General features: G+C 38.6%; 39 protein-coding genes and 2 pseudogenes. 27 read left to right on the forward strand and 14 right to left on the reverse strand.

Translation table 11 applies throughout. From position 1 onward, the window contains the following. From A2003_RS09760 to A2003_RS09785, 6 genes and pseudogenes are all read right to left on the reverse strand, one after another. Window positions 1-213 (reverse strand): annotated as a pseudogene (locus A2003_RS09760) (MacA family efflux pump subunit); the annotation flags it as partial. Window positions 214-322: 109 nt separating this feature from the next. Continuing rightward, window positions 323-1,153: an SIR2 family NAD-dependent protein deacylase gene (locus A2003_RS09765; RefSeq protein ID WP_286687266.1), complete on the reverse strand. Its 831-nt coding sequence runs from the start codon at window positions 1,151-1,153 to the stop codon at window positions 323-325. A gap of 24 nt (window positions 1,154-1,177) precedes the next feature. Then, entirely contained in the window at window positions 1,178-2,173 is a 996-nt protein-coding gene (holA, locus tag A2003_RS09770; RefSeq protein WP_039047718.1) for a DNA polymerase III subunit delta, read from the reverse strand. 9 nt (window positions 2,174-2,182) lie between these two features. Beyond that, window positions 2,183-2,692, reverse strand: coding sequence for an LPS-assembly lipoprotein LptE (locus A2003_RS09775; RefSeq protein WP_125297494.1), 510 nt, complete (start codon window positions 2,690-2,692; stop codon window positions 2,183-2,185). Window positions 2,693-2,850: 158 nt separating this feature from the next. Further along, window positions 2,851-5,475: a leucine--tRNA ligase gene (gene leuS / locus A2003_RS09780; protein ID WP_125318563.1), complete on the reverse strand. Its 2,625-nt coding sequence runs from the start codon at window positions 5,473-5,475 to the stop codon at window positions 2,851-2,853. 325 nt (window positions 5,476-5,800) lie between these two features. Beyond that, window positions 5,801-6,175, reverse strand: a complete 375-nt coding sequence (locus tag A2003_RS09785; protein ID WP_286687267.1) for a DUF4124 domain-containing protein — start codon at window positions 6,173-6,175, stop codon at window positions 5,801-5,803. Window positions 6,176-6,681: 506 nt separating this feature from the next. Here A2003_RS09785 and A2003_RS09790 point away from each other — a divergent pair. The 4 genes from A2003_RS09790 (at window position 6,682) to A2003_RS09805 (ending at window position 12,758) form a co-directional block, all read left to right on the forward strand. Beyond that, the gene (locus tag A2003_RS09790) at window positions 6,682-8,409 is read left to right on the forward strand and encodes an acetolactate synthase 3 large subunit (protein WP_286687268.1); all 1,728 of its coding nucleotides are present in this window, start codon (window positions 6,682-6,684) and stop codon (window positions 8,407-8,409) included. Then, complete coding sequence (gene ilvN, locus A2003_RS09795; protein ID WP_004760770.1) at window positions 8,406-8,897, forward strand: acetolactate synthase small subunit; 492 nt, start codon at window positions 8,406-8,408, stop codon at window positions 8,895-8,897. Before A2003_RS09790 ends, ilvN begins: the two co-directional genes overlap by 4 nt. 103 nt (window positions 8,898-9,000) lie before the next feature. Continuing rightward, window positions 9,001-10,017 (forward strand): ketol-acid reductoisomerase, encoded by a 1,017-nt coding sequence (gene ilvC / locus A2003_RS09800; RefSeq protein ID WP_004906565.1) that lies wholly within the window; start codon window positions 9,001-9,003, stop codon window positions 10,015-10,017. A 677-nt stretch (window positions 10,018-10,694) separates the two neighbouring features. Then, a complete protein-coding gene (locus A2003_RS09805; RefSeq protein WP_286687269.1) occupies window positions 10,695-12,758 on the forward strand; it encodes a putative bifunctional diguanylate cyclase/phosphodiesterase in 2,064 nt (687 codons plus the stop codon). A 74-nt stretch (window positions 12,759-12,832) separates the two neighbouring features. Here the strand turns inward: A2003_RS09805 and A2003_RS09810 are convergent, their stop codons facing one another. Then, on the reverse strand, window positions 12,833-13,981 hold the full coding sequence (locus tag A2003_RS09810) for an alpha/beta fold hydrolase (protein WP_125299451.1): 1,149 nt from the start codon (window positions 13,979-13,981) through the stop codon (window positions 12,833-12,835). Window positions 13,982-14,242: 261 nt separating this feature from the next. Here A2003_RS09810 and arsC point away from each other — a divergent pair, with 261 nt between their 5' ends. The 5 genes from arsC to arsH are packed head-to-tail and all read left to right on the forward strand — an operon-like array spanning window position 14,243 to window position 17,264. Beyond that, window positions 14,243-14,677: an arsenate reductase (glutaredoxin) gene (gene arsC / locus A2003_RS09815; protein ID WP_168154685.1), complete on the forward strand. Its 435-nt coding sequence runs from the start codon at window positions 14,243-14,245 to the stop codon at window positions 14,675-14,677. Between the two features lie 27 nt (window positions 14,678-14,704). Continuing rightward, complete coding sequence (locus A2003_RS09820) at window positions 14,705-15,025, forward strand: metalloregulator ArsR/SmtB family transcription factor (RefSeq protein ID WP_004906573.1); 321 nt, start codon at window positions 14,705-14,707, stop codon at window positions 15,023-15,025. A 7-nt stretch (window positions 15,026-15,032) separates the two neighbouring features. Continuing rightward, the gene (locus A2003_RS09825) at window positions 15,033-15,506 is read left to right on the forward strand and encodes an arsenate reductase ArsC (protein WP_004955597.1); all 474 of its coding nucleotides are present in this window, start codon (window positions 15,033-15,035) and stop codon (window positions 15,504-15,506) included. 7 nt (window positions 15,507-15,513) lie between these two features. Further along, complete coding sequence (gene arsB / locus A2003_RS09830) at window positions 15,514-16,554, forward strand: ACR3 family arsenite efflux transporter (protein WP_004960899.1); 1,041 nt, start codon at window positions 15,514-15,516, stop codon at window positions 16,552-16,554. 5 nt (window positions 16,555-16,559) lie between these two features. Beyond that, entirely contained in the window at window positions 16,560-17,264 is a 705-nt protein-coding gene (gene arsH / locus A2003_RS09835) for an arsenical resistance protein ArsH (protein ID WP_087540575.1), read from the forward strand. Window positions 17,265-17,368: 104 nt separating this feature from the next. On the opposite strand, the gene A2003_RS09840 is transcribed toward arsH, so the two are convergent. Together A2003_RS09840 and A2003_RS09845 are read right to left on the reverse strand one after the other, a co-directional pair. Then, window positions 17,369-18,898 carry a hypothetical protein gene (locus tag A2003_RS09840; protein WP_502685953.1) on the reverse strand — a complete coding sequence of 510 codons (1,530 nt, stop codon included), beginning with the start codon at window positions 18,896-18,898 and terminating at the stop codon, window positions 17,369-17,371. A 191-nt stretch (window positions 18,899-19,089) separates the two neighbouring features. Then, window positions 19,090-19,476 (reverse strand): carboxymuconolactone decarboxylase family protein, encoded by a 387-nt coding sequence (locus A2003_RS09845; RefSeq protein WP_004960891.1) that lies wholly within the window; start codon window positions 19,474-19,476, stop codon window positions 19,090-19,092. A 346-nt stretch (window positions 19,477-19,822) separates the two neighbouring features. Here A2003_RS09845 and A2003_RS09850 point away from each other — a divergent pair, with 346 nt between their 5' ends. From A2003_RS09850 to A2003_RS09880, 7 genes are all read left to right on the forward strand, one after another. Continuing rightward, a complete protein-coding gene (locus A2003_RS09850; protein WP_004906585.1) occupies window positions 19,823-21,415 on the forward strand; it encodes a peptide chain release factor 3 in 1,593 nt (530 codons plus the stop codon). A gap of 119 nt (window positions 21,416-21,534) precedes the next feature. Beyond that, window positions 21,535-22,362, forward strand: a complete 828-nt coding sequence (locus A2003_RS09855) for a hypothetical protein (protein ID WP_286687271.1) — start codon at window positions 21,535-21,537, stop codon at window positions 22,360-22,362. 120 nt (window positions 22,363-22,482) lie between these two features. Continuing rightward, window positions 22,483-23,391, forward strand: coding sequence for an RsiV family protein (locus A2003_RS09860; protein WP_286687272.1), 909 nt, complete (start codon window positions 22,483-22,485; stop codon window positions 23,389-23,391). Beyond that, window positions 23,391-24,206, forward strand: a complete 816-nt coding sequence (locus A2003_RS09865; protein WP_286687273.1) for a TatD family hydrolase — start codon at window positions 23,391-23,393, stop codon at window positions 24,204-24,206. The genes A2003_RS09860 and A2003_RS09865 overlap by 1 nt, the downstream gene beginning before the upstream one ends. Window positions 24,207-24,330: 124 nt before the next feature. Further along, on the forward strand, window positions 24,331-27,087 hold the full coding sequence (acnA, locus tag A2003_RS09870; RefSeq protein ID WP_286687274.1) for an aconitate hydratase AcnA: 2,757 nt from the start codon (window positions 24,331-24,333) through the stop codon (window positions 27,085-27,087). Window positions 27,088-27,195: 108 nt separating this feature from the next. Next, window positions 27,196-28,383, forward strand: coding sequence for an MFS transporter (locus tag A2003_RS09875; RefSeq protein ID WP_171500855.1), 1,188 nt, complete (start codon window positions 27,196-27,198; stop codon window positions 28,381-28,383). 61 nt (window positions 28,384-28,444) lie between these two features. Then, on the forward strand, window positions 28,445-29,266 hold the full coding sequence (locus A2003_RS09880; protein WP_039047730.1) for a tRNA threonylcarbamoyladenosine dehydratase: 822 nt from the start codon (window positions 28,445-28,447) through the stop codon (window positions 29,264-29,266). Between the two features lie 14 nt (window positions 29,267-29,280). Here the strand turns inward: A2003_RS09880 and A2003_RS09885 are convergent, their stop codons facing one another. Together A2003_RS09885 and dusA are read right to left on the reverse strand one after the other, a co-directional pair. Further along, window positions 29,281-29,760 (reverse strand): CHAP domain-containing protein, encoded by a 480-nt coding sequence (locus A2003_RS09885; RefSeq protein ID WP_004960871.1) that lies wholly within the window; start codon window positions 29,758-29,760, stop codon window positions 29,281-29,283. A gap of 259 nt (window positions 29,761-30,019) precedes the next feature. Then, the gene (gene dusA / locus A2003_RS09890) at window positions 30,020-31,036 is read right to left on the reverse strand and encodes a tRNA dihydrouridine(20/20a) synthase DusA (protein ID WP_502685954.1); all 1,017 of its coding nucleotides are present in this window, start codon (window positions 31,034-31,036) and stop codon (window positions 30,020-30,022) included. A gap of 133 nt (window positions 31,037-31,169) precedes the next feature. Here dusA and A2003_RS09895 point away from each other — a divergent pair, with 133 nt between their 5' ends. Further along, entirely contained in the window at window positions 31,170-32,318 is a 1,149-nt protein-coding gene (locus A2003_RS09895; protein WP_286687275.1) for a site-specific integrase, read from the forward strand. Here the strand turns inward: A2003_RS09895 and A2003_RS09900 are convergent. Then, window positions 32,302-32,574 (reverse strand): pyocin activator PrtN family protein, encoded by a 273-nt coding sequence (locus tag A2003_RS09900; protein ID WP_004692381.1) that lies wholly within the window; start codon window positions 32,572-32,574, stop codon window positions 32,302-32,304. The genes A2003_RS09895 and A2003_RS09900 overlap by 17 nt on opposite strands. A 185-nt stretch (window positions 32,575-32,759) precedes the next feature. Between A2003_RS09900 and A2003_RS09905 the strand changes: the two genes are divergently transcribed. Then, on the forward strand, window positions 32,760-33,641 hold the full coding sequence (locus A2003_RS09905; RefSeq protein ID WP_233738805.1) for a hypothetical protein: 882 nt from the start codon (window positions 32,760-32,762) through the stop codon (window positions 33,639-33,641). Window positions 33,642-33,741: 100 nt separating this feature from the next. Here A2003_RS09905 and A2003_RS09910 read toward each other — a convergent pair whose 3' ends face one another. Beyond that, the gene (locus tag A2003_RS09910; protein ID WP_233738804.1) at window positions 33,742-34,686 is read right to left on the reverse strand and encodes a hypothetical protein; all 945 of its coding nucleotides are present in this window, start codon (window positions 34,684-34,686) and stop codon (window positions 33,742-33,744) included. A gap of 186 nt (window positions 34,687-34,872) precedes the next feature. Between A2003_RS09910 and A2003_RS09915 the strand changes: the two genes are divergently transcribed. From A2003_RS09915 to A2003_RS09925, 3 genes are all read left to right on the forward strand, one after another. Beyond that, the gene (locus A2003_RS09915) at window positions 34,873-36,678 is read left to right on the forward strand and encodes a helix-turn-helix domain-containing protein (RefSeq protein WP_253115698.1); all 1,806 of its coding nucleotides are present in this window, start codon (window positions 34,873-34,875) and stop codon (window positions 36,676-36,678) included. Window positions 36,679-37,126: 448 nt separating this feature from the next. Continuing rightward, window positions 37,127-38,128 (forward strand): YagK/YfjJ domain-containing protein, encoded by a 1,002-nt coding sequence (locus A2003_RS09920; protein WP_286687276.1) that lies wholly within the window; start codon window positions 37,127-37,129, stop codon window positions 38,126-38,128. Window positions 38,129-38,170: 42 nt separating this feature from the next. Continuing rightward, window positions 38,171-39,133, forward strand: coding sequence for a hypothetical protein (locus tag A2003_RS09925; protein ID WP_286687277.1), 963 nt, complete (start codon window positions 38,171-38,173; stop codon window positions 39,131-39,133). Between the two features lie 56 nt (window positions 39,134-39,189). Here A2003_RS09925 and A2003_RS09930 read toward each other — a convergent pair. Continuing rightward, a pseudogene (locus A2003_RS09930) lies at window positions 39,190-39,468 on the reverse strand (helix-turn-helix domain-containing protein); the annotation flags it as partial. Between the two features lie 309 nt (window positions 39,469-39,777). Between A2003_RS09930 and A2003_RS09935 the strand changes: the two are divergent. The 6 genes from A2003_RS09935 to A2003_RS09960 all read left to right on the forward strand — a co-directional run. Then, the gene (locus tag A2003_RS09935) at window positions 39,778-40,221 is read left to right on the forward strand and encodes a hypothetical protein (protein WP_286687278.1); all 444 of its coding nucleotides are present in this window, start codon (window positions 39,778-39,780) and stop codon (window positions 40,219-40,221) included. Between the two features lie 47 nt (window positions 40,222-40,268). Continuing rightward, window positions 40,269-41,468 carry a TolC family protein gene (locus A2003_RS09940; RefSeq protein WP_112987543.1) on the forward strand — a complete coding sequence of 400 codons (1,200 nt, stop codon included), beginning with the start codon at window positions 40,269-40,271 and terminating at the stop codon, window positions 41,466-41,468. Window positions 41,469-41,479: 11 nt separating this feature from the next. Beyond that, the gene (locus tag A2003_RS09945; RefSeq protein WP_286687279.1) at window positions 41,480-42,955 is read left to right on the forward strand and encodes an efflux RND transporter periplasmic adaptor subunit; all 1,476 of its coding nucleotides are present in this window, start codon (window positions 41,480-41,482) and stop codon (window positions 42,953-42,955) included. A 12-nt stretch (window positions 42,956-42,967) separates the two neighbouring features. Further along, window positions 42,968-46,096, forward strand: a complete 3,129-nt coding sequence (locus A2003_RS09950) for an efflux RND transporter permease subunit (protein ID WP_286687280.1) — start codon at window positions 42,968-42,970, stop codon at window positions 46,094-46,096. A gap of 11 nt (window positions 46,097-46,107) precedes the next feature. Continuing rightward, window positions 46,108-46,482 (forward strand): hypothetical protein, encoded by a 375-nt coding sequence (locus A2003_RS09955; protein ID WP_004761005.1) that lies wholly within the window; start codon window positions 46,108-46,110, stop codon window positions 46,480-46,482. Between the two features lie 5 nt (window positions 46,483-46,487). After that, window positions 46,488-46,901 (forward strand): HupE/UreJ family protein (locus A2003_RS09960; protein ID WP_286687281.1); only part of this gene is annotated, 414 nt, incomplete at its 3' end.

Genomic DNA, 46,901 nt, shown 5'->3' on the forward strand with positions numbered 1-46,901 from the left:
TGCACCGACACTCACCATTTTGGTGGCTTCCAATACACCTGTGGCTAAAACAGAATCTTCAATATCACCACGCGAAACTTCAGCACTAATATATTGTGGAACTTCAGCTTTAGGTTTAAAGAACATCCAACCTAGTGCTGCTATGATCAATACACCGAGAGCGATCAATATTATTTTGCGAGGTTGAATTTTTTTAGAGCTTGTTTTTGGCATGGTCACGAGGTCAAAATGAAGAAAATAAACTTAGTATAAAAGTGAAATAAGGATAAAGCGTGGATATTTTTAATTTATAATGAGAATTATTTACTATTTGGCTGTGATGCTATGTCGTGGAAATGTCATATATTATTTGAATACCATGTGCAGCACTCATGGCAAGAGCGATTCCACCTGTTTTGGGTAAAGCATAATCACGAGGATTAATACGAATCAGAGAGGGCGCAAATCGTTCACTGAAATAGCGTACTGTTGGAATAGCTGTACCTGCACCAATCTCTATAACAAGTGGTTGTTTATATTGATTTATAAAGGATTCTAAACGATTTCGTTGCTGTGCTTGTCGCTGAGCAATCCACTCGTAGTCATCAAACATTAAGATATTAGGACGTGCCAAACCGCCACAATGTTTACAGTGAGGGAGGTCATCTAACCATTGGCAATTTAGATGGTCGATTTCAGGCGAGATGTCATCTGCTGACCAAATTTCTGAAGTACAACTAGCTAAGCATTGTAAATGATGAATTGAACCATGACATTCATAAATCTGCTTTGGACTAAAGCCTGCCTTTTGAAATTGCCCGTCGACGTTAGAAGTGAATATAAAGTAAGGTAGTGCTAATTTCTCTGCCAATTGATTGAGTAATTCAAAACCTATATGGGGTTGAGTCTTACGATAGAGTACTAAACGATGTCCGTAAAAGCCCCAAGCTAAACGTGGATGGCGATGAAAAGCGGCTGGATTGGCGATTTCTGTAAAATCAATTCGTTGTTTGCCTAGTTCAGGATAGGCTTGCCACATACCGTGATTACCACGAAAATCAGGTAGCCCAGAGTCAACACCCATACCAGCACCTGAGCTGATAATAAGAGCATCAGCACGCGAAAGTATATCTTTGATTTGTTCTTTCTGGATTGTGGTTAAATCCAATGACATAAAGTCATCCTTTTTTATTTATCTTTAAGAAAAGCTTGGAAATAAAGTTGTACCACACAGTTCACTGATTGCTTGAAGCATCAGATGTTCTGAGTTTTCTTTAGACATTCCTTTAATTGCAGCATCTATTGTTAATAAAAGTTCAGGCCATTTTAAAAACTGTCGAGGGTTTAAGCGGCGTAATGCTTGCTGATAAAGCGAAACTTTAGTTTTCCAAATCCCTAGTTGCAATGCATTCTGTGGCTGCTCAAAAAGTTGCATAAGTAGACGCATTTCTTTGCTGAGTGTCCATAAGATCAAACTATCTGGTTCGCCAGCAGCAAGGAGATACTGATAGATTTTAACGGATTGAGCTAAATTTCCTGTTAATAATGCATCACTTAAATCATAGGTGGTATAGCGTGATTGATCTTGTAAACACGCATAGAGTTGTTCAATCTGGATTTGTTTGATATCGGGAAAGGTATCTGCAACACGCATCAAACTGTTTTTGGCTGCCAGTAGGTTATGTTCATGATGCTGCATCAGCCATTGCCATGCATCATTATTCAATTGGATTCCGAGCTTGTCGGCTTCAATACTTAATATTCGTTGTCGGTCTTGCGGATAGGTTGCCGTTAAGGGAACTACAACACCATTTGCTTCAACCACCTGAAAGAAAGCGGACTTTAAACTACTGCTATCTTGTTTCGGTAATACGATAAGCAATAAGTTATGTTCATTGTGCTGAATATAACTTTTGAGCTGTTTTAGCCCATTGGCATCAGGTTTGATGTTGCCATGGACTTCAATTGCGAGTTGTTGAGAAAATAATGACAGGCTATTCAATGCATTAAAGACATTTTTCCAATCATTCACACTGCTAATATCATAGCGTTGACGTTCAACTTCTTGTTGTTGCCACGCTTTACGAAATGTATCGAGTAGATTTTGTTCAAGCAAAGGCTCTTGCCCATGGATGATCCATGCACCACGGGCTTCATTTACACGTTTTAAAGCTTGAACATAATCTAGTTTCATAAATCGCGATTACGACTGTGCTTTCGGTAAACGATTTGCTGCAATTTGACGCGTAATCTGTTGAGCCACATCATCAATTACAATCTTATTTAAATAAGCTTCTTGTTGATTGTCGGTGTTGACCGTTGCGACATCATATTGATAACTACGTGATGCAGTTAATGTGCGAGGTTCAGTAATTTTATTGCCTTGACGATCTTCAATTTGGAAAGTCACAGTTAGACGAAGCAAGACTTCAGTTAATTTTCCATTCAATAATTGACGGCGAGGCGTGTAGTCTAATATGCGCAGTACATAAGCATCGTTCGCATTGCTCAGTTGTACACCTGTTGCATTCAAGTAAATGCTCAGACGATTTTCAAGCTCATCGGTATTGTCAGGTAAAACAAGATTTAATTTGTTATATACCAAAGGCGTTGCCGTTGGATTACTTCCTTTCAAATGGAAACCGCAACTGGCTAAGCCTGCACTTAGGCCTAATGTTAAAACAATCGCAGCGAAACGTTGAGCTATATGCATGCTTTGTCCTTATGATCTTCCAGCAAATATGGAAGATTTAATCTTGATAATTTGACCACATTTTAGAATCAAAGCCCGTTGAATGACAGCGGGCTTTGATGAGGTTTTGTTTCGATAAAGTTCACTCTCTCGCTAGGAGAGGGAGTTTAAACAGAAAATTAAACCACTAAATTCACAAGTTTATTTGGTACAACAATTTCTTTCTTGGTTGGTCCAGTTAAGAATTGTTGAACTTCTGGTAAAGCTTTTGCTAAAGCCAATAAATCATCTTTTGAAATATCGACAGCGACATCTAACTTACCACGGAGCTTACCATTCACTTGTACAACAATCGTTTGTGTATTACGTGTTAATGCTGATTCATCCACTTGCGGGAAGGCAGCAGCTGTTAAGTCGATACCAAACTGAGTCAATAAAGTTTGACTGAGATGTGGTGCAAATGGAGCAAGCAAGGTTAACAATGTAGTAATTGCTTCGCGTGCTACAGCAGCATCATTATCATCTTTTGCTTCAAACTTGTTAGTTGCATTCAGCAACTCCATCAATGCTGCAATCGCAGTATTGAATGCATGGCGACGCTCGATGTCATCACCCACTTTTTGGATGGTTTCATGCGTTTTGCGACGTAAATCTTGTGCATCTTTAGACAAGTTCGCAGTATCAATCGTCGTTGTTTGGTTGCCTGTTTCCAAGAAACCAGCAGCTAAACGCCATACGCGTTTTAAGAAGCGGTTCGCACCTTCGACACCTGCATCTGACCATTCTAAAGATTGATCTGGTGGTGCAGCAAACATCATGAATACACGTGCTGTATCTGCACCGTACTGATCAATAATTGCTTGTGGGTCGATCCCGTTGTTTTTCGACTTAGACATTTTCTCTTGTCCGCCGATGATAACTTCTTGACCATCACCTGAGTATTTCGCAGAAAGAATACGACCTTTCTCATCACGTTCTAATTCGATGTCAGCAGGATTAAACCAAGTCTTCTTACCATTTTCAGCTTCACGATAGAAGGTATCAGCTAACACCATGCCTTGAGTAAGCAAGTTGGTAAATGGTTCGTTACCTTGTACTACACCTTCATCACGCATTAATTTGTGGAAGAAGCGTGCATAAAGTAAATGCAGAATTGCATGCTCAACACCACCGATGTATTGGTTTACAGGGAGCCAGTTTTGAGCAGCTTCTGGTTTTACCATACCACCTGTAAAGTCAGGAGATGCATAGCGCGCATAGTACCAAGATGATTCTACGAAAGTATCCAAGGTATCTGTTTCACGGCGTGCATCGCCACCACAGCAAGGACATTTGGTTTCATAGAATTCAGGCATTTTATTTAATGGGTTACCAGAACCATCTGGAACCACATCAGTTGGTAATACCACTGGCAATTGATCTTCTGGCACTGGGACTTGACCACAAGTGTTACAGTTAATCATTGGAATTGGACAACCCCAGTAACGTTGACGAGATACCCCCCAGTCACGTAAACGGAATTGAACTTTAGCATTTGCTAAACCTTGTGGTTCTAATTTTGCAAGGAAAGCATCAAACGCGGCTTGGAAATCTAAACCGTCGAACTCGCCTGAATTTACGAGTTTACCTTCTTTAGAGCCATACCATTCTTGCCATTCAGTTGCAGAGTAGTCGGCATCATCAGCAGCTTTAGCATCGATCACTTGTTTGATTGGTAAATTAAACTTGTTGGCAAATTCAAAATCACGTTCGTCGTGTGCTGGCACAGCCATCACAGCACCCGAACCGTATGACATTAATACGTAGTTTGCGATCCAGACAGGAAGCTCATCACCAGTTACAGGATGTTTTACGAATAAACCTGTTGCCATGCCTTTCTTTTCGGCAGTCGCTAAATCAGCTTCAGCCACTGATCCCATACGACATTCTTCGATAAATACAGCCAATTCAGGATTGTTTTCCGCTGCTTTAAGCGCAAGAGGGTGTTCTGCTGCAACAGCAACATAAGTCACACCCATTAAGGTATCAGCTCGTGTTGTGTAAACAGTTAAGCCATCTGCATAAATTTCTGTATTTGCAGATGGGAAAGTAATTTCCATTCCTGTAGAGCGGCCGATCCAATTGCGTTGCATGGTCAACACTTGTTGTGGCCAACCATCTTGCAAGGTGTCTAAATCATCTAATAATTCTTGTGCATAGTCTGTGATGCGGAAGTAATACATTGGAATATCACGTTTTTCTACCAATGCACCAGAACGCCATCCACGACCATTTTCAACTTGTTCGTTTGCTAAAACAGTTTGGTCAACTGGGTCCCAGTTTACTGTTGAGAGCTTACGATAAATCAAACCCTTTTTATAAAGCTGAACAAATAACCATTGTTCCCAGTGATAGTATTCTGGTGTACAGGTTGCAAATTCACGATCCCAGTCCACAGACAAACCCAATTTTTTTAATTGGTCACGCATATATGCGATATTTTCAAATGTCCATTTTGCTGGTGCAACTTGATGAGCGATCGCTGCATTTTCAGCAGGTAAACCAAACGCATCCCAACCCATTGGTTGTAATACCGTTTCGCCTTTTAGACGGTAAAAACGGCTGATCACGTCACCAATGGTGTAGTTACGCACATGCCCCATATGCAGTTTGCCACTTGGGTAAGGGAACATCGACAGGATATAGCGATGTTTGCCCTCTACAGTGTCTGCAACTTTAAAAACTTTGCGATTGTCCCAGTCTTGTTGAACTTGAGGCTCAATGGCACTTGCTTGATATTCGGAGTCAATGTGAGAAGTCGTCATAGGGATATGCGATACAACAAAAATTAAAGTTAAGATTGCCGCACAGCATAGCGCAAAATAGGGGCGAATGTCAGTTTTTAGAGCAAGATTTTATCTTCTGGCTATTGAGTATCAGTGGTTCTATTTCAGTGCTTTTATCGATTTGCTGTTCTTAAGTTGGTTAATTTCTCCGTCTTCTTTGATCAGCTACTTCACTTTTTCGTTTGGTGCACTAAATATTACTATGACTAGATGAAAGATGTTTTTCATAGGGAAATAAGATTAGTCGTTTTATAGACGAATTAAGGTGATGTCTTATTTCATCACCTTAATCGAATTTTATTATTTAAAGTTTTGGCTGAACTTTTACACCTGAATTCGAAGATACACTTGGTGCTTCTACTGTTGGAACAGGCTTAGAATTATCGGTAGGCATATTCGTAGTTGATGAATTGTTTTGTTGATTTATATCGCTTTGTGGCGTTTGAGTAGGTTGTGTTGTTGTACTAGTTGGATTGCTGGAACTGTAGTTGTGGCTACCATAAGTTGTGACTTTATCTAAACGTTTTGCACCTTTAGGAGGTGGAGTGGCTGTGTAATGAGTGGAGCCACTAGCGTCGACCCATTTGTAATATTGCTGTGCATGGTTTTGACTAGAACTTAGAAGCATAACTGTCGCTGCTAAAGTGTATAAGCTTGTTTTTAAATGATTTGATGTCATATTTGATCTCCCCAAGAGAATTTTGTCTACATTCGATCAAAGTGCTTTTATGCGTGAATAACAATGCCTATTTTTACTGAAAAAGAAAATAGTTATTTGATAAATGGAGTGGTACTACATTCAAAAAATGCGTGAATAGTGCTTAAAAAAGCAACAGCTAAAAAATATTCTTAAAAAACCTTTTCTTTGTTATTGACTTTGTATATGAAAGCAACAAAAATGCATGCTTTAGTTTTATATGCGTTTATTTGATCACCCTTCGGATAAATGTCATGGCTTGCAATGGACATTCTTTCTAGCCGAGAGAATGATTTTTTGAAATATGTTTATCCCAACATATTTTGATTCGAGATGTAATAACAGCTTATACGGCTGATGAGTCAGAAAATTTTTCCTATTGCAGCAAAAACGAGTAGAATACGCACACTTATAAAAAGTGCATAAAGTTAATGAATGAACACAGTTTATGTCTCCCATAAATTGTGCAAACACTAGGGTGAATCACGTTGGAACTTTTATCTGGTGGTGAAATGCTCGTTCGTGCGCTTGCGGACGAAGGCGTAGAGCATGTTTTTGGTTATCCAGGCGGCGCAGTTTTACATATCTATGACGCGCTATTTCAACAAGACAAAATTAATCATTACCTTGTACGTCATGAGCAAGCTGCTGGTCATATGGCAGATGCATACTCACGCGTAACGGGTAAAACAGGTGTAGTGCTCGTCACTTCAGGACCTGGTGCAACAAACACAGTTACTCCAATTGCAACGGCATATATGGACTCAATCCCAATGGTGATTTTGTCTGGTCAAGTTGCGACTCATTTAATTGGAGAAGATGCATTCCAAGAAACAGATATGGTTGGTATTTCTCGTCCAATCGTAAAACATAGTTTCCAAGTGCGTCATGCTAGTGAAATTCCAGCAATTATCAAAAAAGCATTCTATATCGCTTCATCTGGTCGTCCAGGTCCAGTTGTGGTTGATATTCCTAAAGATGCGACTAACCCAGCAGAGAAATTTGCTTACGAATATCCAGAAAAAGTGAAAATGCGCTCTTATCAACCGCCTTCACGTGGACATTCAGGTCAGATTCGTAAAGCAATTGATGAATTAATTACTGCTAAACGCCCAGTTATTTATACTGGTGGTGGTGTTGTTCAAGGTAATGCTTCTGAATTATTAACAGAACTTGCGCATTTACTTGGCTACCCAGTAACAAATACTTTAATGGGTTTAGGTGCTTTCCCTGGCGATGATCCACAATTTGTGGGTATGTTGGGTATGCATGGAACTTATGAAGCGAATATGACGATGCACAATGCAGATGTCATTTTGGCAATTGGTGCGCGTTTTGATGACCGTGTAACCAACAACCCAGCTAAGTTCTGTCAAAATGCTAAAGTCATTCATATTGATATTGACCCAGCAACAATTTCGAAGACGATTATGGCGCATATCCCGATTGTGGGTGCTGTTGAGCCTGTCCTTCAAGAAATGTTGGCTCAGTTGAAACAAATGAATGTGTCAAAGCCAAACCCAGAAGCTATTGCTGAATGGTGGTCACAAATCAATGAGTGGCGCAAAGTCCACGGTTTGAAATATGAAACACCAACTGATGGTTCAATGAAACCACAGCAAGTGGTTAAAGCTTTGTGCAAAGTTACAAATGGTGAAGCGATTATCACGTCTGACGTGGGTCAACATCAAATGTTTGGTGCTTTGTATTATAAATATAAGCGTCCACGTCAATGGATCAACTCTGGTGGTCTAGGTACCATGGGTGTTGGTTTACCATATGCGATGGCAGCTAAACTTGCTTTCCCAGATCAGCAAGTGGTTTGTATTACTGGTGAAGCATCGATTCAGATGTGTATCCAAGAGTTATCAACATGTAAGCAGTATGGCTTAAATGTGAAAATTCTTTGCTTAAATAACCAAGCTCTAGGCATGGTTAAACAATGGCAAGATATGAACTATGAAGGACGTCATTCAAGTTCATACGTTGACTCATTACCTGACTTTGCCAAATTAATGGAAGCTTACGGTCACGTTGGTATTCAAATTGACCACGCAGATGAGCTTGAATCTAAGCTTGCAGAAGCGATGGCGATTAATGATAAATGTGTGTTCATTAATGTCATGGTTGACCGTACCGAGCATGTTTATCCAATGCTTATTGCAGGCCAGTCGATGAAAGATATGTGGTTAGGTAAAGGGGAGCGCACGGCATGAGACACATTATCTCTGTACTTGTAGAAAATGAAGCAGGTGCGCTTTCTCGTTTGGTCGGTTTATTCTCTCAACGTGGTTACAACATCGAGACTTTAAACGTTGCTCCAACTGAAGATGAAACTTTATCTCGTTTGACGCTGACAACTTATGGTGATGATCACAAAATCGAGCAGATCACAAAACAACTGAATAAATTAGTTGAAGTGGTTAAGGTGGTTGATTTGTCAGAAGGTGCACATATTGAGCGCGAGCTTATGTTGATTAAAGTGAAAGCTTTAGGTGCAGCTCGTGCGGAAATTAAGCGTACAGCTGATATTTTCCGTGCTCAAATCGTTGATGTAACACCGACGACTTATACGATTCAAATTGCTGGTACGACTGATAAGATCGATGGTTTTATTGATGCACTTGCTGAGAATACAATTTTAGAAGTTGTACGTTCTGGTGTGTCAGGCATCGCACGTGGTGAAAAAGTTTTAAGTATTTAACGCTTCCCCAGTTCTGCATATAGAAATGGAAGAATTGGGAAGTTTCAAAGGATCTATCCTTGTATAACAAGGGAAATGACAAAAATTTTAGCGGAGAAAACAGATGCAAATTTTTTACGATAAAGACTGTGACTTATCAATCATCCAAGGCAAGAAAGTTGCAATTATTGGTTATGGTTCACAAGGTCATGCTCACGCACTTAACTTGAAAGACTCTGGCGTAGACGTAACTGTTGGTTTACGTGCTGGTTCAGCATCTTGGAAAAAAGCTGAAAATTCAGGTCTTAAAGTTTCTGAAGTGCCAGCAGCTGTTGCTCAAGCTGACTTAGTTATGATCTTGACTCCAGATGAGTTCCAAGCTCAACTTTATCGTGATGTAATTGAACCAAACATCAAAGAAGGTGCAACTTTAGCATTTGCTCATGGTTTCTCTGTTCTTTATAACCAAGTTGTTCCACGTAAAGATTTAGACGTAATCATGGTTGCTCCAAAAGCACCTGGTCACACTGTACGTTCAGAATTCCAACGTGGTTCAGGTGTTCCTGATCTTATCGCGATTCACCAAGATGCTTCTGGTAATGCTCGTAATGTTGCACTTTCTTATGCTTCAGGCGTAGGTGGTGGTCGTACAGGTATCATCGAAACTTCATTCCGTGAAGAAACTGAAACTGATTTATTCGGTGAACAAGCAGTTCTTTGTGGTGGTGCTGTTGAATTGGTTAAAATGGGCTTCGAAACTTTAGTTGAAGCTGGTTATGCACCAGAAATGGCTTACTTCGAATGCTTGCATGAGCTTAAATTGATCGTTGATTTGATGTTCGAAGGCGGTATCGCTGACATGAACTATTCAGTATCTAACAATGCTGAATACGGTGAATACGTAACTGGTGTTGAAGTAATCAACGAACAGTCACGTGAAGCAATGCGTAATGCATTGAAACGTATCCAATCTGGTGAATATGCGAAAATGTTCATCCAAGAAGGTGCGTTGAACTACCCATCTATGACTGCTCGTCGTCGTCAAAATGCAGCACATGGTATTGAAGTAACGGGTGCTAAATTACGTGCGATGATGCCTTGGATTCAAGCGAACAAAATCGTTGATAAAGAGAAAAACTAATTTTTTTAGTTTAATCTTTGAAGAGCCCTTGTTTATACAAGGGCTTTTTTATTGCATCACTTAAAGTGCTGTATCTTGTGATGATAGCCTAATTTTGCAGTTTAGGTCGTTGAGTTAATTCTCGCGGCTCGTATGGAAGTAAGAATTTTTAAGATGTTACTGAGAGTATAAAAAATAAATTACCTGATAAGGAGTGTGGTCTCTTATTTGCTTTCGGTATAAAAAACTTCATATTCTTAGTCTTTTTTAATAACAGAGTTATAACAAACAGCATGATAAAAAGGCATACTATATATATGTTTAAAGCATTTATTAAAGGTGAAAGTGTCTTTTATAATTGTTGATTGTTTTTTAAATTGAATGTACGACGGTTCAGCTTTTAGTATCTCATAATCAAAAAATTAACATCAAAGTGCTTAGTTCAATTGAATCTGCAATGTGGTTTGAAAATTGCAGTAAAAAAAACAAGAATTTTCATTGGTTTGAAATGAATATATGTTTTTATTCTATTGATTTATAAAGTGAAAAAGACTTGACCTTGTGCTAGATGATGTTATTGTTAAGGAAAGTTTATGAATGCGAAATTTATATCTTTTTTGAGTGTGAAGGATCGTTCGGATTTTGAGCAATTTGCTCAGAAAATAAAAAAAAGTACTGAATAATCATGGAAGTCCTTTATGGTACACGTTGATTACGATAGCACATTGGTCATCGTTTCCATTCTGGTTGCAATAGCAACTTGCTATGCAGCAGTTTCGATGGAAGAACTTGTTTTCAAACCTGCTTATAAAAAATTTGAAAAAAGTATTTTGATTGCAAGTGGTCTAATCTTAGGATTAGCGATATGGGCAATGCATTTTGTGGGAATGCTGGCTAGCCATTTGCCAGAAGGCTATCACTTTGATCTTAGTTTGACTGCATTGTCTTATTTAGTTGGTGCAGTGGCTTCTATATTTGCTGTGTGGTTAACAACTCGACCTACATTACCTTTACCGCGATTGGTTTTAGGTGCTGTGTTTATGGGCTTAGGCATTTCAGGAATGCACTACACGGGAATGCTTGCACTCTCATTTACCGATCATCAACTACACTATGATCCACTTTTGGTCATTAGTTCGATCTTGATTGCAATTTTGGGTTCTGCATTAAGTTTTTGGTTTATTTTTAAATATAAGACAGCGACTACCCATCGTACAGTTTTGAAACTGACTATCGCTTTATTGATGGCATTTAGTATTGTGGGAATGCATTATACTGGAATGGCTGCTACCTTATTTGATGAACGGGTAGCGATGATCTTAAGTGCTGCTCAAACTGACCAAAGTGTGCTGTTATTTACGATTATTTTTATTACGAGTTTAGTCTTTGTTGCTGGTTTCGCCGTTGCAGTTTTAGAAGCGAGACTAGAGGAGCGCAACCAACAATTAACAAAAATCAATCGCGAGTTAGCCAACCAATCTTCACATGATTCCTTAACTAAACTGCCAAATCGCTTATCTTTAACAGATTATGCTGAAGTAATTTTTAGTCATCATCGTTTAAAAGAACAAAAAGCTGCATTTTTATATATTGATTTAGATCGCTTTAAGTCTGTTAATGATGCTTTTGGACACCATATTGGTGATCAGTTATTAATCCAAATGGCTAATCGATTACATCAGAAACTCGGCCAAAATCAAAAGCTGTTTAGAATTGGTGGTGATGAGTTTGTTTTAATCTCAGAGCATACTGATGCAAATGAGGCGATAGAGTTAGCAGAGAAAGTTCTACATGCCATTCAAGAAAGTTATTCAATTGCAAATAAAGAGATAAATATTTCAGCCAGTTTGGGCATTGCGATTTATCCTGAGCACGGTACGAATGTTCAAGATCTTTTGATCAATGCAGATGTCGCGATGTTGGCATCTAAAGATCAAGGACGTAATACCTTTACTATTTTCCATTCTGCGAGTGATCAAAAAGATGTTCGCAGTCAATCCAAATTAATTAATGATCTTTATAAAGCTGTTGATGAACAACAGTTTATCTTATTTTATCAACCGAAGTTTACGGTCAATTATGAAATTTGTGGAGTAGAGGCTCTGATTCGTTGGAAGCATCCAACTTTGGGATTGTTAACTCCGCAAATGTTTATAGAGGGAGCTGAGAAGACAGGTTTGATCATTCCAATGGGATATTGGGCACTTGAGCAAGCTTGCCAACAGATCCAAAAATGGGAACAGAGTAATAGTCCTTTTTATCCGATCGCAGTCAATCTTTCGGCTTTGCAATTTGAAAATAAAAAACTGTTTTGTGTATTAGAAAAGCTCTTAGATAAATATCAAATTCAACCTGAACATCTCATTTTAGAAATCACAGAATCAACTGCGATACATCATATCGAATCGAGTATTCGTACCTTAGAGCGATTGAGAAAGTTAGGGATTCGAATTGCAATTGATGATTTTGGTACAGGTTATTCGAGTTTTCTTTATTTAAAAGATTTACCAATCGATGAGCTTAAAATTGATCGCGATTTTTTAATTGATTTACAGCCTAATTCGAAAGAAGAGGCGATCTTAGAAAGTATTATTCACTTGGCTGCGAAATTAGAATTGGTTGTGACTGCGGAAGGGGTTGAAACGCAGGAGCAAGCAGATATTTTGACACATCTTGGATGCAATCAATTGCAGGGATATCTGTTAGGTCGTCCTGTGAATGTTGAGAATCTAGTATTGAACCGAACTCATAACTTTGCTTAAATGACTGCGTTAAGCAGATTTGATGAGTTGTCAAACATTGAGCATAGACTCAATATTTGACAATCTTATTTGCTTTATTCAGAGCGTGGAATGAGCCAGTTGGTAATGACAGGCCAAACATGTAGAGGTGCTTGGCTTCCTGAAACCAACCCCATATGTCCTCCTGAAACAATCTCGAATTGCTTATCTTGACTGCTGATTAAATCCATTAATGGTTTGACTGCTTCAGCTGTGACGATAATATCAGTATCACCGCCAATCGCTAAAACAGAACAATCGATATCTTTAAAATAAGCGGTTTGATCGCCAAATTGAACCACACCAGTCGAAAGTTCGTTATCGATCCAAAAGCGCAAAATGATATCGCGCATTACACCCCCAGGATAGGCGAGCATATTGTCAACAAACGAACTTGAAGTTGCGTGATTAATGACAAACTGTCGATCGTTCAAATTTTTCAGTAATTGCCAATAATTTTTAAAATTACCCACGGGATCTGTGAGCTTAAATCCGAGCGTATTTTGCCAACCGTGAATATGAAAATAGCGGCTAGGAATTTGACGGATTCGGAAATTGGTATTGGTTCGCACCCATTGCGCTGGCGTGTTTAATTTTTGATAGAGCTTACCAATATAACCTGATTGATGGGTATTAATCGGTGATGCCAAAATCATTAAATTCTTAATATTTTTATCTTTAAATAATGACGTGTAGCAAAGTGAGATCGCTCCACCTAGGCTCCAGCCATATAGTGATAGTTGCTGTTGCCCGCTATGTTCACGAATTTTGTTGATAAAGTCGGGCATAAAGATTTTGATATAGGTGCCGAAATTGTATTTGGCTTGTCTACGGCTTGGTGTGCCCCAGTCAATCATATACACATCAAAACCTTGGCTTTGAAAATAACGAATTAGACTACGATCAGGAAACAAATCGAACACTAATGTATTGGCTGCTAATGGGGGGATAATGACGAGAGGGACACGGTGTTTATTTTCACCTGTTTCTACATCTGCCTTGTAAAACCGTAAACTAATAATTTCACGTTCATAAACGACTTCAAAAGGTGTCTTTCCTGACAATGCCAGTTGATGTCCTCTCAAGAAACGATCCGCCGCATTTGAAAAAACTTGTGCAGCTTGTTTACCCGCACGCGTTTTTAAGATGGATTGGGCTGTTTTAGAGTTAACAAAGGTATCTTTAACTTTAGGCAATTGAGTCATCGTGCAAGAACTCTACGGTTGCAACTGTGTAGCGGCATATTAGAAGAAAAAAAGCATTTGCTCACTGACTCATCTGCTTAACTTATTTTTGAAAATGATCAATTTCGAATATTGCATGGTCGTAAATTGCTCAAAAATACTTATTTAGGCAGTTGGGGCGTATACGTAAGTGAGCTTATCAAGCTTAATATATGGTATTGCGTATATATGAATATTCATATATAAAGTCACTATCATTAATTCAAAATGTTTTTACTCATTATGTCTACTCAACAACAAATTACGATTTATCACAACCCTGCATGTGGGACATCTCGAAATACACTCGGATTAATTCGCAATACGGGTATTGAACCTATCGTGATTGAATATTTACTGAATCCTCCTTCAAAATCTGAACTTATTCAATTGATTAGTGATGCTGGTTTGTCTGTAAGGGCTGCGATCCGTACGAATGTTGATCCTTATCGTGAACTTGATTTGGATCGTGAGACTTGGACAGATCATGAATTAATCGAATTTATGCTTGAACATCCTATTTTAATTAATCGTCCTTTTGTTGTGACGAGTCAGGGTGCCCGTTTATGCAGACCATCGGAGTTGGTGCTGGATATTTTACCAGTTGCACAACAAGGTGCTTTTTCCAAAGAGGATGGTGAACAGGTGATTGATGAAAATGGTCAGCGTGTTAATTAAATAATAATTCAGTATTTGAGGTTGGAAATGGATCGAGTGAATTTCTTTAAGTGTTTGTCTGATGAAACACGTCTCAGTATTGTCACTTTGGTGGCGGAAAATAAAGAACTATGTGTTTGTGATTTGACTGAAAAATTAAACTTGAGCCAACCAAAAATTTCGAGACATTTAGCCTTATTAAGGTCATCTGGCTTACTACAAGATCGAAGACAAAGTCAGTGGGTGTATTACAGCATCAATCCAGAACTGCCGATATGGTGCCATGATATTTTGGCTCTTTTAGTCAACGGTTCATCCTCAACTAGTCAGGATTTATCTACTTTATCTCTAAAAAGTTATTGTGAGTAATTAGAATATGAAATTTCTATTTTTATGTACTGGAAATAGTTGCCGTAGCATTTTGTCAGAGGTGTTATTTAATCATCGTGCACCAGCAGGTTGGAAAGCATATAGTGCAGGAAGTAAGCCATCTGGCCAAGTTCATCCTTTGACGATCGAGACTTTAGAAAACTTAAATCTATCAACTGAGGGTTTGTGGAGCAAAACGATTGATGACTGTGAACAATATCAACCTGATGTGGTAATTACCGTATGTGATTCTGCAGCACAAGAAGCTTGTCCTCTTTATTTAGGTGGAGCGATCAAAGCACATTGGGGTTTAGCAGATCCTTCGCATTTAGACTTGCCGAAAGAAGAAAAATTAAAGGCCTTCCAAGTGACTGTTGATCATATCAATCGCCGTTTAGATGCTTTATTTGCAATGGATACTGAAAGTATGACTCGTCCAGAGTTAATTGCTGCGATCAATAAAATTTCTGAGATTGAATGAGAACATCATGGCTCAACAAAGGTTATCTTTTCTAGATCGTAATCTTACGCTTTGGATTTTTATTGCCATGGCACTAGGAATAGCCATCGGTGTATTTTTCCCTCAGGCTTCGGTAACGCTCGATAAAATGAGTGTCGACTCCGTCAATATTCCTATCGCGATTGGTTTGATTTTGATGATGTATCCACCTTTGGCAAAAGTGGATTATGCTGCTTTACCAGAAGTGTTCAAAGATAAAAAAACTTTAACTTTATCTTTGGTGCAAAACTGGTTGATTGCTCCAGTATTAATGTTTGTACTCGCAATTGTGTTTTTACATAATTATCCTGAATACATGACTGGACTGATTTTGATCGGTTTGGCACGTTGTATTGCAATGGTTTTAGTTTGGAATGGTTTAGCCTGTGGTGATAACCAATATGTAGCAGCACTTGTTGCATTTAATAGTATCTTCCAAATTTTATTCTTCAGTACTTATGCGTGGTTATTCCTAACTTTCTTACCACCGTATTTTGGCATTGCAGGACAAGTCATTAATGTTGACTTCTGGACCATTACGCATGCGGTATTGGTTTATCTTGGGATTCCATTTTTTCTTGGTTTTATGACACGATTGATTCTCGTCCGAGCTAAAGGCTTAGATTGGTATCAAACTGTTTTTTTACCAAAAATTAGTCCTTTGAGTCTGCTTGCTTTACTTTTCACAATTGTCGCGATGTTTAGTTTGAAAGGTAGTGATGTTGTGAGCTTACCTTTGGATGTAATCCGTATTGCAATCCCTCTGACGATTTACTTTGTGGTGATGTTCTTCATTAGCTTCTTTATGAGCAAATGGATGGGCAATGACTATCCTAAAACCACTGCAATTTCGTTTACTGCAGCAGGCAACAATTTTGAATTGGCGTTAGCTGTCGCTATTGCAACATTTGGATTAGCTTCGCCAGTGGCATTCACTACAGTGATCGGCCCTTTGGTTGAAGTTCCTGTATTGATTGCTTTAGTTAGTGTGTCCTTGTGGTTAAGAAAAAAGTATTTTAAATCGGTGTAATGGTGATGAGTCTTCCAAATGTTGATATGAGTCTGCTTGATCAGCCTACATTAGAGAAAGTACAGGCAAAAGCGTTAGATCATGCTCCAAGAATTTTATTGTTGTATGGTTCTAATCGTGAGCGCTCTTACAGTCGCTTAGCTGTGATGGAAGCAGGGAGAATCTTAGAGCAATTTGGTGCTGAGGTTAAAATTTTTCATCCTAAAGGATTGCCTCTGCCAGAAGATGCAGATACTGAACATCCGAAAGTGAAAGAGCTACATGAATTATTGGCTTGGGCTGAAGGTATGGTTTGGTGTTCACCTGAACGTCACGGTTCGATGAGTTCAATCTTTAAGTCACAAATTGATTGGATTCCTCTCGCGGGCGGTGCGATTCGTGCAACGCAAGGTAAAACACTTGCTCTGATGCAGGTCAGTGGTGGATCACAGTCATTTAACAGTGTAAATCAAATGCGCATACTTGGTCGTTGGATGCGGATGATTACCATACCGAACCAATCTTCTATTCCAAAAGCATTTTTAGAGTTTGAAGAAGATGGGCGTATGAAACCTTCTGCATATTACGATCGAATTGTTGATGTGATGGAAGAGCTTTATAAATTTACACTTCTTACACGAGGACAAAGCAAGTATTTGACAGATCGTTATTCTGAACGCAAAGAATCAGCTGAAGAATTGTCTAAACGTGTGAACCAAAGAAGTTTGTAAAATAAACTTTACTCGATGTTTGTGATGTGATGAATTTTTAAAACGAACTGCTCATTTCAATTGAGCGGTTCGTTTTTTTTAAATTTAATGCATTCGTTTATGAGTTAAAACTTTTCTCTCATCCAACCATAAGCTGCTGCAAATGGTAATGCTGTTCTAGCAAGATATGGAACGTGCCATAAACCACCGTGATTAGCATTTTCCATGATGAGATCAAGTGGATGATCCAATACTTTTTTAGGATTGGTTGCACTTTCTGGATTGTTTAAATCATGAACCCATAAGGCTGCCATAATTGCATTGGTGGTTTCAGGGCTAAAAGTCTCAACTTTAAATAAATCAGCACCAGAAAAAGCAGCTTTGAGGATAGGATTCTTTACGACAGAGTGAGTTGTAGTGGATGGAGCAATATTAATCACCGTTTTCTGACCACGAGCTCGTGTAGTAATCGCAAACCATTGCTGTAATCGTTTGGCCAAGGCATAGTTAGGTCCTTGTTCAATCACCATACAATCTGAAATACCATATTGCTGACCATTATCACATTCAATCAACTGATTGAAATTCGGCTTAAAAAAGTTAGACAACGAAATTTTGTGAATAGACTTAGTCAGAATTTTTTCGGCTACAGGACGCTGTTTTATACGAGATTGAATGGAATTCACCACTGTTTTGGGAATCGCATAAATATCGGTTGGGGTCAGCATAAACATAATACTGCTATCGGGCTTATGTTGGCTCACTTGCTCCATGATACTAATCATTGCCATAGAAACACGCACATGTTTTTCGCCATCTAAATAGGCGATCCCTGCTAAATCTAAGCTTTGTTCAAAGCTATTTAACCAATTTGCAATTTCTGGAGTTTGAGTGAGTAAATTCGCCCCGAGTTGTTGTGTTCCATTTGCGCTCGTGTGTTGTGGAGCGATAAGCGTTGCATTACCTTGTTTTATGACTTTAGTAATTTTTTCCCAAATTTTGGGTTGAGGTAAATCAATAGCAACAATATTGGCGCGCCATTTTGCTAACCAACTTAATGGTCCAGCTTCAGAGCCTGCGCCAAACAACACCATGGTGCGATTAGATAAATCAAACCATTCAGGATGTTGATTGAGTAAGCGTAGAGCTTTGGCATGCGTTGGCTCAATGACCTTTTGCTGCTCCCAAAGATCGATTTGTTGTAGTAAAGCGTCACCTTGTAATTTCTGACCTTGATAAGGGATAAACCACGGTTCTATCGTCGCATCGCCTTTACCTTTCAAGACGAACTGCTCAAAGGGTTGATCCTTAATCTTGATCATTGCATCAGACAAAGTATGACTTTGTTCTGCTCGATTGAAAGTGAATAACTCTTTGGCTTTGTTTAATCCTTTCTGAGCGATGGGAAGGGGATTGTTGACAGATTCAATACCCGTTTTAACTAATTCATGGAAATAAATTGGATAATTTTTTCTCCATTTCTTCTCATTATTTAGTTGTAAAACATAAGGGGAATTTACACTTTGTAATGCGGCTTTTAGAATTTGTTTTGCTGTGTGAGTGGTGCTCGGAGTTTTTTTTCCTGATTGAATTGGAAATTGTATACCATCATGATGGGGTTCTATTTTCTTGCTCAATGTTGTACTCCATTTCATCTAAAATATTCGGCATCATTTCGAACATGTTAATAAGTTCAGACCCTAAAGATGATGGCAAAAAGTTTATTAATGAAATTGGAGGCGTATTTGATTGATATTGGACGTAATTTAGTGGGATTTAGGATATAAGAATGCCGAATCTAGGTTATTCGGCATCCTTTTGAGAGCGAGATTAAATGATATGAATCTTAAGTGTTAGATTGATACTCATTGATCACTTCGAGCGCAGCACGAAATGCCTCTTGCGTCGCTGGAGCGCCACAGTATGGAAGGCTATGCAATAAGACTTCTTGTATCTCTTCAACACTCGCCCCATTGTTTAAAGCACCACGAATATGACCTTTTAGCTCAGTTGGGCTTTTGAGTGCAGTTAAAAATGCAATCGTGACCAATGAGCGATATTTACGTGGCAATACACCTTCACGTTGCCAAGTTGATCCCCAAGCATGTTCATTAATCCAATCTTGGAGTGGTTGAGTAAAAGGAACAGTGTTGTCTTGAGCACGTTTGACAAAGCTTTCACCCATAACTTCAGTGCGAACTTTTAGTCCATTTTCATAATCTTGTTGTGACATGTTTTGACTCGTATAGAGATAAGAAATTATTGCAGTTATCCATAAATATGCACGTATAGTAACCAGTTTTATATCAATCTTAAAATAGCCCATTTTGAATTGAGTTGTTCTCACTCAATGTTTAAGGGAATTAATATTGAACTTGATTCGTTAATGGAAATACTGTTGAGAAGTTTTTATGTCTGAAAAATAATCGAACTTGTGGATAAAACAAGACCTATCAACAATCAATAAACAAGTCTTCTAAATCTGCTACAATTGCGCCAATTTTGAATTCTCACTTTTTCAGTTAAGGTACATATTAAGCAATGTGTACATAACTGTGTACATATTGAAGATTTTTCTCATGAGTTTTAAAGATGAATTAGCGGCACAAGTTGCCCAACGACGCACATTTGCGATCATTTCCCACCCCGATGCGGGTAAGACCACCATGACTGAGAAACTGTTGTTATGGGGTAAAGCCATTCAGGTTGCGGGTATGGTCAAAAGCCGTAAGTCAGACCGTTCAGCGACATCTGACTGGATGGAAATGGAAAAAGAACGTGGAATCTCGATTACCACGTCTGTGATGCAGTTCCCTTATAAAAACCATACGATTAACTTACTGGATACACCAGGACACGAAGACTTCTCGGAAGATACATATCGTACTTTGACTGCAGTGGACTCAGCACTCATGGTGATCGATGGTGCGAAAGGTGTCGAAGAACGAACCATTAAATTGATGGAAGTGTGTCGTATGCGCGATACACCGATTATTTCATTTGTGAACAAAATGGACCGCGAAATCCGCGAGCCGTTAGAGTTACTGGATGAAATTGAAAATGTCCTCAATATTCGTTGTGTACCAATTACATGGCCTTTAGGTATGGGACGTGACTTTGCTGGAGTTTACAATTTGCTTGAAAATAAATTGTATGTCTATAAAGCTGGTTTCGGTTCAACTATTACGGACATTGAAGTACGTGATGGTTATGATCATGCAGACATTCGTGAGAAAGTTGGTGAGTTGGCATGGGCTTCTTTCGAGGAATCGCTCGAATTGGTTCAAATGGCAAATGAGCCACTGGATCGTGAATTATTCTTACAAGGTAAACAAACGCCAGTACTTTTTGGTACGGCATTAGGTAACTTTGCTGTTGATCATGTACTTGATGCATTTATCAATTGGGCGCCAGAACCTAAAGCGCATCCAACTCAAGAGCGAACTGTAGATGCCAACGAAGAAGGATTTACAGGCTTTGTATTTAAAATCCAAGCCAATATGGATCCGAAACACCGTGACCGTATTGCCTTTATGCGTATTTGTTCAGGTAAATATGAAAAAGGTTTAAAAATGAATCATGTGCGTATAGGTAAAGATGTACGTATTAGTGATGCATTAACCTTCCTTGCAGGTGAGCGTGAGCATCTTGAAGAAGCTTGGCCTGGTGATATTATCGGTTTGCATAACCACGGTACCATCCAGATCGGTGATACCTTTACCAGCGGTGAAAAACTTCATTTCACGGGTATTCCACACTTTGCACCAGAAATGTTCCGCCGTGTTCGGTTACGTGATCCTTTAAAATCTAAGCAATTGCAGAAAGGTTTGAAAGAGTTGTCTGAAGAAGGGGCGACTCAGGTGTTCATGCCACAAATCAGTAACGATCTGATTGTTGGTGCAGTTGGGGTGCTACAGTTTGATGTGGTCGCATACCGATTGAAAGAAGAATATAAAGTTGACTGTATTTATGAGCCTGTAAGTGTTCATACCGTGCGTTGGATTCATTGTGATGATGAAAAGATTCTCAATGAATTTAAGAAAAAAGCGCATGATCAATTGTCAGTTGATGGTGGTGGTCATTTAACTTATCTTGCACCAAGCCGTGTTAATTTACAGTTAATGCAAGAGCGTTGGCCTGATATCCAGTTCCGTAACACACGTGAACACTAAAAGCCTTTCTAAGTCCCTCTTTCGATAAGAGGGACTTTGTCACAAGTCTTATAGATTTGAGTTTGTGATACTTCTCTCTTTAAAAAGGGAGGAATTAAAAAAATAAAGGGATGAACGATATGAATATTTTAAAACCATTTCTTGGCGCTAGTTTGATTGTTAGTGTGATGGCTTTAACAGCATGTGATCAACCCAAAAAGAATGAAGCTGAATCAGCAGACAAGACTGAACAACAAACTACAAATTCAGAAAAAGCAGAGGTTTTACCTTATTTGAATATGAAGGAAACAAAGGCTGAGTATGCATTGCCTTTTTGTGAAAAGAAGAATTGTATTGATCTTGATATTCAAACGATTAAAACGCAAGATGATTGGCTAAATACATGGATTGCAAAGAATCAAGCCAATGTCATCCAGCAACAAATTGAACAAAATCAGAATTTGACATTGCAGCAGGCGATTAATGCCTATGTTAAAAAGTCAGATGAGTGGCAGGAAAAATATTCTAAAAATAAAGCCTATGAATTGCGCATGAATACGCGTATTGCTTCGCAACGTAATCAATATGTACTACTACAGATTGGGGTGGATACTAAACAGGAAGATATTGCGGTCAAAGATCGTTATTACTTTTTTGTCGCTGACCGTAAGTTGCAGAAGAATTTAACCGTCCTCGATGTGATTCAAAAAAATCAGCAGAATGCGATGAATGAAATCGTTCAAACTCATTATCAAAAATGGATTGAAAAGCAGTCTGATGAAGTTAAAAAACAAATCCCTAAAAAATTATACTGGGGTCAATCAGATTGGTTCTTTGATGGCGAGGGGATTGGTTTGCATTACCGAGCGAATCAAATCAGTAAAGATGCGCCACAGCTTGATATTTATTTAACGACAGAACAAAGTAAACAGATGTTACAGCCTGAAATATATCAGCAAATGTTTTAGCAGTTGTTAAATACTCAGCACTGATTTTCGTATAGAAATTGCATGTACTTATAGCGAATTTGGCATAAGTTCGATAGCATTTAAATTCTCTTGTGTCATAACAATGCTTGTAGGTTTTAGATGAAAAAAGTTTTTCAATTTAGCATTCTTGCATGTGCTGTTTTACTTGCAGCATGTCAACCAAAATCAGAACCTAAAGAGCCAGAAGATAAGCCACAAGATACAGTTGTGAATCAGACCTCAGAGCCTGTTCTACGTGGTGAAACGGTAAAACTAGCGGTGACTTTGCCTGAATGTAACGGCAACACATGTCCAGATTTTACGGTTGAACGCCTGCAAAGTAATTTTCCATTTATAGACCAATTACTTGATCAAGAAATTTTAGATCAACTCAGCAAAATGTTAGAAATCGTTGATGCAGATCAGGCTTCATCTACAGCGCAAGGCAGTGAGCAAACCAATCATTTAGATGTTCAAGCTCAGCAATATGCAAATGCTTTTATTAAAATCGATGAAGAATTGAAAGCATTAAGTAGTAGCCATCAAATTAGTTTGATGATTAAACCTAAGATTTTGCAGTCCAAAGGCACATTGGCAACTGTAGTTTTGAACAGTAGTAGTTACTTGGGTGGTGCACATGGTTCTACGGCTCAACGTTACTATAATTTTGATTTGAAAAACCAAAAACAAGTTCAGCTCAATGATTTGCTTCTACCTAAGCAAAAAGCAAAACTTGATAAGCTTGCACATGATGCGTTTAAAACATGGGTGATTGATTCAAAACTTGCCAATACAGCTGATGAATATGAACAGGCATGGCCATTCCAAGTAACAGATAATTACTTTTTGGGTGAGCAAGGTTTGATCTTGCAATATGGAGAATATGAAATTGGTCCTTATGTGGTCGGGCTGCCACGTTTGGTGATTCCTTTTGATCAATTACAGGGTGTATTGAAACCTGAGTATTTGCCAAAAGTTGAGACACTAGCGGCTTCTACTGTCGTAGCAGCGGACAAAAGTACGTCTTAATGCAACTTTTCGATACTCATACCCATTTTGATGTTGCCGATTTTGATCATGATCGGCAACAACTGGCTATTCAGGCAAAGCAGGTTGGGGTCGAAGCTTTAGTACTAATTGGTTTTATTGAATCTCGGTTTGATGAACTTATTCAAACTCACCAACAATTAAAAGCGTGGGAAAATGTCCCGCAATCCTATTTAGCTCCAGGCTTACATCCATTTTATATTGAACAGCATCAGTCATCCCATCTACATCGACTCGAACAGGTCTTACAACAATATGACTGTGTTGCGGTCGGGGAAATTGGTTTAGATACTTTTTTAAAAGAACATAAACAACCTGAATTGTTTGCCAAGCAACAAGACTATTTTAATGCTCAACTTGAGTTGGCAACTCGGTATCAAAAACCAGTGTTATTGCATATCCGCAAAGCCCACGCGGAAAGCCTAGCTATTTTAAAAGCACAAAAATTCAAATTTGGTGGTATAGCCCATGCTTTTAGTGGTGGCGTTGAGGAAGCTAAAGTGCTGATCAAACTCGGTTTTAAAATTGGTGTAACTGGGCAAATTACTAATCCGAATGCAAAAAAATTACATCAAGTTGTGCAGGCGATAGGCGCTGAACATTTGGTGATTGAAACCGATTGTCCAGATATGACACCACTATGCTGTCAAACCTCTACAGAACAGCGTACTCGAAACACACCTGTGAATTTGCCTTATGTGTTAGAGAGTTTGGCACAAACGCTTGGACTATCGACAGAAACACTGGCACAACAATTATGGAAAAACTCTTTGGTCGCTCTACATCTGGATTTTTAGAAGAATAAGAAAGCATTCCCAATAATACGATAACTAAAAGGGAACATAAGCATTTTAAAACAAGGGTACATTAAATAGACAACTTGATAATAATCAAACTCGCCAATGCTGGGAGGGTAACCTAATGGCCAGATATAGCAAAATCAATAGTTTTAATGCATTAAAAACCTTAACTGTCGCTTCCAAATCTTATCAAATTTTTAGTTTGTCTAATGCCGCTCAAACGCTTGGTAATATCGATAGATTACCGAAATCCCTCAAGGTTTTATTGGAAAATTTATTGCGATTTGAAGATCAAAAAAGTGTAAAAGTGGAGCATATACAAGCTCTAGTAGATTGGCAAAAAACAAAATCTTCAGAGCAAGAAATTCAATATCGTCCAGCGCGTGTACTGATGCAAGATTTTACAGGCGTACCTGCTGTGGTTGACTTAGCCGCGATGCGAGCTGCAATGGCACAAGCAGGCGGTGATCCAAATCGAATTAATCCTTTATCTCCTGTGGATTTGGTAATTGACCATTCCGTGATGGTCGATCATTTTGCAGATGAAAATGCCTTTGCGGAAAATGTTGAAATCGAGATGCAGCGTAACGGTGAGCGTTATCAATTCCTGCGTTGGGGGCAATCTGCATTTAACAATTTCAGCGTCGTCCCACCAGGTACAGGTATCTGTCACCAAGTCAATTTGGAGTATTTGGCTCAAGCGGTTTGGTTAGGTGACGATGATGGTGAGACATTTGCCTTTCCTGATACCTTGGTTGGAACAGACTCTCATACCACGATGATTAATGGCTTAGGTGTTTTGGGATGGGGTGTAGGTGGTATTGAGGCTGAAGCTGCAATGTTAGGACAACCCGTGTCAATGTTAATTCCAGAAGTGATTGGATTTAAATTGACTGGCAAGCTAAATGAAGGAATCACTGCTACAGATTTAGTGCTGACCATTACTCAAATGTTGCGTCAAAAGGGCGTCGTTGGAAAGTTTGTCGAATTTTATGGAGATGGTCTCGCTGATTTACCTTTAGCTGACCGAGCGACGATTGCCAATATGGCACCTGAATATGGTGCAACTTGTGGTTTCTTTCCAATAGACGAGGTCACACTCGGATATTTGGCACTGACAGGTCGTCAACAAGATCGTATTGACTTGGTTGAAGCTTATAGCAAAGAACAAGGTTTATGGAGAAATGCAGGTGATGAACCGATTTTTACAGATACCTTAAGTCTCGATATGAGTACGGTGCAAGCGAGTTTAGCGGGTCCGAAACGACCTCAAGATCGAGTTTTACTTTCAGATGTTCCAAAAACCTTTAATGCGCTGATGGAGCTCACATTAAAGCCAGCCAAAGAAGCAAAAGAAAACTTAGAAAATGAAGGTGGTGGTGGAACTGCGGTTGCATCTAAACAAGCCAATCTACCTCATGACAGTCCAACTTGCACATTGGATGGTCAAAGCTTTCAGTTAAATCATGGTGATGTCGTGATTTCTGCAATTACTTCTTGTACCAATACATCCAATCCAAGCGTGATGCTTGCCGCTGGTTTATTAGCAAAGAATGCTGTAGAAAAAGGCTTACAGCGTAAACCATGGGTAAAAAGCTCACTTGCACCCGGTTCTAAAGTTGTCACCGATTATTTAGCTGCGGCTGGTTTAACGCCGTATTTGGATCAGCTTGGCTATAACTTAGTGGGTTATGGCTGCACCACATGTATTGGGAACTCTGGGCCATTGCCTGAAGCTGTTGAGGAGGCTATTCAATGTCAGGATTTAAATGTCGCTTCTGTACTTTCTGGTAATCGAAATTTTGAAGGGCGGGTACATCCTTTAGTCAAAACCAATTGGCTTGCATCACCACCTTTGGTTGTTGCTTATGGTTTAGCAGGAAATATCCGTACTGATCTCACCACTCAACCAATTGGGCAAGGTAGCAATGGCGAAGATATTTACTTAAAAGACATTTGGCCAAGTCAGGCAGAAATTGATCAGGTGCTGCAAAAAGTAAACACTGACATGTTCCATAAAGAATATGCAGCAGTATTTGATGGAGATGAAACATGGCAGGCGATTCAAATTCCACAAAGTCAAACCTATGCATGGCAAAGTGACTCGACTTATATTCGCCATCCACCATTCTTTGAAACGATTAGCCAAGCTCCACCAAAAATTACCAATATTGAGCAAGCACGGATTTTGGCTGTACTTGGCGATTCGGTGACGACTGATCACATATCACCAGCGGGGAATATTAAAAAAGACAGTCCAGCTGGACGCTATTTGCAAGAGCAGGGCGTAGATGCAAAAGACTTTAACTCTTATGGTTCACGACGCGGTAATCATGAAGTGATGATGCGAGGTACATTTGCCAATATCCGTATCAAAAATGAAATGCTCGGTGGTGAGGAAGGGGGAAATACGATTTATATCCCAAGCAATGAGAAATTGGCAATTTATGATGCATCGATGCGTTATCAGCAGGATAAAACGCCATTAGTGATTATTGCAGGTAAAGAGTACGGTACAGGTTCATCTCGTGATTGGGCTGCAAAAGGAACTAATCTTCTTGGGATTAAAGCGGTGATAGCCGAAAGTTTTGAGCGTATCCATCGTTCGAATTTAGTTGGTATGGGGGTGTTGCCGTTACAGTTTGTTGATGGGCAGACTCGTCAAACTCTAAATCTGACGGGACGTGAAGTAATTTCTATTCATGGTTTATCTGATGATATTCAACCCCATCAAACTTTAGATGTGAGTGTGATACGCGAAGATGGTCGTCAAGACCAATTTAAAGTGTTATGTCGTATTGATACCTTAAATGAAGTGGAGTATTTCAAAGCAGGTGGTATTTTGCATTACGTGCTTCGAAATTTAATTGCTGCTTAATTTCAAATGGATTATGAATCAATAAAAAGATGAAAATTAGGTTTTCATCTTTTTATTTAAGTTTAAATGTTTTAGCAGTATGGTATCTGAGTTAAATCTCATGGAACGATAGCGTTGAATCAGTTACCTAAATATGTGTATTACCTACTCATTGCACAAGCATTCAATCTAATTGCCGCAGTATTGTCGGTTACGGTTTCTGCTATCGTCGGTTTAAAGCTTGCACCTACGCAGGCTTTAGCGACAGTTCCATATGGTTTGCAATTTTTGGCGATGCTATTAACAACCTTTGTTTTTTCATTTCTGATGAAACGATGGGGGCGCCATGTGGTATTTCAATTTGGTGTACTCTGCTTATTTGCGGCTGGTTTTTGGGGATATCAAGCTTTATTAAAACAAGATTTTTGGCTGCTGTGTCTTACACATTTTTCGCTTGGGCTTTTTCTATCTACAGCGAGTTTTTATCGTTTCGCAGCATCTGATCGTTTGTCATCTGAATTAATCCCCAAAGCGACTGCATTGGTGATTTCAGGTGGTGTAGTGGCAGCTGTAATCGCACCTGTATTAGCGATTCAATTTCAGAAAGTGAAGGGATTACCAGATTTCACAGCAATTTATTTGATCTTCTGCGGATTGGCTTTATTGTTATCGCCGATTTTGTATATATGGCATTCAAAACACAAATTACAACAAACTCCACAGCCAAAGGTTGAATCGCTGAATCGAGTAAAAATGTCAAAGCATCTGGTTGTTGCTGCGATTATTAGTGGAGCATTTGCATACTATATTATGAATGTGATGATGATTATGTCGTCTTTGCATTTAAAAGAGCATCACTCTTTTCATTACGCATCAATTTCAATCCAGTTGCATGTTTTGGCAATGTTTGTCCCATCATTCTTTGTGTCAAAGCTCATTCAACGTTGGGGAACCCATACGATTATTTATACGGGTTTTATTTTATTAATGTTGTCTGCATTTATACCGATGATGGGGCAAGCAGGTATCTTTATTAATATCGCTTTGATTGTTTTAGGTGTGGGGTGGAACTTTGCTTATTCTGGTGCTTCGACATTATTGGCTGGATTGGAAGAACAACAAAAGCATCGTGTTCAAGGAATCAATGAAACGGTGATTGCATTATTCGCCACTTTAGGTGCTTTTTTACCTGCACCAATCCTCACCAGTCTGGGATGGAATAATGCAAATTTATTGGCGCTTTCACTCACCTTTGTTGTGCTTTTAGTCTTGATTGGTTTGAGTCGTCGACAGCATGCACAAGTATCATCAATGTAGCCTAAATTTGGATAAACACGCTAAAATAGCTACTTAACTCATAGCTGTAGAATTTTTTATGATGACTGATCTCCAAAATGATGAATATGACCGCCGTTTCGCTGGTGTGGCTAAAATTTATGGAGAAAGTTCATTTAGTCATTATGAAACCAGTCATATCATGGTGATTGGTATAGGTGGTGTAGGCAGCTGGGCAGTGGAAGCTCTCGCCCGTTCAGGAATTGGTGAGCTAACTTTAGTGGATATGGATGTCGTTGCTGCATCAAATATCAATCGTCAATTGCCTGCGATGACTTCTACTTTAGGACAAGAAAAAATTGAAGTCATGGCAGAGCGTTGCAGACAGATCAATCCACGTATTAAAGTGAATGTAATTGATGACTATTTGACACCTGAGAATGTCAAAGAAGTTCTAGATCCCGTTCCTGATATTATTTTAGATTGTATTGATGATGTCAAAGCCAAGCTGGCGTTAATGCTACATTGTCGTTTTAACAAGATTCCGTTAATCGTGTCTGGTGGAGCTGGTGGTAAGCTTGATCCACTTAAAATACGCGTTGCAGACTTATCGAAAACAGAACAAGATCCAATGCTTGCTAAGTTACGTGCTCAACTTCGTTCAAAAGGTATTTGCAAAAAGCCAAAAGAAAAATTTGGAATAACTTGCGTCTATTCTATTGACAATCCGTTTTCAAGTGCTGATGTCTGTCCTACGTCACTCGGGCAGAGCCCTCATCTTGCGCCTGGACAAAGCGGTGCTTTGTTTAATCCAGGCTCAGGATTGCGCTGTGGCGGTTATGGTTCGGCGGTTGTAGTAACATCGAGTTTTGCAATGGTTGCTGTGGCTGAAGTACTGAAAAAACTCGATAAGATGAGGGCTTAGGAAAGCCCTAAAATTTAAACTTGCGGGTATTGCGGTGCTAAACGGTAATAGCTATAAGTCACGTTAGGGTCTTTATAAACATCATAACTGGTTTGCTTGAAGTCTGAGACCCATTGTGAACCTGTAAAGCCTGCAATATGTCCATAACGATGTTTTTTAGTGCGATGGATAATATAGATATCGCCAGGTTGCGGGTTGTTAAACTCTGGTTTGATTTTTTGATAGCCAATTTGTTGAAGAGTACGTCCCCAATCCGATGCTGCTACAGGATGCTGAACAATTTTAGCTCCTGCGGATTGCAATGCAATTCTAACGAATTTAGCACATTGAGATGAACTTCGATAAGATGCTCGTTTGGTGAGCTTTTGAGAAAATTTGTCGACATCAATTGTGTGTATTAATGCTGGTTTTGGCATTTCTCGATAAGGGATGACCAACTGTTGTGCAGGTGGGTGCATCATGCTGTGGTCAACTGAGGGAACATCATAAATCATTGTAAATCTCTACCGCATTTTCAAAACAACTGAACGTGTGCCAGAATCTGTACGCGGCACATAGTAAGCGATAAATCTCAAAAAGACTAAAATGTAATGTAATAATATAACAATTTAAGCTGTTGATAATGAACTTACGAAAAAAACTTAATGAAGATTTTCTTAATTTTAAGTAGTTTATAAAAGCGAAAATTTAAATTTTAATATTTGTAAAATGATGTTTCTTAATGTGATGAGGTTGGCGTTTTTTGAGCATCAATCAAACTTGATGCTCTCGAAGATAATCTTCAGTCCTTTGCATTGCTGCTTGAATATTTTGAATCGCATTTTCGATATCAGCTATGGTCTTTGCATTACCACCACTGAGAGATTGGCGCCACTTACGCGCACCAGGAAGATTTTGAAATAATCCTAGAATATGGCGAGTGATAATAGAAAGGGGAGCACCTTCAGCAACACGTTGATGAATATAAGGCATCATTTGTTGCATGATGTCAAAACGATCGGGTGCATCCAAATTCCAAAGTTGTCCCAACTCAGCTAGTAAATAAGGGTTGTGATATGCCTCGCGACCAATCATTACACCATCGACATGTTGTAAGTGTTGTTTGGTTTCTTCAAAAGTTTTGATGCCACCATTGATTTCAATAGTGAGGTGCGGGCGTTCTAGCTTGAGACGATACACGTCCTCGTAACGCAGAGGTGGAACTTCACGATTTTCTTTGGGTGACAAACCTTGCAAGATCGCAATGCGTGCATGCACGATAAAATGCGTACATCCTGTAGCTGCTAAAGTATCGACGAAGTGCAGCATTTCTTCATAAGACTGCATATCATCAATTCCAATACGATGTTTTACCGTTACAGGAATTGAGACGGCTTTTTGCATACTGTGAATGCATTCTGCAACTAGATTTGGTTCTGCCATTAGACAGGCACCAATTTTATTATTTTGAACACGATCACTCGGACAGCCGACATTTAGATTGACTTCGTTATATCCCCAATCTTCAGCCATTTTAGTGCAAGTTGCTAGCTCCTGTGGATTTGAACCACCCAGCTGTAACACGATTGGGTGTTCTTGCTGATTAAAATCCAAATGACGATTTGCACCGCCATAAATAATTGCACCTGTAGTCACCATCTCAGTGTAAAGCACTACATTTGGATTAAATAAACGAGCAAAGAAACGATAATCTTTTGTTGTCCAATCCATCATCGGGGCAACACTGATTCGCGGAGATTGAGTGTTTTCAATGTTTTTGTTAATAGTCATTAAAAATCATACCTTTAAACTATATTTCGCAACCTGCGCGAATCTGTTTTAACCAGTGTTTAGGTGGGTTAATCGGTTTGCATTTACACCAAATTTTACACCATAATGGAAAAAACATGTTGTGGTGTAAATTATGGGATCAATTACAGCAAGGAAAGGTGCAGATGGTAAAGTTAACTATCGTGCTGCGATTCGAATCACTCGAAAGGGCTTTCCTGCTTTTTCTGAAAGTAAAACATTTCACTCAAAGAAATTAGCTGAAAACTGGATTAAGAAACGAGAAGTCGAAATTCAAGAAAATCCTGATATTTTGCTTGGCAAAGAAAAGTTGATTGATCTGACCTTATCAGATGCCATAGATAAATATTTGGATGAAGTCGGGAGCGAGTACGGAAGGACGAAACGCTATTCTCTGCTCTTAATTAAGAAACTACCAATTGCGCGCAATATTATCACAAAAATAAAATCAGTACATTTGGTCGAGCATGTGGCTTTAAGGAAGGGTGGAATTCCGTACCTCGATCTTGAACCTATTGCAACTAGTACACTGCAACATGAGCTTTTACATATCAGAGGTGTTCTTTCTCATGCTGCTGTTATGTGGGAAATGGATATTGATTTAAATAGCTTTGATAAGGCTACTGCTCAGTTAAGAAAAACACGTCAAATATCCTCCAGTCAAAAAAGAGACCGACTGCCTTCGAGAGATGAATTGATTGCATTGACGAAGTATTTTGCAGAACGATGGAAGCTAAATCGTTATGGCTCTAAATACCCAATGCATTTGATTATGTGGTTTGCAATTTTCTCATGCAGACGTGAAGCTGAATTAACACGATTGTATCTTCGAGATTATGACCCACATCATTCAACGTGGAAAGTGCATGATTTAAAGAATCCTAATGGTTCTAAAGGTAATCATAAGTCATTTGATGTACTTGATCCTTGTAAGGTGCTGATCAAAAGACTGAAACATTCAGAAGTTCGAGAACGGATGCTAAAGCTTGGACATAATGAAAATTTGTTATTGCCTTTGAATCCCAAAAGTTTGGGTAAAGAATTTAGAGAAGCTTGTAAAATTTTGGGGATTGAAGATTTACGATTTCATGACTTGAGACATGAAGGCTGTACTCGATTAGCTGAACAGAGTTTTACTATTCCTGAAATTCAGAAAGTAAGTTTGCACGATTCTTGGGGGAGTTTACAGCGTTATGTATCAGTGAAAGCGAGAAGAAATATATTACAGTTGGAGGAGGTGCTACGCCTCATCGATGAAACGTAGCAAAATCTTTGGATGCCTCTGAATATTGCTTATCCAAGACAGCAGCAAGATCCTTAATGTGTACCAAAAATGGAGCACGTTTACTTTTATCTATTTTGAATACTGAGAAAGGGAATTGTTGATTATTCGCTTTTCTCAGTGCTTCGGCTTTGCTGAGGTGGGGATAATAGTCAGAAACTACTGTCATTAGTTCAACGGTCATAGAACGATACTTTATAAAAAGTAGTTCGGTAGTATTAATTTGAAAGCAACTCATGAAGTGGGTATTCCATACATAAAACTTTTTTAATTTGAATGGGTCACCTTTGAAGTAAGGCTGACCATCCCTATGTCTTAATCTTATTTTTTTGATGTAGGTCTTTATGTAATACTAATAATTAGAAATAATATTTTACTAGAGTTGTGGTATAACATATTGAAAACTATTATTTAGATTCATAAATGAGAAATTGCACACTTCTTGATTTTGAGCAATTGCAGGATGAAATTCTGAATTGCTTTTTGGATCATGCTGGACGTTTTTTAAGAGAACATAAAATAATAAGCGATCCTGACCCAAAGACTGAGTTTGAAGCGTCAGAACGCGAATTTTTGGTTGAACTGATGGTAGAGCATAGCCAAATGCAGTTCTTTGGTGAAACGTATTCGGTACAAGACTTGCTGAATTTGCTTGGTCAAATTAATACGGTAATAGAGGGGATTCGTGATTATAGACAGCAGCAGATTAATGAGAAATATTCTGAAATATTAAATAAATATATTGAGTTGGTTGTTGATGAAGGCGGGAGAGTCTACACCTATAACCCGAGTTTGAAGCGTAGAATCAATGGAATTTTGAATATAAGAAAACGATATGCGCCGCTGTTGCATAAAAAGCTTGAAATATTCTATTCAGAATTAACTGGTTATGCTCAAAAAAATGGCAGATTTAAAAATGCTTCGCAGGCAGTACAACTGATTTTACCCACGCTGCAAATCAAGTTTAGAGAGTTTGATTTGCAATGGGTTCAAAGCAGATTAGAGACAAATAAACAGAAAATTTTAGATTTAACAGAAGCCAGAAAAAATAACGAAAATAAAGACACCTGTGAAGATGATGATTTTGGTGTGTCATTTAAAATTCAGGATAGAACCTATCTAAACCAGATCAGGGAATTACAGAATGAAAATAAAAAATGGGAACAGTTTCTACAGCATCCAGAGCGGTATTTTCCACAGCAAAAGCAACTCCCATTTAATACAGCATATTGCGATGAAGTGCTGGTCAATCACTTAAGGCGTCGTCCTGATTTATTGAAAGAGATTATCCAAGTTCAATTATGAATATCATTGAGGTGATGAGGGGGGCTCGTTCTTAGGCAGCAAGTGGATGAGGTGTGCTATTGCTGCTTGCTCCTAGAAATGAGTAACTGTTAGCTCAGGCTCAGGTTTGAGCTGGTACAACTTCATCGTCATTTTGTACGGTATTGCCATATTGATGATGCTGATCAAACCCTAAAGCATAATTGGTATTTGGTTGATTTTTGATTGTTAAAAATTGCTTTTGTTTTGCGCATTCGTTTCTCAATTGAGTTTCAATTTCGCCAAGTGCTTCGGGTGCAAGAGTTTGGTTAATGCTTTGTTGATCTGCTTCGTTAATCTCGCCTAAAAAAGCTTTAATTTTCTCTAATTCAATGGTTTGATTTGTAGCCAATTGAATTAGGTATTCCTCAAACTCTTTTGCAGATTTGCTCATGTTTTCGTGGATGATATTTTTTTGGTGCACGAGCTCTTTTTTGAGTTCTGTAATTTTTTCATCCTTTAATTTCAATTCTTGCTTTAAATTAGAATCATGATTTAAATTTTGCTCTTTTTTGAGTCTTGATATTATTTTATCTTTTTCACTTAATTTAAAATTATGTGCATCAATTAAAAATTCTAAGCAGTTATCTAGACTTTTAAACTTACAATTTTTTTTAATTGTCTCAAGTTGTTTTAATATATTTTTGTCCATTGTGATTTGTTTGGTGATACGGTTGGCTTTATTTTTCTCAGAGTGGTATTTAAATAAAAGGAATTTCTTTTTTAAAATTGCAAAATGTTCATCATTAGTTTTAATAATAAAATTTGTTGTCTCACATATGAGAGGGTTTGTAAATATTTCGTTTATGTGGGATGGCCTAGCCAGATTTTCTAGAGAATCTGATATTAAATTCTCATTTGATCTAGGTTGGGGGTGATTTGTAGATGTGTAAACAATCTTTTGGCCAGGTTTATCAAGCCTAGTTAATAGACTTTCCTTCATGTAGCTCTCTTGATCCAAGAAATTTTTTTTTAAGTCCGTATCAGTCGATAACCATTTATCTAAGGTTAAATTTGGTCGTACCATTTTAAAATTCATAAATATTTAATTAACATTTATATATCAGTAATTAAATATTAAGTAAATATTAAGTAAATATTAATTATGTAGTAACTGTTGAAAAATTAAATTTTAATTATCATTTCGTACCTATCAGTATTACTGTAAAATACTTATACACAAATAAGAACTTGATGAGTGGGATTTTTTAGCATGAGTATCCACGATTCTGAACAGCGCTTTTTGGCGCTATTTATGGCTTTCTATCAAAGGGTGGAGGGGCAAATTTCAGCCTATGCTTTTTGGGCATTAATCACGTTTATCAGAAATTTTGGAGTCGGAAGTACATCATTGCCACTCGGTGAATTATCAAAAGTGATCGGCATACAGGTTAAAAAATTACGGGGTGTATTGAATGAGTTGGAACAACAGGGAATATTAAAAATAGATTTTCCTGAAACTGGAAAAAGGTCTAGAGTTCGTCATTTACAACTTAATCTTACTTATATAAGGCTTGATTCAGCCACGTCTATTGAATGGTTAGAAAATAGTAATAAGCGTATGGTTAGGCAGATCCCTTTATTAAAATTAATTCAGACTTTATTTATAAAGAGTGATGGCATAAGTATTAGCAATTCACCTAAAAAAATAGAGATCGACTGCTATCTTGATTATCGAAGTTATCTTGTTTTATTACGGTTGCTTTACGGTGCAGACTCATTTGGGATTGTTATAGGGTGTGGAATTGGTGAAATTGAGCGAGCCACGGGTTTAAGCAAACAATCTATTTATCGCGCTATACAGCAGCTTAAAAAAAACGGATTTATCCGCTGCCAAGCGGATGGCGCAATTCGAAATAGTTTTATTCAAACAGAGTCTCCAATATACGCTTTAAACCTTTCGCATAGGTTTTTGGGGGATGCTGCGATCTACGGCAAATTTTATATTTTGAAGTACCCCCAGCCGCATGTTTTTGAAGTTCAGAAAGTGGCCTCTATTTTTACTATGCTGAATCCAAAGAGCGACTTGTTGTCAAACACTAAAAGTGAAGATTCAGATGTTGGCTTGAAGGTGTTGAATTGCAAAAACTATTATTTGTTACATGATCCTTTGTGCTGGATGAAACCGTTTATTCTTCGGTCTCGTGATGCTGTAGGTTATGCAAATTATGTTGTGTTACAACAGCAGGAAATAATGAAGTTATATGATCATTATGTCGAGCTAAAGCGGTTACATCCAGAGAACCCATTATCAGCGACGTTTTATTTAAAGCCGCATGAAAATATTTTGAAGGATGAGGCGGTTTTGGGTCATTTAGCATCTATCCAGCATACTAAACTCAGCGGGATGAACAACCGCTTAGGTCTTTTTCAAAGCATGCTTGAGCAGTGGTGCTGCCAGATATACAGTTGGAATAAATCGCTTTTTAAATTGCTGAAAGAAGCTAACCCAGTAGTAATCGATAATGAAAGCTTTGAGCGTTTAGGGTGCACAGACTTTCTCTATCCGTATTCATTGCAAGCGACTCAAATCAAAACAATCAAAGAGGATATGACGCTAAAAAATGAGTCTGATAAAATTGAATCAATGATCACCTTCAAGTTAAATGCTGAGCAGTCCAGAATTCATCAGTTTTTAATGGCCCTTATGGATCTAATTGCATATAACCAAATTTATTTTTTTCAGCAATGTATGCGGAAACATTCTGATATTGACCAAAAGCTCAGTGCAACTAAAAGTAGTTTGGGAAGGGTGTTGGTAAATGCAACTGAAATAGTGACGCCTTTTAGGATTTTACCTCGGTCATTTATACAGAATACATACAGCTGTTGCTTTGTCCCTGATCAGCATGCGGAAGCTAACAGGTATTTCTTAAGTGAATTGGCGTTTCAAGAACCCTTTCAGGATGGAACTCGCTTTGATTTTCCTACACAGCAAATAACAGAAACCTCACCAACACTGGCAGAACTTAAAAATTACGGACTGCTGTATCAACACTGTTTGTCATTATTCGAATAGTTTCTTTGCGCTAAGTTTTTTTTGGAAAAACCATTTTTCTGACCTAACTATCGTAACGTTAAACATATAAAAAGCCGAGCTTATCCGAAGGTTTGGAAATCGTGCTGATCGGCTGGGCTATCATTATTGCTTTTGCGCTAAGACGGTTTTATATATTATTAATATATAGAGATTAATACTAATAATAGATTCATGACTATACATCATAGAACTATAAATATTAAATATACCAATACAATTACTCATACAGATAACAAGAACCACGAGACATGTCATACAGATCTGAATAGATACCCCATATGGATGACGTTATTGATCAATGGTCTATGCAGAATGAGATCACTATTCGATATATGGATGACTTGTCCTTACTTGAGATAAGGACTCCATTTAAAAAAATAAGTCGATTGCTTAACTATGACGTGAATCATAGTTAAGGAAGTTCAACGTGTTCCCATTAGATCTAGATCATCAAGCAGGGGTGATGTATACCATTCATCGCTTTGTAGATATATGTCTTAATTTTGATATTTCAGACGAAGCATTCATTTTCAACTTAGAACGCTTGTATTGCGCATTTGAAGCCTTTAAACAAGAAGGGATTGAATACGCAGCATCGATTAGGGCATTTATTGCAGTCACTGAGTACGTCAATACTCAACGTGGCATGCTTAGCTTTGGTGAATATCTATCAGGGTTGTCTATAGGCGAAATTAAGGCATTAAGACGAATCCTGCATGCATATCGAGGGCTGATAAGTGATGAGATCAAAAGCTTTGCGAGACGGAAAGAATTGAATCGAGATGCATTACTTGATGAATTTGAAGGCGCAATTAAGGGGTATTATTCGGTTCTGGTGATCAGAGTGGATTTGAGCTATAACAAGGACAGCATGAGTGAAATTACAGTAAATGACTTCTATCAGCATATCGGAAAACTACGTGATTTGATCACTGATAAGAATGGATATTTTGATGCACTTTTGACCTATGCGATCGCACTGGAGCAGGGTATAACCAAAGGCTTTCATGCTCACTTGGCATTAGTGATTAATCGGTCTGAGCACCAGAGCGATTATAAAATTGCTGAAGGGGTAATTGAGAAGTGGAATGAGATTACTTTAAGCAAAGGTGTTGGATGGAACATCAACACGACAGCGAATAAAGACAACTACGAGAAGCAAGGTCGTTTAGGCATTGGAGAGATTCGTCGAACAATACCCGAACAAGGCGATAATGCTTTGGGTGCAGTTGCGTATCTCAGTGACCCTGATAAATACGAGCAGACGTTATTGGTTAAACCACGAGGGCGTAAAACGTTTTATAAGGGGGATTATCGGCATCATGGTCGCCCAATACCTGATACAGAAGAAAATAGAAGAATCAAAGAATGGGATGCGCAGACCGCTTTAGCAAAGCTGGAAGAGGAGATTTGGTTTAAAAAATTATGAAGATGCCAGTTCTATGAAGTTAATTAATTCGTAGGACAACACATGAGCCATTCAGAGTTAGAGTTTGTTACAGCACCCCGATTAGAACAAGACGTTTTAGAGCATTACCAAACGATTCGCTTTGCTCCAATTCCAGAAGGTACTGATTACGATGCTCATCAAAAAAATATAGATCAGGAGTTCAAGCGGAAACTGTCTGGTTATTTTTCAGCATGGCGCAGAATTATGGCCGTTGGCATTCATGAGCATTTATCTTTTTCCTTTTGGGCAGACAAGTTCTTTCAGGCTTACTGCAGTGTATTACAGGAAGAGCAGATTCGGTTCTTTGAGGTCACGGCGCAAAGAAGCGCTGGTTTTTATATCAATAAGATCGTAAAGCGGTTGAGAATACTGTTTGAAAGCACCAGCTTGACTGAAGAAATGCACAAGCAGAATGAGCGTTATGAAAAGCAAATTGAAAAGCTGAGAGAATCTTATTGCAATACCAGTCAAATCTATCCAGATGCTGCGGATTTAAAACTGGAACTAAGTCTAAATGAGGGTGGAAATGAAATTATCGATTTGCGACAGTTAGAGCGATTTTTATCAAATTTCCAAAAAAGTCTAGCAGCTGAGTATTGGTATAGAACACAAGCCATTTACCGCTTTTATCAAATTGTACGGGATGATGTTCAGCAGCGGTATGTGATCCACTTTTATCTGAGCTTTAACCGATCACTCTATGCTGATCCATTATTTTATTGCAGTGTCATAGAGCGTTGCTGGGCCCAGGTCACGAATTATATGGGTACCTGCAGTTGCCTTAGTCTGACAGATCAAAATAGTGTGGTTGATGCTGAACAGATGTTTCGGATTGATCGAATTATTCAAGAAGACGTCCAATGTCCGCTGAGTGCATTAAATAGCATGCCAGAGAATCAAACGGGTCAGTTTGGGCTTCCGAATAGAATCTGCATTTACCCTAAAGGATTTAAATGGTTTGATGGAGCACCTGTACGGCGCTGAAAATTTATATGAGTGTCCTGCACTTGCTTGACGCTCTAGATTGCGCAGATTATCCTTCTCATCAATTCTGTTTGCAAACGTCGAGCACCCAGATTTCTAGCCGAGCGCATTTCCAATATTAAGGCCTCTAGCTCAGTATTGATTTTAGTATTTGGAGATTTTAATGGGCGTTTACTCTGACTACTTAATCCATCAATACCTTGATCAGAATATCGTTTCCACCACTTGCGTAATGTTGGTCTAGAAATGCCACATCTCCGACAGACTAGGCCAGCATCATTGGTCTCTTCAAATAATTTAACCCATACGAGTCTTTGTTGAATTTCTCTGTTCATAGACACCAATTATATTGAAATGATGTCTATGAATCACACATTTAATGACTAGATTTCATTGGAGATTTTGGATGAGTTCAATTGCCACCACCTCTAAGATAAGTAAGCTTACTTTGTACTAACTCAAACTAGGTACAGCTTAAATCCTTTTAATACAGTTCCAGAAAATAACTAAATAAAGCTTCATTACCCATAAGCTATCCATTGATAAAGAGATAGCTTGTAAATTTGAGATATATTTTCATATAGGATTTACTTTCTAGAAGCTATTCAGTATTCTTTTCACGTTTCATTTTGATCTGACTTGCTATGTTGGCTAATAAGTTTTTTAAGCTTATTCTCGTATCAGTCCTGTTTTTGTTTGCTATAACAACGACGGGGATTTATACGTGGGCGCCTGTAATAGCAAAAAATCTAGGTCATCATCATGAACTGAGTATTTCTGTAGAAACAGACAGTTCCAGCCAATGGTCTCTTATTCATCATGCTGAAGAGCAAGTCTTAGAAGATACTAAAAATCACAACTGGACCAGTTATGATGAAGCACCTTTTCATCATTCTACTAAGCCTATTCAAGCTGATGATCAAATTACAATTGATCCAGTTTTTCTCTTAAGTTTTTCCCTCCCGCTCATTCTGCTTTTCCTGAGTCTTTTTGAACGACCCGTTCGATCCTATGCACTTAGGAAAAGGATAGAATATCTTTGTAATTCCTATATATTTACAAAAGGTTTAATTGTTCTAAGAAATTGATTTTTCTGTACAAAAAATAATTTCCATTTTTTTGTATAGGTAAAGTCATGTCTAAAAAATATCAGATATTTCTTGCCTGTGGTTTAGTAGCAGCAACGACTCGATTATTTGCAGCATCTGATTACGTTCAGCTACAACAACAGGTAATTTCAAACGATTCAATTTTGAAGAGTTTGCAACAGTCTCAACACGCATATGCCATAAATCAGAAATATGCCGGTAGACTTAATAATCCTACGTTTAATCTTGAATTAGACAATTTAGGTAATTCAGACCTTAAAGATCTTGATGGGCCAACGACTATGATTGGTTTGTCCCAGGATATTCCTCTCAATAATAAACGCGCTTTGCGTAGGCAGTTGGCAGGGTTTCAAGGGAATAATAACCAATTTGAGGCATTGAAGCGTCAGGCTGAATTAAAAGCCGATTTCCGTGTTTGTATGTCAAATTGGTATGCGGCTTCAAAACGGGTAGAAATTTATTCTACCGAAAGCAAGATGAACGCGAGACAAGCCCATGTTCTGAATGAAAAATTGAAGTTTGGCAGAGTAATTCCATCTGATGTTCAATTGAGTTCAGCTTTATCGTCTGAATCAAAACTACGTTATCAGAACGAAGTGAAGAAAGTTCAATTTCAAAAAAATCTGTGTTCCAAATTCATATCTGTATTACCTGATCAAGCAATAGAAGTTCCTTTAAGCATTAACTTTGCCGATAAAGTGAGCTTATCTGAACAAGAAGCCTTGCTTAAAACTCAACTGGCTAAAACCCAGTATGAATTAGCTAAAAAAGAAGCCGTGCCAGATATTACGCTGGGTTTAGGGGTAAGGAACTATCAGGAGACCAATGATCAAGTTTTCTTAGTTTCTACATCTATTCCCCTATCTGTTTTTAATCGAAATAAGGGGAGCATTGCACTTGCACAAGCGGAGCAAGTACATGCAGAAACTCGTTCTATTCTCGTAAACCGTAACTCCAAAATTGAATTAGAAAATAAGTCTATTGAAGTATCGAACCTGATTGATTCGATCAAAAATTATGATCAGTCCATACTTCCTGCCACCAAAGAAAGTTTGAGAATTGCTGAAATGGGGTATCAGGCAGGAAAAATTTCTTTACTTGAATTCAATACTATTAAGCAAATTTGGTTGGATAAACATCTCGCTCGATTCGATTTGTGGTTGGCTTTGCAAAATCAAATTGCAGAGGTTGAACGAAATTATGTGACCAATTTAGATCAAGAATAAGGCCTGAAAATATGAATAAACCAACCAATACTTTAATTACTACAGGTGTTATCGCTTTATTAGTCGTTTTATGTGCAATCGCTTGGTACAAAACGGGTAATAAAGCCGAAACTTCAAGTCATAATGAGGTGACTGAAGAAAAAGTTGCTGTAGCAGGAGATGAAAAAGGCCCGCATGGGGGCCGTTTATATCGCGATGGTGATTTTGCTGCTGAAGTCAAAATCTTCGAGGAAGGGGTAGAGCCTCATTTACGGGTGTATGGCTACTTTAAAGATAAGCCATTAAAACCAGAAGAGATTAGTGCCAATATTTTTATCCAGCGTCTTGATGCAGAACAAACCATATCATTTAAGCCTGAAAGCGATTATCTGATTGGGAATGAAATTGTCTATGAGCCACATTCATTCTTGATGGTGATCAATGTTGATTATCAAGGTAAAAAACATACTTGGAAATGGGATACCAAAGAGGGACGAGTCACTATGCTTGATAGCAGTATCAAGAGCAGTGGTTTGGAACTTTTAAAAGTTGAACCCATGATGTTTGAAAATGCACTCGAACTCAAAGGTGAACTGAAATTTCCTGATAATTTTGAAAGTTTTATTACCCCTAAAGCGAGCGGAACATTAATAAAAACGTACCGTTCAATTGGCGATCAAGTGAATCAGGGGGATCTTTTGGCGACTGTACAAAGTCCGGATTTAATTCGTCTTAATGCGGAACGTACTCTTGCATTGGATACCTTACAATTTGCCCGTAAAAAGATGGAGCAGGAACGAGCTTTATTCCAAAAGCGTGTTTCACCTGAAATTGATTACATCAATGCCAAACGTGAATTTGAAGATGCACAGACTCGGGCCAATGAGCTTAATAGTTTAATCAGCTCTTATGGAGGTGCGGGTAATGGAACAATTGAAGTCAGAGCCGCGATGTCAGGCACGATTCTACAGGTGCTTGGAGCAGTGGGTTCTAATGTAACGCCATCATCTCCATTGTTCAAAATAGCTAATACATCTCAGTTGCTTGCTGTGGTTAATGTACCAGCAAATAAATTAGATGCTATAAATCCAAACAATAAAGTAACTGTTAAGCCTCAAACTCAAACAGGCACAGAAGAAGCGTTGGGACGTATCAAATATATCAGTGACGTGATTGATCCAAAAACACGAACTGCGCAAGTCTTTATTGAAATTCCAAACCAGTTCAGATGGCGTTCAGGGCAGTTAATCACTGCAGAAATCTTTGAAAACCAGAGTATGAAACCGATGGTTGTCCGTGAAGATGCTTTACAGAACTTCCGTGATTGGGATGTGGTGTTTATTCGTGTCGGGAATGACTTTGAAGCACGTCCTCTAGAGTTAGGCGATAAATTTAATGGTTTTGTTGAAGTTAAATCTGGTCTAAAAGCAGGGCAGATTTATGCAGCAGGTAATTCTTATTTATTAAAAGCAGAGCTGGGTAAATCTGGCGCTACTCATGATCATTAAGGAGTAGCGTTTATGTTTGACCAAATTGTAAAGCTCTCGATAAAGAATCGTTGGCTGGTACTGATCATTTTCCTATTCATAGGGGCATTTGGCGTTTACAACTATTTTAAACTGCCCATTGATGCTGTACCCGATATTACCAACGTACAAGTTCAAATTAACAGTGAGGCCCAGGGCTTATCTCCAACCGAGATGGAATCCCAGGTCACCTACCCCATTGAAACGGCTTTGGCTGGTATTCCTAATCTGGACTATACCCGATCAGTATCCAGATACGGCTTATCTCAAGTGACTGCGATTTTTAAGGAAGGCACGGACATTTACTTTGCCCGTCAGCTAGTGAATGAAAAGTTGCAAGGGGTTACACCAAGTCTTCCAGGAGGTATATCGACTTCTATGGGTCCTGTTTCTACAGGACTTGGCGAAATCTTCATGTACACGGTGGAAAATGCAAAAAACAACCCGACTCCACTTTCACCGACTGAATTGCGAACACTTCAGGATTGGGTGATCAAGCCTCAGCTTCGAAATGTCGAAGGTGTGAATGAAATCAATACGATTGGTGGCTATTTAAAACAATTTGTTGTACAGCCCGACTATGCGTATTTACGAAGTATTGGTCTAGATCAAAAGACTATTTTGGATGCTATTTCTAAAAATAGCATGAATAAAGGTTCAGGCTATATTGAGAAGAATGGTGAGCAGTACTTGATACGTTCTGATTCTCAAATCAGTTCGATTGAACAAATTCAGAATATTCCGATCACCACAAGCAATGGTTATATTTTGCGTTTAAAAGATGTAGCTAAGATTTCTATTGGACATGAACTCCGTACAGGTGCTGCAACAAAAGATGGCCAGGAAATCGTGCTGGGTACAGCTTTTATGCTGATTGGAGAAAACTCTCGTAATGTCGCTGATGCAGTAGATCAAAAATTACAGCAAGTCCAAAAGTCTTTACCTGAAGGTGTTGAAGCCAAAGCAGTATATAACCGTACGACATTAGTTGATGCCACGATTGAAACCGTGAAGAAGAATTTGCTCGAAGGTGCAATTCTGGTCATTGTCGTGTTGTTCATTTTTCTGGGTCATTTCCGTGCTGCACTGATTACCGCAATGGTGATACCACTGTCTATGCTGATGACCATAACAGGTATGGTGAATCAGAAAATTAGTGCAAATTTAATGAGCTTAGGGGCTTTGGACTTCGGGATCATTGTAGATGGTGCCGTTGTAATTGTTGAAGCCTCACTTGCAAAATTAGCGATGAAGCAGAAAGAATTAGGACGAATACTCACCCGTCAAGAACGATTCACGACGGTTTTTGAAGCGACTAAGGAATCACGAAAAGCCATTCTCTATGGTCAGTTGATCATCATCTTGGTGTATCTGCCTGTCATGACGCTTACTGGTGTTGAAGGCAAGATGTTTACACCGATGGCAGCTACAGTTGTTATGGCTCTCGTGGCTGCAATGGTTCTTTCGATTACTTTTGTTCCTGCAATGGTGGCTTTGGTCACGACAGGCGAAATTAAGGAAGAGGAATCGAAGATTGTTCATTTCATTAAGAAAGTTTATAGCCCAATTTTAGATTGGTCTTTGAGTCATCGTTATAAGCTGATCGCGTTCGTAGCAATTTTCTTTGTATTCAGTGCGAGTCTTTCAACTCGTTTAGGTTCCGAATTTATTCCCTCATTAGATGAAGGTGATGTGGCATTACATGCACTTCGAATTCCTGGAACTTCTTTAACTCAAGCTGTTGAAATGCAGTATGCGCTTGAAAAAGAAATCGTCAAAATTCCTGAAGTGAAAACCATGTTTGCCAAAGTGGGGACAGCTGAAATTGCGACTGACCCAGTTCCACCAAACGTCGCTGATAATTTTGTGATATTGAAACCACGTAGCGAATGGCCGAATCCTGACAAGGAAAAATCAGCTGTCGTTGCCGATATTGAACGTGTGGCAAAAGGCGTTTATGGCAACAACTATGAGTTCACTCAGCCGATTCAAATGCGTTTTAACGAACTGATTTCAGGTGTCCGTACAGATGTTGCAGTGAAGATTTATGGTGATGATTTAGATCAGTTGCTTGAATCTGCAAATGCTGCAGCGAAAATTTTAGAAGGTGTGAATGGAACAGCCGACTTAAAAGTTGAACAGATGAGTGGGCTTCCAATGGTCTCTGTTGAACTCAAGAAAGACATGATTGCGAACTATGGGCTAGATGCAGAAGATGTGCAAAAGCACGTTTCTAATCTAATCACCGGTGAAACAGCAGGTAAAGTATTTGAGGGTGATCGTAAGTTCGATATTGTTGTGCGGATGGATCAAAACTCAGTAACTGACCTGGAAAAACTGTATCAAATTCCTGTCAGTTTGCCTGATGGTTCAAGTGTATTGTTGTCCGAATTGATTGAATTGAAGAATATTCAAGGACCCAACCAAATTTCTCGTGAAAATGGTAAACGTCGTATTGTGATCACGGCAAACGTGCGTGGTACTGATATCGGTAGTTACATTGCTGATGCACAATCAAAATTAAACTCTGATTTCCAAATGCCAGAAGGTTACTGGCTCACTTGGGGCGGTACTTTTGAACAAATGGAGTCCGCCTCTAATCGACTTATGATTGTTGTACCCATCGCTTTGATTTTGATATTTGCAATGATTTATATGGCCTTAGGCAATATCAGAAATAGTGTGCTGGTCTTTACTGGTGTGCCTTTTGCATTAACGGGTGGCGTCATTGCTTTAGCCCTCCGTGATATTCCTTTCTCTATCTCGGCTGCTGTTGGTTTTATTGCTTTATCGGGTGTTGCAGTACTCAATGGTTTGGTACTCGTATCGGCCATTCAGAGATTGCGTGATCAGGGTGAAGGGCTGATTGATGCAGTAAAACATGGTGCATTAGAACGTTTGCGGCCAGTGCTGATTACTGCACTGGTTGCCTCTTTGGGCTTTATCCCTATGGCTTTAAACGTGGGGATTGGTTCAGAAGTACAGCGTCCAATTGCAACCGTTGTTATAGGGGGAATTATTTCCTCAACGCTACTTACCTTGATTATTCTGCCCACCCTGTATGTTTGGTTTAACCAAGCTCTTCAGAAAAAATCTGACGATTTCGCTGAGCAGAAAGGGTAGAGAAGTTCAATATGATGGCAATAGTGCAAGATTCAAAAATGAGATATGTGATGATGTGGCTGGTTTGCATCATCAGTCTTGCACTATGTCTGCATTTTAACGAGCATGCGACTGAAAACCGCTTTCAAGAGCATGCCTATGTAGATGTGATTCATACTCATCATCATGAGGTAAATCAGCAACATTCACATCATCATCAAGATACCTATTACGAACATTTTTCTAATGTTGCATCTCTCAAAGAAATAGCACTCATCTTGCTTCTGTTAGGTGCGCAAATATTTGACCGTACGAAGAAATACGCTCTATTGCTTGCAAGTCGTATTTTTAAACCTCCAAAAAAAATCATGAGTTTTTTGAACCATTTTTTAATTTTTGGAGTTTGATTTAGATGCAAATTATTGATTCACATTATGTGAAGCTCAAAACCTATTTAAAGCTGTTGATTGCTTTAGGTATGGTCTTGATAAGTCCTGCACTTTTTGCTCATGGAGTTGCAGAGGGTGACAAAGGCTATATACAGGAAATCTACGGTGTTCATGTGATCCCCTTTATTTATCTGGGCGCCAAACACATGGTTACAGGTTATGACCATTTATTATTTCTGGTCGGTATTATTTTCTTCTTATACCGTATGAAAGATATTGGTTTGTATGTCAGCCTGTTCGCCATCGGTCATTCAGTTACCATGCTGATAGGGGTGTATTACAACATTTCGATGAATGCATACATTATTGATGCAATCATTGGTTTTTCTATTGTTTATAAAGCTTTAGATAATTTAGGTGCTTATCAGCGCTGGTTT

The organism is Acinetobacter sp. GWC1_38_13 (genome assembly GCF_001767535.1).
GTDB lineage: Bacteria > Pseudomonadota > Gammaproteobacteria > Pseudomonadales > Moraxellaceae > Acinetobacter > Acinetobacter junii.

What these genes read in the sequence shown, in the direction of transcription:
- A2003_RS09805 (WP_286687269.1), top strand. Translation starts at nt 10,695, where the DNA reads ATGGTACACGTTGATTACGATAGCACATTGGTCATCGTTTCCATTCTG.
- A2003_RS09845 (WP_004960891.1), bottom strand. Translation starts at nt 19,476, where the DNA reads ATGTCACAACAAGATTATGAAAATGGACTAAAAGTTCGCACTGAAGTT.
- A2003_RS09925 (WP_286687277.1), top strand. Translation starts at nt 38,171, where the DNA reads ATGAGCCATTCAGAGTTAGAGTTTGTTACAGCACCCCGATTAGAACAA.
- acnA (WP_286687274.1), top strand. Translation starts at nt 24,331, where the DNA reads ATGGCCAGATATAGCAAAATCAATAGTTTTAATGCATTAAAAACCTTA.
- A2003_RS09860 (WP_286687272.1), top strand. Translation starts at nt 22,483, where the DNA reads ATGAAAAAAGTTTTTCAATTTAGCATTCTTGCATGTGCTGTTTTACTT.
- A2003_RS09865 (WP_286687273.1), top strand. Translation starts at nt 23,391, where the DNA reads ATGCAACTTTTCGATACTCATACCCATTTTGATGTTGCCGATTTTGAT.
- A2003_RS09910 (WP_233738804.1), bottom strand. Translation starts at nt 34,686, where the DNA reads ATGGTACGACCAAATTTAACCTTAGATAAATGGTTATCGACTGATACG.
- A2003_RS09915 (WP_253115698.1), top strand. Translation starts at nt 34,873, where the DNA reads ATGAGTATCCACGATTCTGAACAGCGCTTTTTGGCGCTATTTATGGCT.
- A2003_RS09785 (WP_286687267.1), bottom strand. Translation starts at nt 6,175, where the DNA reads ATGACATCAAATCATTTAAAAACAAGCTTATACACTTTAGCAGCGACA.
- A2003_RS09935 (WP_286687278.1), top strand. Translation starts at nt 39,778, where the DNA reads ATGTTGGCTAATAAGTTTTTTAAGCTTATTCTCGTATCAGTCCTGTTT.
- A2003_RS09900 (WP_004692381.1), bottom strand. Translation starts at nt 32,574, where the DNA reads ATGAGTTGCTTTCAAATTAATACTACCGAACTACTTTTTATAAAGTAT.
- A2003_RS09840 (WP_502685953.1), bottom strand. Translation starts at nt 18,898, where the DNA reads ATGAAATGGAGTACAACATTGAGCAAGAAAATAGAACCCCATCATGAT.
- A2003_RS09905 (WP_233738805.1), top strand. Translation starts at nt 32,760, where the DNA reads ATGAGAAATTGCACACTTCTTGATTTTGAGCAATTGCAGGATGAAATT.
- A2003_RS09765 (WP_286687266.1), bottom strand. Translation starts at nt 1,153, where the DNA reads ATGTCATTGGATTTAACCACAATCCAGAAAGAACAAATCAAAGATATA.
- A2003_RS09950 (WP_286687280.1), top strand. Translation starts at nt 42,968, where the DNA reads ATGTTTGACCAAATTGTAAAGCTCTCGATAAAGAATCGTTGGCTGGTA.
- arsB (WP_004960899.1), top strand. Translation starts at nt 15,514, where the DNA reads ATGGCTCAACAAAGGTTATCTTTTCTAGATCGTAATCTTACGCTTTGG.
- A2003_RS09945 (WP_286687279.1), top strand. Translation starts at nt 41,480, where the DNA reads ATGAATAAACCAACCAATACTTTAATTACTACAGGTGTTATCGCTTTA.
- arsH (WP_087540575.1), top strand. Translation starts at nt 16,560, where the DNA reads ATGAGTCTTCCAAATGTTGATATGAGTCTGCTTGATCAGCCTACATTA.
- holA (WP_039047718.1), bottom strand. Translation starts at nt 2,173, where the DNA reads ATGAAACTAGATTATGTTCAAGCTTTAAAACGTGTAAATGAAGCCCGT.
- A2003_RS09825 (WP_004955597.1), top strand. Translation starts at nt 15,033, where the DNA reads ATGAAATTTCTATTTTTATGTACTGGAAATAGTTGCCGTAGCATTTTG.
- A2003_RS09810 (WP_125299451.1), bottom strand. Translation starts at nt 13,981, where the DNA reads ATGACTCAATTGCCTAAAGTTAAAGATACCTTTGTTAACTCTAAAACA.
- ilvC (WP_004906565.1), top strand. Translation starts at nt 9,001, where the DNA reads ATGCAAATTTTTTACGATAAAGACTGTGACTTATCAATCATCCAAGGC.
- A2003_RS09775 (WP_125297494.1), bottom strand. Translation starts at nt 2,692, where the DNA reads ATGCATATAGCTCAACGTTTCGCTGCGATTGTTTTAACATTAGGCCTA.
- dusA (WP_502685954.1), bottom strand. Translation starts at nt 31,036, where the DNA reads ATGACTATTAACAAAAACATTGAAAACACTCAATCTCCGCGAATCAGT.
- A2003_RS09940 (WP_112987543.1), top strand. Translation starts at nt 40,269, where the DNA reads ATGTCTAAAAAATATCAGATATTTCTTGCCTGTGGTTTAGTAGCAGCA.
- A2003_RS09855 (WP_286687271.1), top strand. Translation starts at nt 21,535, where the DNA reads ATGAATATTTTAAAACCATTTCTTGGCGCTAGTTTGATTGTTAGTGTG.
- A2003_RS09895 (WP_286687275.1), top strand. Translation starts at nt 31,170, where the DNA reads ATGGGATCAATTACAGCAAGGAAAGGTGCAGATGGTAAAGTTAACTAT.
- A2003_RS09880 (WP_039047730.1), top strand. Translation starts at nt 28,445, where the DNA reads ATGACTGATCTCCAAAATGATGAATATGACCGCCGTTTCGCTGGTGTG.
- A2003_RS09885 (WP_004960871.1), bottom strand. Translation starts at nt 29,760, where the DNA reads ATGATTTATGATGTTCCCTCAGTTGACCACAGCATGATGCACCCACCT.
- ilvN (WP_004760770.1), top strand. Translation starts at nt 8,406, where the DNA reads ATGAGACACATTATCTCTGTACTTGTAGAAAATGAAGCAGGTGCGCTT.
- A2003_RS09955 (WP_004761005.1), top strand. Translation starts at nt 46,108, where the DNA reads ATGATGGCAATAGTGCAAGATTCAAAAATGAGATATGTGATGATGTGG.
- A2003_RS09820 (WP_004906573.1), top strand. Translation starts at nt 14,705, where the DNA reads ATGGATCGAGTGAATTTCTTTAAGTGTTTGTCTGATGAAACACGTCTC.
- leuS (WP_125318563.1), bottom strand. Translation starts at nt 5,475, where the DNA reads ATGACGACTTCTCACATTGACTCCGAATATCAAGCAAGTGCCATTGAG.
- arsC (WP_168154685.1), top strand. Translation starts at nt 14,243, where the DNA reads ATGTCTACTCAACAACAAATTACGATTTATCACAACCCTGCATGTGGG.
- A2003_RS09850 (WP_004906585.1), top strand. Translation starts at nt 19,823, where the DNA reads ATGAGTTTTAAAGATGAATTAGCGGCACAAGTTGCCCAACGACGCACA.